This window comes from Bradyrhizobium lablabi (assembly GCF_018131005.1).
GTDB classification, from domain to species: domain Bacteria; phylum Pseudomonadota; class Alphaproteobacteria; order Rhizobiales; family Xanthobacteraceae; genus Bradyrhizobium; species Bradyrhizobium lablabi_D.
On the sequence record NZ_JAFCJK010000006.1, the window covers coordinates 456,045 to 513,715 of the forward strand.

Consider the following 57,671-nt stretch of genomic DNA (forward strand, 5'->3'; position numbering starts at 1 on the left):
ACTTCATTCCTGCGATGCCGCTGCGAGTTTCAGCGATGCGTGCACTCGGCGCCTATCACAACGTGTTCTCGATCGAGAGTTTCATGGATGAGTTGGCGGCCCTTGCCGGCGCCGATCCCGTGCAATTCCGCTTGGATCATCTCGGCGATAAGCGTGGCCGCGAGGTGATCGAGAAGGCCGCCCAGGGCTTTGGCTGGACACGCGGACAAACGGCGCCCCTGAACCGCGGCTATGGCTTTGCGTTCGCGCGCTACAAGAATCTCGCGGCCTATTGCGCGATCGCATCCGAAGTCGAGATCAATCGCGAGACCGGCCGCGCGCGACTCGTGCGGGCGGTCGCCGCCGTCGATGCTGGCCAGGTCGTCAACCCGGATGGCCTCGCCAACCAGATCGAAGGCGCGATCGTGCAATCGACGAGCTGGACGCTGTATGAAACAGTCAGCTTCGATGAAACCAGGATCACCAGCATCGACTGGCAGACCTATCCGATCCTGCGCTTCAATGCGGTGCCGGAACGGATCGACGTTCACATCATCAATCGCCCGGGACAGCCGTTCCTTGGCAGCGGCGAGACCGGGCAGGGCCCGGCCGCCGCTTCGCTTGCCAACGCCATTGCCAACGCGACCGGAAAGCGGCTGCGTGACCTGCCGCTCAGTCGCAAGCGCATCAAGGATGCGATCGACGCGTGAGATCCCTTCAAGCCACTTTGGCGTCGACGCCGGCCGGAGGCGGCGTCAATTCCTCGATCCTGTAGGATTTCGGCATGTTGATTGGCCGGTAGGTCGGATCTCTCTCACAGCGTTCCAGCACGGAGCGATGGATGATCGCGCCGTCCGGAATCAGCCGTGGCTCGCCGCGCGGCAGATAGTAGCCGAGGAAGGATTTGCGCTCCGGCCACTCCTTCCATTTGTCGCTCTTCGGCAGCCATTCGAGGATCTCCCAGGCGCCCTTCAGGGACACGTGCAACTGCGCCAGCGCATTCGGCGGCACATATTCATGCCTGCTCGGCGGCATCGGCAGGCCCCAGGCGTAGTGATCGATCAACGCCTGATCCATATGAAGCCCGGCGGCGTTGGCCTCCTCGATCATCCATACCAGCGGAAATTTCGACAGCCCGCTCTGGTTCTCGGGATACCCGCCGCCGACATCGCCATGCACGCCGGCAAACCAGACCTGGCGGATGTCCTGGTCGACCGCAGTCGACGCGTCGAATGGGTTCGAGCGGAATTTCTGCGGCTCGGTCCAGCGGTTGAGCCGGAACATGCGGCGCCGCTCGTCGATCGAGATAGCCTGTCGGAATTTCTTGACGCTCGAATTGGTCCGGGTGAAGCGCAGGGTCTGCAGGTCGAACCAAAACTTGTCCTGTCGCGGCACGATGACCGAGGCGACGGTGTCCCAGACCCCAATGAACTCAATCTCGATGATGCGGCCGCCGGCTATCTGGCTGAAATGCCAGGCTTCCTTCAGCGCCGAGTCATCGGGGGTGCCATCGACCTTCTGACTGTCGGAACTTGCTTTCTTGTAGGAAGAGAAGGCATAGCCGGCGAGGTCGAGCTGATCGACCGGCAACAACCCCATCACATGGACGAAGGCCGCGAGGACGCGCACCGTATAGGCGCCGCGGCTGAAGCCGAACAGCCAGACCCGGTCGCCGGGCTCCCAAGCCTTGCACAGGAAGAGGTAGGCGCCGAGCGTGTCCTTGTCGAGGCCGGCGCCGGTGGCAAGCCCGAGCACGCCACGCGCTTCCTGCTTCAGACGCCCCCAGGTACTCTGCAGACCGATCGTGCCGAGACCCGGATGGTAATAGACCCGCTGCCGCTCGCTCTTCTCGAGAACGCGAAACAGCTTGAGGACGTTGGAAATATTGGCGCCGATCTCGTTTCCGGTGCCGTCGCAGCAGATCACGATGTCCTTTGGCATCCCACGCTCCCCCGTGGCCATCGTGGACCATCATCCATCGTAGGTCAAAATGAACAAGCTTCAATCTGTAATTGAAGTCATTATCAGCCGGCCGATCACAGTTTGCAACCGAACTACTGATAAGTCGCCACAATATCCGACACCGCGCGTTCGAGTTGCTTCGCCGTGGCGCATTGGCGCACGACGCTGCAGAAGGTCGCGTAGCGCGGCATTTCGGAATCGCCAAAGCCCCAGGTCATGCGGCCCTCGGGGTTGAGCCACACCAGCCGCTTCGAGCGTTCGCCGATCCGGCGCAGGATGTCGGCGCGCGGATCGAGGTTGTTGCTGCGGGCGTCGCCGAGCACGATCACGGTGGTCTGCGGGGTGACTGTGTTCATCCATCCGTCTTCGAAATCCGCCAATGAATTGCCGTAGTCGGACGAGCCGAAGCCGACCTTGGACATGATCTCGGCCATCGCCTCTTCCGGTGGCTTGGATTCCAGGATGCGGCTGACCTCGATCAGATTGCCGGAAAAGGCGAACGAGCGGACGTCGTCGACCACCTCATGGAGGCTGTGGATCAACAGCAGGAAGAAATCCGAGACACGGGCGACCGAGCCCGAGACATCGCACAGCGCCACGATCTTCGGCCGGTCGCGATGCTTGCGTTTCCAGGCGGTGAGGAAGGGCACGCCGCCCCAGGCTGCGTTGCGGCGGAGCGTGCGGCGAACGTCGAGATGGCCGCGGCGCTGGCGCTTGCGCGGCTTCGAGTAGCGTTCGCGCAGACGCCGTGCGATCTGGCGGATCAGGATACGCATCTGCTCGACCTGGCGCGGCTCGATTCGCGCCAGCGGCGCATTGCGCAGGATCTCGTTGCGCAGGTTCTCCGCCTCCTCCCGGCCATAGAGCAACAGCGCCTGCGAAACGGCGTCTCGGACGGTGCCGCGCAAACCATTGAGCGCGTCCAGCAGCCGTTCGGCGAGCGCGGGATTGCTCGCGGTCAGATCATCGATGTCGTCGCGCAGGCGCTGGATGCCCATCGCGTCGAGGATGCGGGTCTGGAAGATGCCGCGCTGGGTGAAGTAGCGGATATCCGGGAGCGACGCTGCGCCTGAGGCATTGGCGATCGCCGCCGAGATCGCGCCGCGGTCCTGCGACAGCAGCATCTGCGCCAGCGGCCCGACGATCTCGCTCTGCACGCCGCCCGCCGCGCCGCCATGCGCCTCGGCCGCGGGATCGCCGCCCGCCTTTTCCTGATCGTCGGACTTCCGTTGCTCGGAAGCTTCCTCTTGCGGCTCCGGCCGGCTAAAAAACAGATCAAAACAGTCGCCGAGCGCGCGCTTCTCGTCCTGGGTTTTGGCCAGCGTCAGCAGGAACGTGTCGCGCAGGATGGCGCGGTCGGCGAAGCCGACCTCTGAAACCGCCCGCATCGCATCGATGCTTTCAGCGGGCGAGACCCGGACCCCGGCTCCCCGCGCCGCACGAAAGAAGCGATGCAGGTTCTCGCGCATCCGATTTAACTGAATACACCCTGCCGCGACGCCTTGGCGATGAAGCTGGATATCTGCGGCGTCGCTGCTTCGATATCGGCTTCGTATTTCAGCAGCACGTTCAGCGTGTCCTTGACGATCTCGTGGCCGAGCTCGCTCGCTTGCAGCAGCACCAGCACGCGCGCCCAGTCGATCGTTTCGCTCACTGACGGCAGCTTCTTCAAATCAAGCGTGCGGATCTCATTGATGAAGCCGACCATCTGCTTGCGCAGAACCTGGGAGATGCCGGGCACGCGGCTCTCGACGATGCGTTCCTCCAGCCGCTGCTCGGGAAATCCGATATGCAGATGCAGGCAGCGCCGCTTCAAGGCGTCGCCGAGATCGCGCTCGCTGTTCGAGGTCAGGATCACCGTCGGCGCCGCGACCGCGGACACCGTGCCAAGCTCAGGGATCGTGACCTGGAAATCAGAGAGGATTTCCAGCAATAGCGATTCGAATTCGGCGTCGGACTTGTCGATTTCGTCGATCAGCAGCACGCAGCCGGAAGGCTGCTCGAGCGCCTGCAGCAGCGGGCGCGGCTCGACGAACTCCTTGGAAAAGAAAACGTCGCCGAAGGTGTGGAGCTGGTCGAGCGCCGCATGCAGCGTCTGCGCGCCGCCGAGCACTTCGCCGAGCTTGTCTTTCAGGATCTGCGTGTACAGCAGTTGCTTGGCATACTTCCACTCGTACAGCGCCTTGGCCTCGTCGAGGCCCTCATAGCATTGCAGGCGGATCATCTTCATGCCGCGCCAGGCGGCGATCGCCTTCGCGAGCTCGGTTTTGCCGACGCCGGCGGGACCCTCGACCAGGATCGGCTTCTCGATCTGCTGCGACAGATAGACGGCGGTGGCGATCTGCCGGCTCGCGATATAGCCTTGCGCGGCGAGGCCGCTCTCCACGGCCTCGATCGACGCGATGGGCCTGGTGTCAGCCACGAGGATCAGCTCCGGGGTTGTTCGAGAACTCGAAGCTGTTCTGCTCCCGTTGCGGGCAAAGCACAAGGCTCGATTGGCCAGTCGGCGCTGTCGGTTGGCGCATGGTTCCGGCTCATTTCCGCCGAGCGCAATAACCGGCGGAAGCCGCGGATGTCGCGTCCGTGACGAAATCCTTGCGGCGGATTCAATTCACCTCTCGCCGGCAGGGAGAGGTCGGCATACGGCGTCGCGAAAGCGCGCCTCACCGCAGCGTAAGGCCGGTCGCGGCTTCGAGTTCGCCTATCGCCTGGGCAGCATTGAGCACCTTGATCGTGGTCATGCCCATCTCGCGCGCCGGCTTCAGGTTGACGCCGAGATCATCGAGATAGACGCAGTTCTTCGCATCCACCTGCAGCGTCTCGACCATCATCCGGTAGATGCGCGGATCGGGCTTGCGCAAGCCGATCTTGGCCGACTCGATGACGTGATCGAACAGGGCCATCACCTCGGCGACGTAGAGCGTGCGTCCGCTCTTGCTGCCGATGGCGTTCGCCGGCAGATTGTTGGTGATGCATCCGGTCTTGAAGGCGGACTTGACGCGCTTCAGCGCCTCGACCATTTCCGGTCGCAGGTCGCCAGACAACAGCGGCAGAACGTCCTTGCCGCGGATTTCGGCGCCGAGCGCCCTGGATTCCTGCGCGAACAATTCGTCAAAGCCGTCGATGTCGATCTCGGCGCGCTCGAACCTGGCCCACGCGTTTTCAAGGTGATTGGCGGCATTGGTGCGGCGGATGATATCGGCGGGCAGGCCGCGTTCGGTCTCGTAGCGCATGAATGCCTCGAACGGCGAGGTGGTCAGGACGCCGCCGAAATCCCAGATCACTGCCTCGATCATTCCTGCCTGTCCGCGCCTGTTGCCTGTTCGGGAGCGGCTAACACGGATCGCCGGCCGGAGCCAGCCTCAACAGGTGCTTGGCGATATGCGCGGCGCGGGCTATTGCTGCGCCGATGAAGACACTGCCCTTGATCGCGGCGACGCTGGCGTCGCTCGTCTCCGCGCCCGCCTTTGCCATCGTCGGCGGCGGCGCACCGTCGACCGACGGCGTGGCGCGTTCGGTCGTCACCATCGTTGGTTCGCGCGGCAATTTCTGCACCGGCGCGCTGATCGCGCCGAAGATCGTGCTGACCGCGGCACATTGCGTGCAGCCTGGCGCGGATTACAAGATCGTCGAATATGGCGCGGATCGGCAACCGAAGCTGCAGGACGTCAGGACGGTCGCGATCCATCCCGCCTTCAAGATGCAGGCGATGATCGACCATCGCGCAACCGCCGATGTCGCGCTGCTTCAGCTTGCGGCACCTGCGGCAGGCAAGGCACCGTCGGCGCTCGGCATGCCCAACATCCCGATCCAGGTCGGCGGCCGCTTCACAGTCGCCGGCGTCGGCGTCACGCAGCGCGGCGACGGCAAGAGCGGCGGCACAGTCCGCGTCGCGGGGCTGGTCGCAACCGGCAAGCCGGGCACGCTGCAGATCCGTCTCGTCGATCCGGTCGGCCAGGGCGCGCGCGACGGGCTCGGCGCCTGCACCGGCGATTCCGGCGCGCCTGTTTTCGAGGACAAGCAGAGCGGGCCCGCAATCGTCGGCGTGGTCAGTTGGTCAACGGGGCCAAACGGCGCCGCCGGCTGCGGCGGCATTACCGGCGTCACGCCCCTGACGCTCTATCGCGACTGGGTGATGCAGACTGCGCGGCAGTGGGGGGCCACGTTCTAACCCGGAGCCGCGCGCTCGCGCTCGCATCATGATCTAATGCCCGGCCGCCTTATTCGCTGCGGCATTGTTCAACACGATGAGTCCGTCGACGGCGACGCCGAGCTTGCTGTTGATCAGGAACGGATTGACGTCGATCGAGGCGATGCGGTTACCGGCATCGGCCATCAGATTGGAGAGGCCGACCAGCGCCTTCACCGCCGACGCCTCATGCAATGCGGGTTTGCCACGATAGCCCTTCATCTTGATCCCTGCCTTGGTCTTCGCGATCAATTGCTTTGCCTCGGCCGCATCGAGCGGTGCGCCGGCCAGCGCCACGTCCTTCAGCAATTCGATATCGACACCGCCGGTACCGAACAGCACCACCGGGCCCATCTCGGCGTCCAGGGAGGCGCCGACCACGAGTTCGAGATCCGCCTTGACCTGCTGTGCGATCAGGATGCCCTCGAGCTTGGGCTTGCCCTTCAGCTTGTTCACCCGCGCGGTGATATCGTTGAAGGCCTGCTTCACCTCGGCCGTGCTGCCAAGGTTCAGTACCACGCCGCCAACGTCGGATTTGTGCAGGATGTCGGGGCTGACCACTTTCGCAACCACCGGAAAGCCGATCGTCCTGGCGATCTTCACGGCCTCCGCCGGGGTCTGCGCGACAGCTTCCTTTGAGATCGGGATGCCATAAGCCTTGAGCAGTCTCTTCGAGGCAACCTCGTCGAGCGCTGCGGCGCCGTTGGCGCTCTTGAGCGTTTTCTCCAGCACCGCGCGCGCTGATGCCTTCGAGCTCGACACGATGTCGGGGATTTCCTTGCGCAGGTTGGCATATTCGATCAGGGATTTGATCGCGCCCACGGCGCGATCGAGGCCCTGCAGCACGGCAACGTTCGGCAGCGACTTGCGGAGCGCCTTGGTGTGCTCGCTGAATCCGATCGACATCGTGCTGATATAAATCACCGGCTTGTTGGCTTCGCCTGCCATCTCATTGACGATGCGCAGATTGCGCTCGCGCAGCTCGTGCGGCGCCTTCGGCAGTTCGGAATCGATGATGACGATATCGGTATCGGGATCTTCGATCATGATCTTGATCGATTTCATGTACACCGAGGGATCGACCACGGCGGCAAAGCCGGCATCGAGCGGATTGCCGACAATGCTGCCAGGGCCGAGCATCTTTGCGAGTTGCTCGGTCGCGTTCGCGCTCAGCGGCGCAAAATTCAGACCGGCCGAATAGAACGCATCGATCAATAGCCCGCGCTTGCCGCCGGACAGCGACACCGCCGCGAGTCGATTGCCCCTGGGCGGGTCGGCATGGACGAAGCATTCGGTGGTCTCGATCAATTCGTCCAGGCCACGAACGCGGATCACGCCTTCGCGGGTCGAAATCGCATCAAACGTCTCGATCGAGCCGGCGAGCGCGCCGGTATGCGCCATCGCCGCCGCCCGGCCGCCTTCGGAGGCGCCGAGCTTGAGTGCGATCACGGGCTTGCCCGCGGCGCGCGCGGCCTTGCAGGCGTCGCGGAACACTTTCGTATTCCGCACGCCCTCGAGATAGACCACGATGACCCGGATGCTCGGATCGGCGGCGAAATAGGCCATCAGGTCGGGCGTTTCGAGCCCCGCCTCATTGCCGGTCGTGACCATGTAGCCGACACCGACGCCGCGGTCCTCGAGCGCCTGGCGGATTGCCATCACGATCGCGCCGGACTGGCCGACGATAGCGACCGTACCTTGCTCCATGGTCACGATGCGGTCGTCGATATTGGTGAAGAGGTTTTCACCGGCGCTCAGATTGCCGAGGCAGTTCGGGCCGGTAACGGCAAGCCCGCTTTCCTTGATTGCCTGCTTCAACTCGGCGGCGAGCCGCTGGCTCTCTTCATCCTGCAACTCGCTGAAGCCCGAGGTAACGATGGTCGCAGAACGCGCACCGGCCGCCGCCGCGTCGCGGATCACCTGTACCGCGAAGCGCGCCGGCACCAGCACCAGCACGTGGTCGGGCTTCTCGGGAAGGCTGGCAAAATCCTTGTAGCAGGTGACGCCCCAGACGGTCTCGCGCCTGGCATTGACCGGGAACAGGCCGCCTGCATATCGGTATTTGATCAGATTGTTCCAGATCCGTTCGGCATAGTTGCCGGGCTTATCGGTGGCGCCGACCAGCACGATGTTGCGCGGGTGCAGCATCGCGTGGATGTTCTTGACGATGTCGCTGGCCGCGGCAGGCGGCGACCATTTTTGGAATGAACGAGTGACGGCGCTTACGTGAGCTTCCATGGAGGCTGCCTTACCCTTGTCGTTTCCTTTGGCCGCAACGGCCGATTGCCGCGAGCGGGCGATTTTTCCTTGTTTTATGAGGAGTGGAAGAGGGTGGCAACTCACGCCGACGCAAGCCAGAGCGTCGCGTGTGATATCCCGGGGCACGGACAATCTTGCGGCGCAATCAGGAACCCGGCTCGATCGGGGTCGCGTGCAGCAGATGCACTAATCCGGGTGTCGGGCGGGTTTAAAAGCCGCCCGGTGAGGGCGGCTTCGCAACTGTCGATCCGTGGGCAAGGCCCGGCGCTAGCCGCCGGTCTCGGCGCTGATGATGTCGCCGAACAGCTCCCATTGCCCGTTCTTGAATTGCATCATCTTGAGCTGCTCGACCGGGGCGAAGTCGGTTGGGCTGGTGTTGACCCTGATGCCGGGGATCAGCGTGTCGGGCGTGAAGTCCTTCAGGCTCGCGGCCTGCTTCATTACGTTCTCGCGCGTCAGGTTGTCGCCGGCTTGCTTCAGCACCTGCGCCATGGTCTGCGCCGCGGCGTAGCCGTAAACCAGGTTGGCGTCGGAGATATTGGCGCCCGGCATGTACTTCTCGATGAAGGCCATGAACTTCTTCATGCCTTCGTCATTCTTCCACTGCGGGTCGGAGGCGTCCTTCAGGTAGCCCGCCGACAGCACGCCCTCGGATGCTTCGAGCCCGGCGGGCTTCATGACCGCGCCGATCGAGATCGAGACGTCCGTCATCACCTGCATCGGCTTCCAGCCGAGCTCGGCGATCTTCTTGATGGCTTGGGCCGCGAATTTCGGCGTGGCGATGTTGACGAACACATCGGCGCCGGTGTCCTTTAGCTTGACGATGTGGGAATCAATCGACGGTTCGGTCGTCTCGTAGCTTTCTTCGGCGACGATCTTGGCGGACGATTTGTCGAGGATCTCCTTGAGGCCGACGAGGTAGTCCTTGCCGAAATCGTCATTGGCATAGAAGATCGCGATCTTGGCATCCGGCTTGGCCTTGAGGATGTACTTCCCGAAGATCCGCGCCTCGACACGATAGCTTGGCTGGAATCCCATGGTCCACGGGAATTCCTTCGGGTCGTTCCACTTGCTGGCGCCGGTGGCGAGGAAGAGCTGCGGCACCTTCTTGGCGTTGTGATATTTCTGGACCGCGGTCTGGGTCGGCGTGCCCAGAGCGTTGAACACCAAAAACACCTCGTCGCTTTCGATCAACTTGCGGATCTGCTCCACGGTCTTGGGCGGCGAGTAGCCGTCGTCGTAGGAAATCCAGTTGATCTTGCGGCCGTTGATGCCGCCCTGATCATTGATCATCTTGAAATAGGCTTCCTCGGTCTTGCCGATGATGCCGTAGGCCGAAGCCGGGCCGCTATAGGCCTCGACATTGCCGATCTTGATCTCGGTGTCGGAGGCGCCGGTGTCGTATTTCTTTTGCGCAAAGGCGGCCTGGGTGGAGAGCAGGCAGAGCGCCGTGGCAGCCGCCAGCAGCGACATTTTCTTGTTGGTCGTCATAAAGGCATTTCCCTTGATTGTTCTGGTTGGACTTTTGGAAAAAACCCGCAACCGCTCCCGGCGGACGGTCACGAGGCAGCATCGCGCATGATCTCCGTGCGAACGCTTCCGTCGCGCGGAGATCATGCGGCAGTATCGGTCGGCTTCGGTTGACTGAATTGCTTTCGTAACGTGGGCTTGTGGATCTTGCCTGTCGCATTGCGCGGCAGGGCTTCGACAAACTCGATCAGGCGAGGGCATTTGAACCGCGCCAGATTGGCTTGACAATGGGCGTGGATCTCGGCGGGCGCAAGCGAGTGGCCGGGCTTCACCGCGATCACGGCCATGCCGACCTCGCCCCACTGTTCATCGGCGATGCCGATGACGGCCGCTTCTGCAATTGCCGCCAATTGATGCAGCACGCTCTCGACTTCGGCCGGATAGACGTTTTCACCGCCGGAGATGTACATGTCCTTCCAGCGGTCGACGATGTAGTAGAAGCCCTCCTCGTCGATCCGCGTCGCGTCGCCGGTGTGCAGCCAGCCATCGGTGAAGGACGAGGCGTTGGCATCCGGCCTGTTCCAATAGCCGGGCGTGATGTTCGGTCCCTTGACCCAGAGTTCGCCGAGCTCGCCGACGGCGGCATCGGTGCCGTCGGGACGCACGATCCGGACCTCCGTGTGCAGCACCGGCTTGCCGGACGAGCCGGCCTTGCGCGCGGCGTCCTCGCGATCGAGCACCATTACCGCCGGCGAGGTCTCGGTCATGCCATAGCCCTGTTGCAGCGCCACGCCGCGCGCTTCCCAGGTCTTGAGCAGCGGCAGAGGCATCGGCGCGCCGCCGACACCCCCGATGATCAGGCGGCTGAAGTCCGAGGTCGCGAACGCAGGATGCTGCGCCATGAACTGGTAGATCGAGGGCACGCCGAAGAACACGTTGATGCCCTGCGCCGGATCGCTGATCAGCCGCAGCGCCTCGGCTGGATCGAACACGCGCATGATCAGCACGGTGCCACCGGAGTGCAGCACCGGATTGGTGTAGCAATTCAGCCCGCCGGTGTGGAACAGCGGCAGCACCGTGAGCAGCACCGACGACGGCGCGATATAGGCGGGACCGCCGAGATTGACGCAATTCCAGAATGTCATCGCGTGGGTGATGATCGCGCCTTTCGGCTGGCCGGTCGTGCCCGACGTGTACATGATGGTCGAGATGTCATCGAGCATGACTTTCTCGATCTGTTCCAGCGGCTTGGCCGCCGCGATGGCGGCCTCGTAGGAGCCGCCGCGGCCAAGCCTCATCGCCGCGGCGACGTTGCAGAGCTTTGCGACCGCAAGCGCGGTCTCGGCGAGATCGTCGTCGTGAATCATGACGCCAGGTGCTGCGTCGCCGACGATGTAGTTCAGTTCGGGAACTGTGAGGCGGGTGTTGAGCGGCACGAAAATCGCGCCGAGCCGGCCGCAGGCGAATTGCACTTCCAGCGTATCGGTCGTATTGAGCGCCAGCACCGCGACGCGGTCGCCGCGCTCGACCTCGAGTTCGTCGCGCAGATGGCCCGCCAGCCGCGACACCCGCGCGTCGAGCTCGGCATAGGTGAAGCGTCGGCCGCTTGCGAGATCGATGAGCGCGACCTTGTCCGGCGTGCGCCGGCGATGATGGGCGATCCAGTCGTAGTAACGAACCGGCAAATCTTCCTCCTCGTCGACCTGCAGTCTTGCGCCGCCTGGTCCTGGCTCCCTTGATGCCACGAGCAGGCAGTGGAGGGGCCGTATCGAGATACTGTCTTGCGTTTAGTGGCTGGTCCATGGCCCGATCGGGCATCCGCGCTGGCACGGCAGCCACTCGACGCAAGTGAGGCGGGAGGATTCCGGACATCGTCCGGCGCGGGGAATCAATGGAGCGAAGCGGATGGCGAACCCATTCTACACCGGCGAGCACGAGGCGTTTCGCGAGGTGATGCGCCGCTTCGTCGCGAAGGAGATCGAGCCCTATGCCCACCAATGGGACGAAGAGGGCGAATTCCCCCGCGAAATTTACCTGAAGGCGGCCGAGGTCGGGCTGCTGGCCCTCGGCTTCCCCGAGGAGTATGGCGGGGTCGCTGCAGACCAGTTCATGAAAATCGTGGCGTCCCAGGAACTCGCCCGCGCCGGCGCCGGTGGCGTCAGCTCGAGCCTGATGAGCCACACCATCGGCTCGCCGCCGATCGCGCGCGCGGCACGGCCCGAGGTGAAGGCGCGGGTGCTGCCGGAGGTGCTGTCGGGCAGGAAGATTTCGGCGCTAGCGATCACCGAGCCAAGCGGTGGGTCCGATGTTGCGAACCTGCGCACCAGGGCACGGCGCGACGGCGATCATTACATCGTCAGTGGCGAGAAGACCTTCATTACCTCGGGGGTTCGAGCCGACTATATCACCGTTGCGGTGCGCACCGGCGGCGATGGCGCAGGCGGCGTCAGCCTGCTGTTGATCGAGGGTGATACGCCAGGCCTGTCGCGGACCAAGCTGAAGAAGATGGGCTGGTGGGCTTCCGACACCGCAACGCTGCATTTCGACGAGTGCCGCGTGCCGGCCGAAAACCTGATCGGCGAAGAGGGCCAGGGTTTCAAGATCATCATGCAGAACTTCAACAGCGAGCGGATGGGCATGGCGGCGAGCTGCACCGCCTATGCCCGCGTCTGCCTCGACGAGGCGATCGCCTATGCCAAGGAACGCAAGACCTTCGGCAAGCCGATCGCCCAGCACCAGGTGATCCGTCACAAGATCGTCGACATGGCGCAAAGGGTCGCAGCCTCTCAGGCGATGCTCGAGATGCTGGCGTGGCGGCTCGGTCAGGGTGAGAGCCCGGTCGCCGAGATCTGCATGATGAAGAACCAGGCGACGCAGACCATGGCCTACTGCGCCTCCGAGGCGGTACAGATCTTCGGCGGCGCCGGCTTCATGCGCGGCGTCAAGGTCGAGCGCATCTACCGCGAGGTCAAGGTCAACGCGATCGGCGGCGGCACCGAGGAGATCATGAAGGATCTCGCCTCGCGGCAGATGGGGCTGTGATCGCGCCCCCTTTTGGGGCGAGGTGAAAAATGAACGACGAGGGACCAAGATGCTCTTCACCGCCGACCACGACGAACCGCGCCGCATTCTGCAAAAATTCATCGCGGTCGAGATCAATCCTTATGTCGATCAATGGGAGAAGGCCGACATCTTCCCCGCACACGAGCTGTTCAAGAAGCTCGGCGATCTCGGCTTCCTCGGCCTCAACAAGCCGGTCGAATTCGGCGGCCAGGGGCTTGATTATTCCTACGCGGTGATGATGGCCGAGGAGCTGGGGGCCATAACCTGCGGTGGCGTGCCGATGGCGATCGGGGTGCAGACCGACATGGCAACGCCAGCGCTGGCGCGGTTCGGCTCCGACGAGGTCAGGCGCGAATTCCTGGCGCCGGCGATTTCAGGCGACCAGGTCGCCTGCGTCGGCGTCTCCGAGCCCGGCGCCGGCTCCGACGTCGCCTCGATCAAGACGCAGGCCGGCTCCGACGGCGACGACTACGTGATCAATGGCGGCAAGATGTGGATCACCAACGGCACGCAGGCCGACTGGATCTGCCTGCTCGCCAACACCAGCGACGGCCAGGTCCATCGCAACAAGTCGCTGATCTGCGTGCCGATGAAGACCAGGGGCGTGCAGGTCGCGCGAAAGCTCGACAAGCTCGGCATGCGCTCCTCCGACACCGCGCAGATTTTCTTCGACAATGTGCGGGTGCCCAAGCGCAACCGGATCGGCGAGGAAGGCCAGGGCTTCACCTACCAGATGATCCAGTTCCAGGAGGAGCGGTTGTGGGGCGCGGCGGCCTGCCTGAAGGCGCATGAATACATCATCAACGAGACGATCGAATACACGCGCAGTCGCAAGGCATTCGGCGGATCGATCCTCGACAATCAGGTGGTGCACTTCAAGCTCGCGGAGATGCAGACCGAGGTCGAGCTGTTGCGCTCACTGGTCTACCGTGCCGGCGAGGCGCTGGTAGCTGGCGAGGACGTGACACGGCTTGCGACCATGGCAAAACTGAAGGCCGGCCGGTTGGGGCGCGAGCTCACCGACGCTTGCCTGCAATATTGGGGAGGCATGGGCTTCACCAACGAGACGCCAGTCAGCCGCGCCTATCGCGACAGCCGCCTCACCTCGATCGGCGGCGGCGCCGACGAGGTAATGCTGATGGTTTTGTGCAAGATGATGGGCACGCTGCCGGGGCTGAAGCAAAAGGGGAAGGCCTCATGATCACGCTGTATCACTGCGACGCCGCGCGCTCGTTCCGTCCGCTGTGGATGCTGGAGGAACTCGGGCTCCCGTACGAGCTCAAGATGCTGCCGTTCCCGCCGCGGGTCTTTGCCAAGGAGTATCTTGGAATCAATCCGCTCGGCACCATCCCGTTCATGATCGATGGCGAGACGAAGATGACTGAGTCCTCAGGCATCTGCCACTATCTCGGGACCAAATACGGCCCGACGCCGCTGATCGTCGGCGTAGACGAGCCCGCCTATGGATCCTTCCTGAACTGGATGTATTTCTCCGACGCCACGCTGACATTTCCGCAGACGCTGGTGCTACGATACAGCCAGCTCGAACCGGAGGAGCGGCGCAATCCTCAGGTCTCCACCGACTACGCCAAATGGTTCTTCGGACGCCTGCGGGCGGTGGAGGCGGCTGCCGCGAACTCCGAGTTCCTCTGCGCCGGCCGCTTCACCGCCGCCGACATCGCCAACGGCTACGCGCTGCGCCTCGCCAGCAACATCGGCCTTGCCAAGGATTTCGGGCCGAATGTCGCGGCCTATTGGGCCAAGCTGCAGCAGCGCGACGGCTACCGGCGCGCCGTGGCGGCGGAGCAGAAAGCCGGGCTGGAACAGAACGTTGCGCCGCGGGTGCGGCCTTAGCCTTGTGTCGTTCCGGTTTCGCACCTCGAATACGCCCGGAATGAGCCCGGTTGCTACCCGTGACAGCACCCCAATTTGCGCTATGGTAGCCGCTGTCGCAGCGGCCAAAAGAGCCGCGCGCGGAGGAACCTGCCATGGACAATGTCATGGACGTCAAGGTCGTCGACGCGAAGGGTCGCGAGTCCGGCCATCGAATGCTGATCACGCCGGAACGGGTGTTTTACGCCGGGCTGCTCGGCCGCCCGCGCGAGCGCTGCCCCGGGGCATTCCATGTCTATGTCGCAATCCGCGACGGCCTGCATTTGTCCACCGGCGACGGCCGGCAGGCGCATGGTGAACTCGCCGTGACCATGCCCAACATGCGCCACACCATCACCAGCGAATATCGCTCGGCGATCTGCGTCGCGATCGAGCCGGAAAGTGTGCCCGACGGCACGCTGGAGGCGCTCGGCCGCCGCCTGCAAGGCGCCGATGCCGCGGAGTTTGCGAACCGCATCCGCGCCGCTTATGCGACGCTTGCCGAGATGCAATATCGCGACGCGATCTCCAATGCCGAATTCGATATCATGTGCTTCGGCGATGCGCTGCCGCAGCGCGTGCTCGATCCGCGCGTGGTGCGCGCGATCGGCCGGATCGGACGATTCTCCGGCGAGCCGGTGACGGCGGCGAGCTGTTCCACGGAAGCCGGACTGTCACCGTCGCGCTTCCTGCATCTGTTCAAGGAGGAGACCGGAATCTCGTTCCGCTCCTTCCGCGCCTGGAAGCGGGCGCGGCATCTCCTGCACTTCGCCAACCAGGATATCAACCTTGCACACCTGGCACAGGACATCGGCTATCCCGACAGCACTCATTTCAGCCATTCGATCCGCCGCTTCTACGGCTTGAAGCCGCGCGCGATCTTCTCCGGCTCGCGGGATCTGGCGATCTACCGCTCCGGTCAGGCGGTAAGTGAGCCGGCGTTGACGTAACGCCCGGGTGGCAGCTGCTTGCACTCACTCTCCCACAGGGAGAGGCGAAGATTGCTGTTGGTTGCAAGCTTCCAAATTCACAAATTCGCGCCCTGGATCACCTCGCCGAACCGCAGCCAGCCCGCGCCCTCGATCCGCTGCAGTTGAAGCTGCCGCAGCGGATGATGGTTGGTCGGGCTGGTGTTGACGCGGATGCCGGGCAGCAGCGTCGGGACCTCGACATCCTTCAAATTGTTCGCCTGCGCCATGATGTTGTCGCGCGCGAAATTGCCCTTGCATTGCTCGAGTACGATCTTGAGCACCTGCGCCACGGTGTAGGCATAGAGGTTATAGCCTTCCTTCGGATTGCCGTCGGGAAAGTACTTCTCCATGAAAGTCAGGAAAGCCTTCACGCCGGGATCGTTGGCCCAGGCTGGATCGGCGACATCCTTCACATACGCCGACGAGATCGTGCCCTGCGCCTTGTCGAATCCGACCGGCGCAATGGTCGAGGAGATCGAGGCGGCGCCGCTGGCGATGAAGTGCATCGGCTTCCAGCCGAGCTCGTGGATCTTCCGAATCGACTGTGCGGCGAATTTCGCCGTGGTGCCCGAGATCAGAACATCGGGACTGGCGCCGCGCAGTGTGACGATCTGGGAATCGATCGTGGGATCGGTAACTTCGTGGGAAGCCATCACGACCGCGCCCTGAAACTTTTCGCCGAGCACATCCTTGGCCCCGGCGACGAAATCCTTGCCCAGATCGTCGTTCTGGTACAGCACCGCGAATTTGGCATTCGCCTTCTGGCTCAGCGCGTATTTGACGAACACCTGTGCCTCGGTCCGCGCGCTCGGCGCAAAACCCATGGTCCAGGGGTATGTCTTGTAGTCGCCCCATTTATCGCCGTTCACCGACAGGAACAGATGCGGCACTTTCGCGGCGTTGATGTACTTGACCACGGCCGAATTCGGCGCGGTGCCCAGCATGTTGAACAGGAAGGCGACGTTGTCGTTCTCGATCAGGCGCCGCACCTGCTCGACCGTCTTCGCCGGATTGAAGGCATCGTCATAGTAGATGTACTTGATCTGCCGGCCGGCGATGCCGCCCTGCTCGTTCAGCATCCTGAAATAGGCTTCCTGGCAGCGCGCCTGAACGCCGAGCGCGGACACCGGGCCGCTGAGCGAAGTGGTGCTGCCGATCCTGATCTCGGTAGCGGTGACTCCCGGCGTATCCTCGGCCCGGGAGGGGCGGAGACCTGCGAATGCGGAGAGGGCGACGCTGGTCGTGCCCGAGAGCAAAGCCCGCCGGTTGATCGAAACCATGACGTCCTCTCCGCGATATTGGCCCGTTGTTCCGGGTTTTTTGCTTGCCGCAAAGCTAGCGCGACGCGCGGCTCTCCGTCTTGCGTTAACCGGCTGGCGGCGTGGTGCCACGTGAGGGCGCAAGCCTAGCCAGTCAACGCAAGATGGCGTGGCCGCAAATCTCACATCATGGAAAATCATGCGGCGCCTGTGCACCGCAACCGGGACCCATTTGATGAGCGACAAGGCTGTCATCACCTGCGCGCTGAACGGCGTGCTCACCGATCCGAAGCAGCACAACGTTCCGGTAACCCCGGAACAGATGGCGCGTGAGGCCAAGGCCGCGTTCAATGCCGGCGCCAGCATCATGCACATCCATCTGCGCCAGCAGGAGCCGGACCAGGGCCACTTGCCGTCATGGGACGTCAGCGTCAGCAGGGAAATCCAGCAGGCGATCCGCGAGGCCTGCCCCGGCGTCATCATCAATCACACCACGGGCACCTCGGGCCCGAATTACCAGGGCGCATTGAACTGCGTTCGCGAGACCAAGCCCGAAATTGCGGCCTGCAACGCCGGCTCGCTGAATTATCTGAAAGTGAAGGCCGACAACACCTGGGCCTGGCCGCCGATGATGTTCGATAACGCGGTCGAGAAGGTGCAGGATTATCTCGATGTGATGGAAGAGGTCGGCACGATCCCCGAATTCGAATGCTTCGATGTCGGCATTGTGCGCTGCGTCGGCATGTACCGGCAGACCCGCATGTATTCCGGCCCACTCGAATATAATTTCGTGATGGGCGTGGCCTCGGGCATGCCGGCCGATCCCGAACTGCTGCCGATCCTGCTGAAGCTCAAGGTGCCGGAAGCGCATTGGCAGGTCACCGCGATCGGCCGAGCCGAGATCTGGCCCTTGCACCAGCGTGCCGCCGACCTGGGCGGGCACCTGCGCAGCGGACTGGAGGACACGTTCTATCTCGGCGACGGCACCAAGGTGACGTCCAACGGGCAACTGGTCGAAGCACTCGCGGCCTGCGCACGGCGCGCGGGGCGCGAGGTCGCAAGCCCGGCGGAAGCGCGAACAATTTTTGGGGTCAGGCACTAACGCCAGACCAACCGTCATTGCGAGTTAGGGCGAAAGCAATCCATAGAACCACGCCGAATGGCTGCATGGACGACTTCGCCGCTTAACCCCTCGCAATGACGGACGAGGAGGACATGCATGGATATTCTCGCAGCAACCGGCGGCGTGACCGGGCCGGGCCGCATCGGGCGGGTTGCAATCGGCGACCTGCTCAAGCGCGCTGCTCGGCGGTTTCCGGATCGGATTGCGCTGACCGACGGTGATAACCGCGTCAGCTTCACCGAGCTCGAACGCGACGCCAACCGTTTCGCCAACTATCTGGTGGAGCACGGACTGAAACCGGGTGAGAAGATCTCGACGATCTGCAACAATTCGGTCGAGTTCGTCAAAGCGCTGTTCGGCATCCACCGCGCCGGCCTCGTCTGGGTACCGATCAACACCATGCTCGGCCCATCGGACATGGATTACATCCTCGGCCACGCGGAGGTGCGCTTTGCGATCATCGACGATAATCTGCATGCCCAGGCCGAACGCCGCGCCGCGCTGGAAGCGCGCGGGATGGAGATGATCGCGATCGACCTGACCGGCAATATCGGCAAGACCGGGCTACAGAACTTCAACGATCTGTTGCAAGGCCAGTCCGATATCGAGCCCGAGATCGAGATCAATGACCGCGATCTCGCGATGATCATCTACACCTCGGGCACCACCTCGCGGCCGAAGGGTGCGATGCACTGCCACCTTGCCGTGGTGATGGCCGTGATGAGCAACTGCATCGAGATGCAGCTCTGCCGCGATGACGGCATTACCGGACAATTCCCGCTGTTCCACTGTGCCGGCCATGTGCTGTTGCTGAGCTATCTCTCGGTCGGCGGCCGCATGGCGCTGATGCGCGGCTTCGACCCGGTCGTCTGCATGGAGGCGATCGTTCGTGACGGGCTTACGGTGTTCGTCGGGCTGTCGCTGATGTACCAGGCAATCCTCGATCACCCGCGCCGCCGCGAATATGACCTCTCTGGGTTGCGCTGCTGCATCTACACCATGGCGCCGATGGGCAAGCCGCTGCTGGAGCGCGCCATCGCCGATCTCTGTCCGAACTTCGTGCTGTCGAGCGGCCAAACCGAGATGTACCCGGCCACCACGATGTCGCGGCCGGAGGTGCAGCTCAACCGCTTCGGTAACTACTGGGGTGAGTCGCTGATCGTCAACGAGACCGCGATCATGGACGACAATGGCAATCTATTGCCGCGCGGTGAGGTCGGCGAACTCGTGCATCGCGGGCCCAATGTGATGATGGGCTATTACAAGGACCCCAAAGCGACCGAAGAGGCACGCAAGTTCGGCTGGCATCATACCGGCGACCTCGCTCTCATCGACGAGAATGGCGAGGTGCTGTTCCTCGACCGCAAGAAGGACATGATCAAGTCCGGCGGCGAGAATGTAGCTTCCGTCAGGATCGAGGAGACGCTGCTTGCGCATCCCGCGGTGCAGAACGCCGCCGTGGTCGGCCTGCCGCATCCGCAATGGGGCGAGGCGGTCTCCGCCTTCGTCAAGCTCAAGCCAGGCGCTGTCGCGGACGAAGCGGCGATCGAGGCGCATTGCCGCAAGCATCTTGGCGGCTTCCAAATACCGAAGCTGGTGAGGATCCTCGAAGAGATGCCGATGACCGCCACCGGCAAGCTGCGCAAGGTCGAGCTGCGGCAGAAATATAGCGAGTATTTCGCGGAGCGCGCCTAGTGGCCGTCATCGAAAACACGATCGCCACCGGCAGCGCGACCTTCCAGGCCAATCGCGAGGGCATGCTCGCCTTGATTTCGCGCGTCCGCGCGCTGGAAGAGCGGACCCGAGTTGCCTCGGCCGCGGCGAAACAGCGCTTCCACAGCCGCAGGCAGCTACTGCCGCGCGAGCGCGTCGCGCTGGTGCTCGATCCCGGTTCGCCGTTCCTCGAACTGTCGACGTTGACCGGATACATGTTCGATGTGCCCGATGCGGACAAGAGCGTACCGGGCGGCGGCGTGATCGCCGGCATCGGCTTCGTCTCCGGCATCCGCTGCATGGTCAGCGCCAATGACGCCGGCATCGATGCCGGGGCGTTGCAACCCTACGGCCTCGACAAGACGCTGCGGGTGCAGGAGCTCGCGCTCGAGAACAAGCTGCCCTACGTGCAACTCGTCGAGAGCGCCGGCGCCAATCTCCTGCGCTACCGCGTCGAGGACTTTGTTCGTGGCGGCAACATCTTCCGTAATCTGGCGCGGCTGTCGGCAGCTGGGCTCCCCGTTATCACGGTGACGCATGGCTCCTCAACGGCCGGCGGCGCCTATCAGACGGGCTTGTCCGATTACATCGTGATGGTACGCGGCCGCACCCGCGCGTTCCTGGCCGGGCCGCCGCTCTTGAAGGCTGCGACGGGCGAAATCGCGACGGAGGAAGAACTCGGTGGCGCCGAGATGCACACGTCGATCTCCGGCCTCGGCGATTACCTCGCGGAAGACGACAGGGATGCTCTGCGGATCGCGCGCGACATCATGGCCAAACTGCCATGGGACCGGCCGACACCCGAGCAAGCCGCGTTCAAGCCGCCGCGCTATGACCCGGACGAACTGCTCGGCATCATGCCGATGGATCACAAACGGCCTGTCGACATGCGTCAGGCGATCGCCCGCTTCATCGACGATTCCGATTTCGCCGAGTTTGGCGCGAACTACGGACCGGCCACGATCTGCGGCCATGCCCGCATCGAGGGACAGGCAATCGGCATCATCACCAACAACGGCCCACTCGACGTGCCCGGCGCCAACAAGGCGACGCACTTCATCCAGGCCTGCTGCCAGTCGCGTACGCCGCTGTTCTACATGAACAACACCACCGGTTACATGGTGGGCAAGGCCTATGAAGAGGCCGGCATGATCAAGCACGGCTCGAAGATGATCCAGGCGGTGACCTCGGCGACCGTACCGCAGATCACGATCTACTGCGGCGCTTCCTTCGGCGCCGGCAATTACGGAATGTGCGGCCGCGGCTTCCATCCACGCTTCTGCTTCTCCTGGCCGAACGCCAAGACCGCCGTGATGGGGGGCGAGCAGGCCGCCGAGACCATGGCGATCGTGACGGAAGCCGCCGCCGCACGACGGGGCAGGCCGATCGAGAGGGAGAAACTGGAGGCCATGAAGGCGGAGATCACCGGCGTGTTCGACGGCCAGATGGACGTGTTCGCGACGAGTGCGCGCGTGCTCGACGATGGCGTGATCGATCCGCGCGACACCCGCAGCGTGCTTTCGGAAGTGCTGGCGGTCTGCCGGGAGGCCGAGGCGAGGACGCCGCAGCGCATGCAGTTCTCGGTGGCGCGGCCATGAACGCTTTGGCCCAGAGGTGCACGCCGTTCCACAAGATCCTGATCGCCAACCGAGGCGAGATCGCATTGCGCATCATGCGTACGGCGCGACGGCTCGGGCTTGGCGTGGTCGCGGTCTATTCGGACGCCGACTGCGATGCGCTGCATGTGCGAGAGGCCGACCAGGCGGTGCGGATCGGCGGGGCGCTGCCGGCGCAATCTTACCTGAAGGTCGACGCGATCATCGCTGCCGCCAAGGCGAGCGGCGCCGGCGCGGTGCATCCAGGCTACGGTTTCCTCGCCGAAAACGAGGATTTCGCACAGGCCTGCCGTGACGCCGGGCTCGTGTTCATCGGCCCGTCGCCGGAGGCGATCCGCGCGATGGGCAACAAGGCCGGTGCCAAGGACGTCATGCGAGAGGCCGGCGTCCCCTGCGTTCCCGGCTACCAGGGCGCCGACCAGGGCGATGCCACGTTGCTGGCCGAAGCGAAGGCGATCGGCTTCCCTGTGATGATCAAGGCGGTGGCCGGCGGCGGCGGGCGCGGCATGCGGCTGGTCGCGGACGCAGCCGGCTTTGGCGATGCACTGCGCGGCGCGCGATCGGAGGCACAGGGCGCATTCGGCGATCCAACGGTCATTCTTGAGCGTGCGATCGTCGATCCCAGGCATATCGAGATCCAGGTGTTCGGCGACCGTTACGGCAATGCCATCCATCTCGGTGAGCGCGACTGCTCGGTGCAGCGGCGGCACCAGAAGCTGATCGAGGAGGCGCCGTCGCCCGCCGTCTCGGCGGAGTTGCGCGCGCGGATCGGCGCGGTTGCCGTGCAGGCGGTGAAGGCGCTTGGCTATGAAGGCGCCGGAACGCTGGAATTCCTGCTCGATCGCGACGGCCATTTCTATTTCATGGAGATGAACACGCGGCTGCAGGTCGAGCACCCCGTCACCGAGGCGATCACCGGGCTCGATCTGGTCGAGCTCCAGCTCCGCCTTGCGGGCGGCGAACCGCTGCCGCTCCAGCAGGACGACATCACATTCTCAGGCCACGCGATCGAGGTGCGGCTCTGTTCAGAGGATGCCGCGCATGATTTCATGCCGCAGTCAGGCACGATGGTGCTGTGGCAGATGCCGGCCAACATCCGCGTCGAGCACGCGCTGCGGTCCGGCGCCGAGATACCTCCGTTCTATGATTCGATGATCGCAAAGATCATCGGCCACGGCACGACGCGCGACGAGGCACGGAGCAGGCTGATCTGCGCTCTGGAGCAGGTCACAGCCTTCGGCGTCACCACCAACCAGGGCTTCTTGATCGATTGCCTGCGTCATCCCGCCTTTGCCAAGGGGGAGGCGACCACCGCCTTCATCGACCAGAACCGCGAGGCGCTGCTCGCGCCGCGCGCCGGCGAGGGAACGAATCTGGCACTTGCGGCGCTGTTGCTCTACGTAACCAATCTTCACGCGCCGCCGTGGAAGCGCGGGCGGTCGCTCGCTGGCACCTTCCCGCTCGGATTGCGGATCGATCTCGGCCACGGTCTGCAGGAGATCGACATTGTCCGCGAGCGCGACGGCGGCTACGTCACCTCGCGCAATGGCGACGGCTACAGATTCGAGATCGACGAACTCGACCGCGATTTCATCCGATACCACCACAATGGGCTTATGGAATCAGCGCGATATTCTCGCGATGGCGATCGTCTTTACGTCCAGCATCGCGGCGTCACGCTGTCGGTCCGCGACCTCACGCTCGCGCCGCCGCAAAGCGCAGTGGCTGCCGGTGGCGACGGCAAGGTTCGCGCCGCCATGAATGGCCGGGTCGTTGCACTGCTGGTGAAAGCCGGCGACAAGGTCGCTGCCGGCCAGCCGGTGATGACACTGGAAGCGATGAAGATGGAGCATGTGCACACCGCGGGCGTCGCCGGCACCGTGTCGGCCATCGACGTCGCCGAGGGTGAGCAGGTGACGACGGGGAAGATCGTGGTGGAGATAGAGGCGGCCGCATAAAGACCGTCGTTCCGGCCTTCGCCAGGTGCGACAGCAACTTATTCCGCTCTTCCCGTCCCGTCGTTCAGCCAGCACGCGACCTGATGCCCGGCACCCGCGTCCTTCAGCGCCGGGCGTTCGGTCTTGCAGCGGTCGATCGCATAGCGGCAGCGGGTGTGGAAAGCGCAGCCGGAAGGCGGGTTGATCGGGCTTGGCACATCGCCGTCGATCAAGGGCGTCAGCCGCTGCGCCTTGGGATCGGCGATCGGGACCGAGGCGAGCAGCGCTTGCGTATAGGGATGGCGGGGATTGGCGAACAGCTCGTCCTTGTCGGATACCTCGACAATGCGACCGAGATACATCACGGCGACCCGATGGCTGATATGGGCAACCACGGCGAGATCGTGCGCGATGAAGAGATAGGAAAAATTCTGCTTGCGCTGCAGGTCGATCAACAGATTGATCACCTGCGCCTGGATCGATACGTCGAGCGCGGAGACAGGCTCGTCGCAGACGATCAGGCTCGGCCCGAGCGACAGCGCCCGCGCGATGCAGATGCGCTGGCGCTGGCCGCCGGAGAACTGATGCGGAAAATTCTTCATCTGGTCAGGCCGCAAGCCCACCTGCTGGAACAGTTCCGCGACGCGCTCCTGCTTCTTCGCACCCGCCGCAAGGCCGTGCACGCTCAACGGCTCGCCGACAATGTCGCCGGCGGTCATGCGTGGATTCAGCGAAGCGAACGGGTCCTGGAACACGATCTGCATCGAGCGGCGATGCGGCCGCAGCGCCGCCTTGCTCAGCGGCGCGATGTCCTGGCCGTTCAGCCTGATCGCGCCGCTGGTCGGCTCGACCAGGCGCAGCACCGTACGCGCTACCGTCGACTTACCGCAACCGGATTCGCCGACGAGCCCAAGTGTCTCGCCCGCGCCGAGCGAGAAGCTGACACCGTCAACGGCATGCACCGTGCCGATCTGCCGGCGCAGGATGCCGCCGCGCACCGCATAGTGCTTGACGAGGTCGGTGACCTCCAGCAGCGGACGTTGCCCGGTCATGGCGCCCCCACCGGTTCGCCGGCGCGCCAGCACGCCGCCCAATGGTTGGCGCCGACCTCCTCGAGGGGTGGAAACTCCTGGCGGCAGCGATCGATCGCTAGCTTGCAGCGCGGCGCGAAGGCGCAACCGGGCGGCAGTCGTGTCAACGACGGCACCATGCCTGGAATCTCCGTCAAGCGCGTGTCGGTCTTTGCGCCGCGCGCAATCACGGCCGGCATCGACGCCATCAGCCCGCGCGTATAGGGATGAAGCGGGTTGTCGAACAACTCCTCGACGGTCGCCTCCTCGACCTTCTTGCCGGCATACATCACGATCACGCGCTGCGCGGTCTGCGCGACCACGCCGAGATCGTGCGTGATCAGGATCAGTCCGGTGCCGAGACGCTTCTGCAAGTCCACGATCAGCGCGAGAATCTGCGCCTGGATGGTGACATCGAGCGCGGTGGTCGGCTCGTCCGCGATCAACAGCACCGGCCGGCAGGCCAGCGCCATCGCGATCATGGCGCGCTGGCGCATTCCGCCGGAGAGCTGATGCGGATATTCATGCGCGCGCCGTTCCGGTTCCGGGATGCGCACGAGGCGCAGCATGTCGACGGCCTGCTTCCAGGCCTCCTTGTGGCTCACCTTCTGGTGCAGGCGGACCGCCTCGATGATCTGGTCGCCGATCCGCATCACCGGATTGAGCGAAGTCATCGGCTCCTGGAAGATCATGGAGATACGGTTTCCCCGGATGTCCCGCATCTCGGCATCGTCGAGCGCGAGCAGGTCGGTGCCCTCGAGCTTCACCGAGCCGCCGACGATGCGGCCGGGCGGATCGGGCACCAGGCGCATGATCGACAGCGCGCTCACGCTCTTGCCGCAACCGGATTCACCCACGATCGCCAGCGTCTCGCCGCGGCGGACCGAGAACGAGACGTCGTCGACGGCGCGGAACAGGCCAGAATTGGTGAAAAACACCGTCTGCAGGTTCTTCACATCGAGAACCGTCTCTGCCGTATCAGCCTCGCTCATCAGCCGCGCTGCCTTGGATCGAGGATGTCGCGGAGCGCATCGCCGAACAGATTGGTGCCGAACACCGCGAGGCTGATTGCGATGCCGGGGAAGATCACGAGCCAGGGCGCAGTGCGGACATATTCCGCCGCCGATTCCGACAGCATCCGGCCCCAGGACGGGTAAGGTTCGGGGATTCCGAGCCCGAGGAACGACAGCGATGCCTCGGTCAGGATGGTCGAGCCGAGTTGCGCGGTGGCGAGCACGATCAGCGGCGCCATCGTGTTGGGCAGCACGTGGCGGAGCGCGATCCGCATCTCGCTCATGCCGATCGACTTGGCCGCCTCGACGAATGGCTGCTCGCGCAGCGCCAGCGTGTTGGCGCGGATCACGCGGGCGACGGTGGGAATCAGCGGGATCGCGATCGCGACGATCACGTTCGGCAGCGACGGTCCGAGTGCCGCGGTCATCACCAGCGCCAGCACCAGGAGCGGCAGTGACTGCAGCATGTCGGTGATCCGCTGGAACACCAGATCGACCCAGCCGGAGAGGTAGCCCGAGGCAAGGCCTACGATGACGCCGAGCGTCGCTCCCAGCGTCGTCGAGCCGATGCCGACGGCGAGCGAAATCCGCGAACCGTGGATGATGCGGCTCCACACATCGCGTCCGAACGAATCGGTCCCGAACCAGTGCAGTGCAGAGGGCGCCGCAAGACGATGCGCGGAATCGACGCTGAGCGGATCGTAGCGGCAGATCAGGTCGGCCGAGGCGGCCATCCACACGAACAGCAGCATGATGATCAGGCCGATCGTGCCGAGCATGTAGCGCTGCGCGAGGAAGGCGAGCCGCCGCCACCCGCCGGTGGCGTTAGCCCCGGCGCGGCGCAGTTCGCTCTCGAAATTGATGGTCGCCATCAGGTTAATCTCCGTACCTGATGCGCGGATCAATTGCGGCGTAGAGCATGTCGACCGTGAAGTTCACGACCACCACGACGACGGCGATGAACATCACGAGGTTCTGCACGATCGGATAGTCGCGCCAGCGCAGCGCCTCGACCAGGAAGCGCGCGATGCCGGGGATGTTGAACACGGTCTCGGTCACGATCAATCCGCCGATCAGGAACGCCGCCTCGATGCCGATCACGGTAATCACGGGCAGCACCGCGTTCTTCAGCGCGTGGTGATAATTCACGGAAGTCTCGGACGCGCCTTTGGCGCGCGCGGTGCGGATATAGTCTTGACGCAGGATCTCCAGCATCGAGGATCTGGTGATGCGCATCGTCAGCGCCGCGCTGCGGAAGCCGACGGCCATTGCCGGCACGGCATAAATCGCGAACGCCTCCATCCATGTCTTCGGATTCGGATTGAAGATCGGCATGGTGCCGAACATCGAGACCGAGGCCATCAGGATCAAAAGGCCGAGCCAGAATGACGGCAGCGACAGTCCGCTGAGGCTGACGACGCGCAGCACGTAGTCGAGCCGCGAGCCCTGATGCACCGCGCTCAGCACGCCGAGCGGAATTCCGATCGACGCCGAGAACAGCAGCGCCAGCCCCGCGAGCCGCGCGGTGATCGGGATGCGCGGAAGGATTTCGTCCAGCGCCGGCTTCTCGGAAACGTAGGAATAGCCGAGGTCGCCGCGCAACAGCCCGCCGATCCAGTGCAAATACTGAATGACGATCGGCTGGCTCAGACCCAACTCTTTCTCGAGGTTGGCCTTGTCAGCGGGATCGACGAAGCCCGCGGCGTCGAACAGGATGTCAACGATATTGCCGGGTACGACGCGCAGCAACACGAAGATGATGACCGAGATCCCAAACAGGGTCAGGAGCATCAGGAACAGGCGCCGGACGATATAGGCAAACACCCTGGCTCTCTCCCTTCGTCTTCGCGTTACGGGATGATGTCTGCTCGAGTTGCCATCAGCGTGGTGTCCACCTCTCCCAATGGGAGAGGTGAGATATGTCCAGTGCGGAGCTTGCTCGATTTCATGTCATTGCTCCGGACGCTACTTGTCCAGCCAGACGTCCTCGTAACGATAGCCGTTATAGGAGCTGTTGGACATGATCGTGACATTCTTCACGTAAGGCTGCCAGCAGGTGCCGGTCCGGGCATGAAAGATGATCGGGCGCGCGACGTCTTCCTGCAGCTTCTTGTCGATCTCCCAGACGAGCTTCTTGCGTTTGTTGAGGTCGGTCTCGGCCGATTGCTGGTCGAACAGCTTTTCGATGTCCTTGTTGCAGTAGTTGGTGTAGTTCCGCTCGGAGCCGCAGGCATAATTCTCGTAGAAGGACTGATCGGGCTCATCGACGGCATTGCCCGTCAGATTGAGTCCGAGCGAATAATCCTTGCGCGCTACCTTCGGGAACCACTGCGCGGTGTCGACGACGTCGAGCTCGGCGTCGATATAGATGCTCTTGATCTGGTCGATCAGGATGATGGCGGGATCGCGGTAGACCGCGATGTTGCGGGTCGAGACCTTGATCTGCAGGTGCTTGTCCGGCCCATAGCCCGCCTTCTGCATCAACTTGCGGGCTTCCTCACGGTTCTTTTCCACGTCGGGGCCGTAGCCTGGAATGGATTCCAGCATGTCCTTCGGCATCGCCCACAATCCGTCCGGAGCCGGCTCCATGGTTCCGCCGATATCGCCCTGGCCTTCAAACATGATCTGGATGAACGCCTTGCGGTCGAGCGACAGCGCGAGCGCGCGGCGGATATCGATGTTGTCGAACGGCGGCGACGTCGAATTGATGATGATGTTGGTGGAGACGTTGTTGGGTTCCACCACGCACACGGCATTGGGCGCTTGCGCCTTGACGTCCTTGAGCAGCGGAATCGACACCTCGGTCGGGAATGTCATGTCGAACTTGCCCGAGACGAAGCCCAGGATCGCGGTCGAGCGGTTCGGGATGATCGTGAACTCGATGCCGTCGAGATAGGGCAAGCCCTTCTTGAAGTAGTCGGGGTTTTTCGTGAGCTTGATCGATTCGTTGGCCTTGAACTCGACGAACTTGAACGGGCCGGTGCCGATCGGCTTGGTGCGCATCTCCGCCGGCGACAGGTGGCAGGGATAGATCGGCGTGTAGCCGGAGGCGAGCAGCGACAACAGCGCCGGTTGCGGCCGCTTCAGATTGAACGAGGCCTCGTAATCGCCGTTGGTAGTGACATCGTTGACCTGGTCGTACCAGGACTTGCGCGGGTTCTGCCGGAACTTCTGTTGCGACTTGCCCATCAGCATGTCGAAGGTGCATTTGACGTCAGCCGCCGTGAATGGCTTGCCGTCATGCCATTTCACGTCCTTGCGCAGCTTGAAGGTCAGCGTCTTGTTGTCGCCGCTCCAGGCCCAGCTTTCCGCCAGTTCGGGCACAATGGTGCCAATGCTGTTTTGCGCGATGTGCTGGTTGAACATCACGAGATTGTTGAAGATCGGCATGAACGGCACGTTGAGGGAGTACGTCGCGCCCTCGTGGATCGAGGCGCTGCCGGGACTGTCGCGGTGGTAGATCCTGAAGATGCCGCCTGATTTCGGTTCGCCGGCGAATGAAACGTCGCTTATTGCCAGCACAGACAACACCCCGACGGCCAGCGCTTGCACGCTCCGCATGGTCCCCTCCCGAATTTTGCTCTCAAAGGCCAATTGGCCGCGACGATACCCACGGCGAGACGCCCGGGCAACCCGCGTACGCCGAGCGGGAATTGGCAATTCGGATGACACGAGAAAGCGAAAAATTTCCATGCACCGGGAATAAAGGCGCCAACGCCCGCACGAAGCCGGCAGGTTGCATTGCCACGCAGTCACTTGCTTTTGCGATCGGTGAAGAACGCTGCGGACGCCGTAAGATCCTGTCACGTCACTCCGCTGCCTGCGGCGAGGGCAGGCCCATGCCGGCGACGCCGTCGGCCTCGGTCGCCGAGATGGTGGTGCGGATCATCAGCCGACCCTCATGCGCGGGCCACGGCCGGCCGCGATGCATGGTGGCGCGGTTGTCCCACATCACGACGTCGCCCTGCCTCCATTGATGCAAGTAGCCGAGGCCGGGCGCGGTCGCCGCCGCCGTCAGTTCGTCGATCAGCGCCTTGCCGGCCGCCTCATCCATGCCCTCGACGCCATAGGCGTGGGAGGCGAGGTAGAGCGCGCCACGGCCGTTGACCGGATTGCGCCATACCATGCGCCAGCACACCGGCGGCAGCGCGTTCACCTCGTCGGGCGTCGCAAGCCCGGCGGCGATTTGGCTGCGCGAATGTGCGTAGGAGTGCCAGGCAAAGGAACTCTCCAGCCGTTCTGCCAGAGCCTTGTCGAGCCGCTCGAAGGCAAGGCGCGTCGATACGAATTCGGTTTCGCCGCCATGCTCGGGAATGATCCGCGCCGAGAGAATCGAGGTCAGCGCCGGTACGCGCTTGAAGGAGGAATCGGTGTGCCAGAGCTGGTTGGCCTTGCTGCGCAATGATTGCCGGTGATCGGCAGGCACCACCTTGCCGTTGGGGCCGAAGGTCGAGAGGATCACGAAATGCGAGCCGGTGCCCATCGAGCCGACCTTGGTGACTTCGGGCGGACCGAAGCGGCGCGAGAAGGCGAGCTGGATGTCGTCATTGACCTGCTGGCCGCGGAACACCAGCACCGAATATTCCTCGAACGCCGCGCGGACCGCGGAATAGGCGGCATCGTTGCCGGCCACGTCGGCGAGCGTGACGCCCCGCAACTCGGCTCCGAACCCCGGACCTAAGGGGATCACGTCCATCGGCAGTTCCTCCCGGTCTTTTCCTGTTCGGATCAGGCTAGGAGAAAAGCCCGACGCCTGCAACGCAGGGCCTCGCACCTCATCCCATGGCAATCAGGCTGTGCCGCGTGCGCCGGTCGGCAATTTCCATGCGATGCGTGACCCATGCAAACAGCATCCAGCTCGAATGGAAGGCGACGCCGGCGAGAACGACCAGGCCGCCGGGAATCGGGCCGATCGCGGCGCGCTCCCAGATCTCCGCCAGCGCGGTCAGCGGCACGGGATGGATCGCGAGCTTGCCATAATAGGCGATGGCCTGAATTGCGAAGATCCAGCCATAGGTTCGTCGCAGCCGCCGGCCGATCGCGCGCGCATAGCTGATATGATAACTCGGATTGCGGTAGTCGTTGGCGAGCAACTCGGTCCACTTCGAATTCGGCGAAGGGCCTTCGCCGCGGATCAACGGGGCATAAAAATCGGTTTCCAGCAATCGCGCGCGGGCGCGCCAGACGTTGAAGTAGCGGTAGCGGCGCGCCTCGAACAACAGGAAGACGGTGACCAGGAGGCCGACCAGCACCATCGGCAAGGGCGATGCATCGGCGCTGCTGTAGGTCGCCGACAGTGCGATGCCGGTCGTGACCACCGCCCAGTTGGTCGAGCTGTCGAGGCGCGTGCGCCAAACCGTACTGCGATAGACCTCGCCGCGGTAAAGGTGGGCAAGCGCACCAATCTCGGCGGCAGTGAATTCGAGCCTTTGGGCCTGTAACGGCTCCGGCTCGCGCGGCTGGGGCGATGGCATGGCTGCCTCCCGGCGAAGCTCGCTGACGATCGCAAAGCATAGCGCGAAACGCTCGTCGCGGGCGAGTCCGTCGCGACCCCATCAGACGATTCGTGAGGCCTTGTCGCCCCAATAGCGGTCGCGCAGCAGGTGCTTGTAGAGCTTTCCGGTCGGCAGTCGCGGCAGCTCGGCCTCGAAATCGACCGAGCGCGGCACCTTCTGGCGCGTCAGCGACTGGTCGCAGAACGCGATCAACAACTCCGCCAGTTCCGGCCATGATCCCTCCGGAAACCGGTTCCCACTTTTCCGGATCTTGCTCTATGCGGCCATCAGAAGAATCTCGCGCACTTGCGCGGGGCCATCGATCTTGCGCGGATTTCGCGGCACCCAGGGCGTGCGCATCGATTGCGCGGCGATGCGGTCGAAATGCTCGGGACCGACGTGCACGTCCTGCAGGCTGCGCGGCATGCCGAGGTTGCGGATGAAGCGATCGAGCACGTCGCCCGCATCTTGGCCCGGATGTCCCATCGCGGCGGACACCAGCGCCTGCCGCTCCGCATTGTCGCGCTTGTTCCAGCGCACCACCCACGGCAGCATGACGCACGACGTATAGCCGTGCGGCACGCCGAATTCGGCGCCGAGAACATAGCCGATGCCATGGCTCGCGCCCATCGGCACACCGGAGGCAAGCGGCCCGGTCGAAAGCCAGGTTCCGATCTGGCAATCCATCCGGGCGGAGATATCCTTCGGGTTGGCCTTCACCCGCGGGAGACCCTGCGTCAGCATCTCCAGCCCCTTCAGCGCCTGCGCATCCCCGTAAGGATGCGCCTCGTGTGAGCAGATGCCCTCGACACAATGGTCGACGGCGCGGATACCGGTGGAGAGGAACAGCCACTCCGGCGTGTGCACGGAGATTTCCGGATCGAGAATGGTGGCGCGCGGCATCACCAGCGGATGGCGCAGCATCTCCTTTTGCCGCTTCGCCTCGTTGGTGACGCCGGCAATCGACGAGAACTCGCCGCCTGCGATCGTGGTCGGCACGCTGATCTGGCGCACGGTCGGCGCGTTCATCGCCGGCGAGACGCCGCCATGGGTGCGGATGCGGTCGATGTCGTCGGATGTCGTGACATTGTTGGCGAGGCAGAGCTGCACCGCCTTGGCGCCGTCGGTGATCGAGCCGCCGCCGATCGTGACGATCAGGTCAGCGTCGGCGGCGCGAGCCTGTTCGGTCGCTGATATCACCGCGGCGCGCGGGGTGTGCGCCGGCATCCTGTCGAACGTGCCGACGCAGCGCGGACCGAGCGCGCGGCGGACCCTCTCAATCTCGTCGGTTTCGCGATTCAGGGTGCCCGAGACCATCAGGAAGGCGCGTTGTGCGCCAAGGCGGTCGAGTTGCTCGGGCACGGCCTCGCGCGCCGGGCGCCCGAACACGACCTCATCCATGGCGCCGAATACGACACGACCACGATGCACGGGCCTGTCCTCCCTCGCTGTGCCGTCGTTATTGGCGGCTGTTGCGTTGCACGTTAACGGAGGAAATGGGGCACGTCATGCCCGAATGTTGCCGGACGGGCTGTATCGGATGTCGCCGCAGCGAGAGGTATCGCACGCTCGACTCCTGGTTGTCATGATCGGCGATCTGCATCGACAGGGTCTATCCGACCTTGGGTTCGCAATTCTGACATGTCTGGCCGGAAACATTGTCGCAGGCGTTTCCTGAGGCGCTCAATGCGCAACTATTTTGCTTGATCCGTCCGCGCCCTTGAACACACTGGGAGCCGCTCTCATCTGCGACGTCCGCCGCAACGGCCTGCGGCAAACCAACGACACTGAATTACTGCGATCCGAACTGCTATACTCAAGTCCTTGGGAGACGGAATTGACTGCGACTGAAAAATCGGAGCGCTTGGCTCCGGCGACCGGCCTCAAGCGCCATTTACCGCACCGCGGCCTCGCGCCGCTCGGCCTTGTGTTCGCGCTGGCGCTCACCGGCTGCGGAGACAAGCCGCAGCCGCAGGCGGCGCAGCCGCCGGCCGTCACCATCGCGCAGCCGGTCAAGCGCACGGTAACCGATTGGGACGAATTCACCGGGCGCTTCGAGGCGATCGAGGAGGTCCAGATCCGCGCCCGTGTCGGCGGCTTCGTTACCTCGGTCGAATTCAAGGACGGCGCCATCGTCCGCGCCGGCGACCTGCTTTATGTCATCGACCCCCGACCGTTCGAAGCCGTTGCCCTTCAAGCAGACGGCCAGCTTGCGGATGCGCGTGCCAAGGTGGAGCTTGCCAAGCGCGAGCTCGACCGCGGCCTGAACCTGGTGCAGACCAGTGCAGTCTCCGAGCAGGTCGTCGACCAGCGCCGTCAAGCCCTGCAGGCCGCGCACGCGGCCGAGATGCAGGCCGAAGGCGCGCTGAAGGCTGCCAAGCTCAACATCGAATTCACCCATGTGATCGCGCCGATCGCCGGCCGCGTCAGCCGCCATCTCGTCACCCCGGGGAATCTCGTCCAGGGCGCGGAGGGCGGCGCGACGCTGCTCACCTCGATCGTCTCGCTCGATCCGATCTACATCTATTTCGACGTCGACGAGGCGACCTATCTGAAGAACAACCGGCTCTGGTTCGAGGGCAGGCGCCCGAGCTCGCGCGACACGGCGAACCCGGTGGAGGTGTTGCTTTCAGGGGAGACCAAGCCCTCGCATGAGGGCAAGATGGATTTCCTCGACAATCGACTGGATGTCTCGACCGCAACGCTGCGCAGCCGTGCGATCATCCCGAACAAGGACCTCTCGATCCTTCCCGGACAGTTCGGCCGCGTCCGGCTGATCGGCAGCGCGCCCTACGAGGCACTGCTGATCCCGGACACCGCTGTTGCCACCGACCAGTCGCGCAAGATCGTGTTCGTGGTCAAGGACGACAACACGGTCGAGGCGAAGTCCGTGACGCTCGGGCCACTCGATGAGGGCCTGCGGGTGATCCGCGAAGGCATCAAGGCGGAAGACCGCGTAATCGTCGACGGCCTGCAGCGCGCCCGTGTTGGCGCCAAGGTGACACCGCAAGTGGCGCACGCGGCGCCGGCCGGTGCCAAGCCATGAATCTCGGCAGGCTCTCCATCAACCAGCCGATCCTCGCGATGGTGTTGTCCATCGTGTTGTTGATCGTCGGCGCCATCGCCTATCCCACGCTGCCGGTCTCCGAATATCCGCAGGTGGTGCCGCCGACCGTCGTCGTCACCACGCAATATCCGGGCGCATCGGCGCAAACCGTGTCCGACACCGTCGCCGCCCCGATCGAGCAGGAGATCAACGGTGTCGAGGACATGCTGTACCTCTACAGCCAGGCGACCTCGAACGGCCAGCTCACGATCACCGCGACCTTCAAGCTCGGCACCGACCTCGACAAGGCGCAGGTGCTGGTGCAGAACCGCGTCGCGATCGCGCAGCCGCGTTTGCCCGAGGAGGTGCAGCGCAACGGCGTCACCACCCGCAAGAACAGCCCTGATATTCTGATGGTCGTGTTCATGCTGTCGCCTGACGACAGCTTCGACCAGCTCTACATCTCCAACTATGCGCTGTTGCAGGTCCGCGACGAGTTGCTGCGGCTCGACGGCGTCGGCGACATCCAGATCTTCGGCGCGCGCGATTATTCCATGCGGCTGTGGCTCGATCCCGACAAGCTGGCCAATCTCGGCCTGACCTCCACCGAGGTGATTGCGGCGATCCGCTCGCAGAACCTGCAGATCGCCGGCGGCCAGATCGCGGAACCGCCGATCGCCGACCGCGCGTTCCAGCCGAACCTGGTCTTCACCGGACGACTGAAGGATCCGAAGCAGTTCGAGGACATCGTGGTGAAGGCCGGCTCCGACGGCCGCACCGTGCGCCTGCGGGACATTGCCCGCGTCGAGCTCGGCGCGCTGTCCTACACCACCAACAGCTTCCTGTTGCGCAAGTCGGCCGTCGGCATGCTGGTGACGCAGCGTCCCGGATCGAACGCGCTCGCGACCGCCAAGAAGATCTCCGACACGATGGTCAAGCTGAAGGCGAGCTTCCCGAAAGGCCTCGACTACAATATCGGCTACAACCCGACCGAATTCATCGCGCAATCCGTCCATGAGCTGATCAAGACAATCTACGAGGCGATGGCGCTGGTCGTCATCGTGGTGCTGGTGTTTTTGCAGGGCTGGCGGCCCGCGATCATCCCGATCATCGCGATCCCGGTGTCGCTGGTCGGCACCTTCGCGGTGATGGCTGCGCTCGGATTCTCGATCAACAATTTGACGCTGTTCGGCCTCGTGCTGGCCGTCGGCATCGTGGTCGACGACGCCATCGTGGTTGTCGAGAATGTCGAGCGGCATCTCGGGCACGGCCTGAGCCGGCGCGACGCCGCGCTGAGGACGATGGAGGAGGTCGGCGGCGCGCTGGTCTCGATCGCACTGGTGCTGTGTGCCGTGTTCGTCCCGACCGCGTTCCTCGGCGGCATCTCGGGCCAGTTCTTCCAGCAATTCGCCGTCACCATTGCGGTCGCAACCGCGATCTCCTGCTTCTGCTCGTTGACGCTGTCGCCGGCGCTGGCCTCGCAGATCCTTACTCCCCACCAGGAGAAGCAACCGCCGGCACGCTGGAATGTCATCGCCCGCGGCTGGGAGAAATTCACCGCGGTCTTCAACCGTATTTTCGATCGCCTGTCGCATGGCTATGCCGCCGCGGCCGACTTTGTGATCCGGCACACGGCGGTGATGCTCGCGATCTATGTCGCTCTGATCGGCAGCGCCGGCTGGCTTCTGGCGACCACACCGCAAGGCTTCATTCCGGCGCAGGATCGCGGCTACATCATCGTCTCGGTGCAATTGCCAGGCGCGGCGTCGCTCGCCCGCACCACGACGGTGGTGCGCGAGATCGAGCGAATCGCGCTGGATACGCCGGGTATCGTTCGCGTCGCGGCCTTTGCCGGCTTCTCCGGCGCGACGCGCACGCAGCAGGGCAATGCCGCGGCGTTGTTCCCGGTGTTCGACGAGCCGGAGGAACGGCTGAAGAAGGGCCTGTCGGCGACCTCGATCACGGCCGAGCTGCGCAAGCGCCTGTCCGTGATCCAGGGCGCGTTCATCATCGTGATACCGCCTCCGGCAGTGCCGGGCATTGGCACCGGCGGCGGCTTCACCATCCGTGTCCAGGACCGGCAAGGCCGCGGTGCGGAGCTATTGGCGGCTGCGACCGACGAGCTCGTCGCCGCCGCGCGCAAGTCGCCGAATCTCACCTCGGTGTTCTCGCCGTTCACCGCCAACACGCCGCAATTATTCGTCGACATCGACCGCATCAAGGCGCAGAAGCTCGGCGTGCCGATCGCAAGCATCAACGATACCATCCAGACCTATTTCGGCTCGACCTACGTCAACGACCTGAACCTGTTCGGCCGCACCTATCACGTCACGGCGCAAGCCGATCTGCCGTTCCGCAAGGAGGCCGCCGACCTTGCGCGGCTGCGCACCCGCAATGCCGCGGGCGACATGGTGATGCTCGGCAGTGTGGTCGACTTCCGCGACACATCCGGGCCCGATCGCGTCGCGCGCTACAATCTCTATACGGCGTCCGAGCTGCAGGGAGAGCCTGCGCCCGGCACGAGCTCGACGACCGCGCTCAACGCGATCAAGCAGCTCGCCGACCAAACGTTGCCGAGCGGCTTCACGTTCGAATGGACCGATCTGTCCTACCAGCAGGTCACCGGCGGCAATGCCGGGCTCTACGTGTTCCCGATCTGCGTGCTGTTCGTCTATCTCGTGCTCGCCGCGCAATATGGCAGCTGGACGCTGCCCTTCGCGGTGATCCTGATCGTGCCGATGTGCCTGCTGGCTGCGACCATTGGTGTGCGCATCATGGGGCAGGACGTCAACATCCTGACCCAGATCGGCTTCGTCGTGCTGGTCGGGCTCGCTGCCAAGAACGCGATCCTGATCGTCGAGTTTGCGCGCGACATCGAGCTCGAGGGCAAGCCGCGGCTGGAGGCGGTGATCGAGGCGTGCCGGCTTCGCCTGCGGCCGATCCTGATGACCTCGTTCGCCTTCATCCTCGGCGTGCTGCCGCTCGTGGTATCGACGGGCTCAGGGTCGGAGATGCGCCAGGCGGTGGGAGTGGCCGTGTTCTTCGGCATGCTCGGCGTCACGCTGTTCGGCCTGATCTTCACGCCGATCTTCTACATCGTGGTGCGCAACCTCGCCGAGGGGAAGAAGCCGGCGAAGCCCGCCGAGACGACGGCGTCCGCGGCGGGCTGAAAAGGCCGCGCCCTGGAGCGTTCTATCTCCGCGACACTCATTCTCTCGCAGCATGGGTGTCGTACCAGCCGGGCGGCGGGAACTGCGTCACCGGATTCAAATATTGCTTGGAACCTTTGAGGCGAAACACCTTCTCTTGAAGCTTGCCGACCATATTGAACATGCTTTTGGCGCCGCCACCGAACAGTCCAAGGTCTCCATTGATTGCGTATCCACGAAATATGCCTTTGTAGAGTTCAATGGCTTCAAGTGCGCTGATCCATGTTCCAGGCAGCTCATTTCCGAAAAGACCGCTGCTTCCGTTCTTGAACCGCCAATCGACGAACTTTCCTTCACCCGGAATCGTTGGACATTTCTGCATGGAGACAAGCGACTGATCGACTATTCTGTATTTCCGGTATCCCAGTTTTTCGAACGTCTCGAACTCCTCGATGAGCTTTTCCCAGCTTGTCTTGTCGGATTCGATGGATACGAATTTCGGGAGCTCGGAGAGGCCCTCCAGAGATGCCAACGCTTCGAGGTCATTGCCTTCAATGTCGATCTTGCAGTATCTCGGGACACCATGCTCCTTTAGAATATCCGCCAGTTTAGCGGCGGGTATCGTCAACGTCCGTCCCGTACCTGCACCGAAACCCTTGTTTCTTTCGGACCAGTCCGGGTTGGTCGTTCCCCACTCGGAAACACGATCGTCGACATAAAAGTTGACGTTTCCGGGCGATTTCGAAACTGCGACATTGACCACTGACAGGGCGCCCGATTTGACGTGCTCTGAAAACCGATTGGTGATGGATTCGCAGAATTCCGGCATCGCCTCTATGGCGACGACCCGAAATCCCTTGCTGAGATAGAATTCAGTATCCTCGCCTTTGTGGGCGCCCACGTCGTAAATGAGAGTCTCGTCCATGGCTGGTCCTTTGCGAGTCGGAGGGCCAAGAGATTGACGATGGTCAACCCTTGTGCGGCGGCGATCGTCGACGCCGCGGCTCGGGCCGCGATTTCTCGCGCTGACGACACGAGGAATTCGAGCGATGCCGGCGAGCAAGCCGCTGACATCAATACCGCTAATCGACAATCCCGCGCCCAGGCTTCGCCGAAGCGAAATGCGGCCGCGCCATATCGCCGCTGGGCGGTTCGATCTTGCGAATTTCAGCACAGTCCCTAAGGAAAGTGACAATTAAGGGGCTGTCCCACGTCGTCAGCAAGTTTGACGTCGCCCCAGTCGAGATCGTCCATTTCGGCTGTGGCTGCGCCACGCCGTCCGCCCATATACTATTGGCTGATCCGAAATAGATGGGCAGTTGCAGGGTTATAAAATATTGTTGCGCGGAATTTTCCGGATAGAAACTCTCGGGGAGACAATCAATGAAATCTGGATTCTTGGCCGCGGTCGCGGCCTGCAGCCTGTTGCTTGTGGCGCCGGCGTCGGCGCAGGGCGTCAAGATCGGCATCCTGAACGATCAGTCCGGCGTCTACGCCGACTATGGCGGTAAATATTCGCTCGAAGCAGCGCGGATGGCGGTCGAGGATTTCGGCGGCGAAGTGCTGGGCCAGAAGGTCGAGATCGTCACCGCCGACCATCAGAACAAGCCCGACCTCGCGGCCGCGATTGCGCGCCGCTGGTATGAGGTCGAGAACGTCGACATGATCACGGAACTGACCACATCGTCGGTCGCGCTCGCGGTGCAGGAACTGTCCAAGGAAAAGAAGAAAATCGACATCGTGGTGGGCGCGGCGACGTCGCGCATCACCGGCGACGCCTGCACGCCCTACAGCTTCCACTGGGCCTATGACACCCGAGCGCTCGCGGTCGGCACCGGTGGCGCGCTGGTGAAGGCCGGCGGCGACAGCTGGTTCTTCCTGACTGCCGACTACGCCTTCGGCTACGCGCTGGAAAAAGACACCAGCGACGTCGTCACCTCGAACGGCGGCAAGGTGGTCGGTTCGGTTCGCGTCCCGCTCAACTCGTCGGACTTCTCCTCCTTCCTGCTGCAGGCGCAGAGCTCGAAAGCGAAAATCATCGGGCTGGCCAATGCCGGTCTCGACACCACCAACTCGATCAAGCAGGCGGCCGAGTTCGGCATCGTCAAGGGCGGCCAGAAACTCGCCGGTCTCCTGATGACGATCTCTGAGGTGCACGGCCTCGGGCTGGAGGCAGCCCAGGGCCTCGTCCTGACCGAGGGCTTCTACTGGGATCACGATGACGCTTCGCGTGCCTTCAGCGAGCGCTTCTTCAAGCGCACGAGCCGGATGCCGAGCATGATCCACGCCGGCACCTATTCGGCGACGCTGAGCTATCTCAAGGCCGTCAAGGCCGCCGGCACCAAGGACAGCGAGGCGGTCGCCAAGAAGCTGAAGGAATTGCCGGTCGACGACGCCTTCGCCAAGGGCAAGGTGCTCGAGAACGGCCGCATGGTGCACGACCTCTATCTGTTCGAAGTCAAGAAGCCTTCGGAATCGAAGAAGCCGTGGGACTACTACAAGCAGATCGCCGTGGTGCCGGGCGACAAGGCGTTCTTCTCCGCCAAGGAAAGCGGCTGCCCGCTGACGAAGTAACGCGAAACTGGCGAACCAACACGACCGTCGTCCCGGCCATCGCTCGGGACGACGGCGGAGTGCGGGGCGTCATCCATGCGCCACCCGCCACACTGCGGCGCCCAGCGAGCCCACCCACAGCGCGACGCAGATTAACGCCTGGATTGCAAATCCGGGACTGCGCCTGGCGACCGCCGCGCGATAGCCGATGAAATAGACGATGCGGCCTGCGATCCAGAGCGCGCCGAGCGCTGCCGCGATCGCGTCGCTGATGTAGATCGCGAACAGCCATAGCGACGGCAGGAAGATCGGCAGCCATTCCAGCGTGTTCATCTGGATGCGGAAGATGCGCTCGAAATCCGGATTGCCGGCGATCGCCGGCAGCTTGACGTCGTAGCGGATGCGGGCGCGCGCAACTTGCGTCGAGGTGAAGAAGTAGAACGCGACTGCAAGGCAAGTGACGATGGCAGTGTAATGGTACATCCGAGGCGTTCCCTCATGTTTCTGGTTGGGGCGGGTAGTCATACTCCGCGATCTCCGCTTTATCCCAGCAGCGGCGCGGAAGCAGACATTGCACGAGATCCAAGCAGGGCAGCTATTGTTGAAACTATTTTTTCTCGCTGACGCTGCATGTACCCAGGTGGCGGGGTTCAGCTCAACCAAAAGCGGTTATGTGTCGACATCGTTCATGAAGATGAACGGGATTCGACGAGAAATTTCGCATTTTATGGCACAAGTGACCCTTGCGCGCCGGTCACGCCGAGGGCACGCTTGCCACGCGATTTCACAAGCACTTGCGGAGGATGCGGCCATGCCACGGGTCAAGCAAGCTTCGAAGCAGAAACGCGCAACCAAGGCCGCCGCCGTCAAGGTGCTGGGTACTGCCGGTCTGGGGCTTTCGCTGGTGGGTCATGCATCCGCATCCACGATGCCCACCGCCCTTCTCCCGCAATCTGACAATACCTCACCCAACCAGCGCTTCGTTCTTGGCGAAGAGGAAATGTTCGACGTCAGTCTCGCCACGTTCCATCTCTTCGATAGGGAAAATGTTGGCGGCGGCGTGCAGTTGGCCCGCGGCTGCGGCGGCTGCGGTGGTTGTGGCGGCTGCCGAGGTTGCGGCGGGTGCGGCGGCTTCCGAGGTTGCGGCGGTGGCGGGTTTATCGGCTGCCGAGGTTGCGGTGGCGGGTTTATTGGCTGCCGAGGTTGCGGCGGCTGCGGGATCGGTGGCTTCTGGTTCGGCGCGGGCTGCGTGGCTTGCGCGGGCTGTGGGGGTTGTGGGGGCTGCTGCGCATCCTGGGGAGCGTGCCGCTGGTGCTAGCCATGATCTTCCGCGCAGGCGCTTCGCGTTTGTCGCGACGAAAAACCGCGACACACTTTTCCGGATCATGCTCTAGTAACCCGTCATCTCGAGATAGCCGATTCCATCATGGCTGCCCGAGAAGCGGATCGGACCTTCCCAATAGGGGAAGCTCGTGCCCATCCAGCTCTTCGGGTTGAGCGGCATGGTTTCGATCGCGAGGCCGTGTGTGGGAAGGCTAACGCGCCATGCGGTCGGCAGCTTGCGGCCGTCGATCTCAGTCGTGACTGATGGGGTGATGCTGCCGCCGGCGGATGCGATCTCGGCGGAATGGCCGTCAGGGGTGATCCAATTGCCGAGCAGGTTTTCGCGGCCGTCCTTCTGACGCAGCCGGTACAGCATGAGTTTTTCGTCGCCGGGCAGATGCAGCGAGAACCAGTCCCAGCCGGTCTGGTCCGGCGCGAGCGGCTGGCTGCTCCACTCGCGGTCCATCCAGGCCCGTCCCGTGACATCGATCGGCTTGTCGTCGATCGTGATTCGGCCGGACGCCTTGAAGAACGGCTGGCTGTAATAATAGGACGCCTGTCCACGATCGGATTTCCGGCTGTAGCCGCGATCTCCCTGCAGCACCAATGGACGGCTCGCATCGAGCTGCAGCGCGTAGCTGAAGTCGGTGGCAGCAGCCTTTAGCGTGAGCGGCGCGACAGTTTGCGCATCGAACCCGCCGGCAGACCGCATCTCCCATGCATCGATCCAGGCTGCAAACGGCGTCGCCTCGACGTTGGCCTGCCCAACGCCGCCGCGCGCAAAGGCTTCGCTGACACGATGCGTCGCCGCGCTGGTCACGGCGGCATGACCCATCCAGACCTGCTGATTGGCCCAGCCCTCGATCGGCGCGCCCGGCTTCATCGCCTGACGGAACAACGTCCACTGCGCGCCAAAGGCGGCGCCGTGCGCGTCCGACAGATTCGCGGTCACGTACCACCATTCGATCCGGAACTCGGGATGCGGGCCGTGATCAACGGGGAAGACGAATTGCTTGCCGGGCGTGACCGGCGCAAAACCATCGGCGGTCTCGCCGAGGCCGGCAAAACCTTGCGCAAAGCTCTTGCCGCCAAGAGTAAGTGCCAGCGCGCCGCCGGCAAAGGCGCGGCGCGTGACCATGCCGCTAGCGCTCATTCGCAAAAATCCTGATCAGGCTTGCCGGCTGCATGCGCGCCAGTCTAGCGACCGGGAGAGCCGACGCACAGAGCGCGGCGGCAAGCGCAACCGCAAGGAGTTCCACGAGTTGCAGCGGGAACACCTGGAACGGCAGCCGCCAGCCGAACGCCTTGACGTTGACGATCGCCAGCAGGCACCAGGCGACGAGCAGACCGAGCGGCAAAGCGAACAGCGCCGTGATCAGCGCTACCGACATGGTCTTCAGGAGCTCGATCGCCGCGAGCTGCCGCCGCGTCAGGCCGATCGCCCAGAGCGGCGCGAGCTGCGGCAGCCGCGAATTGGCAAGCGTCAACAGGCTCGTCAGCAGTGCGATGCCGGCGACGCCGAGCGTGAAAGCGTTCAGCGCCGCGGTCACCGAGAAGGTGCGGTTGAAGATGCGCTTCGATTCAGCCTTCATGGTCGCCTGGTCGGTGACATTGCGATCGTCGAGACCGAATTTCTCCTGCAGCGCCGTCATCAGCGCCGGGATCTTGTCCGGCCTCATGCGCAGGCCCATGCGCGTCAGCGGGGTTTGCGGAAAGCGCCGGGTCAGCGCGGCAAAGTTGACGGCGATCTGGCCCTTGGGATTGCCGTAATCGGCGTAGATGCCGACGATCTCGAGCGGCCAGGGGCCGCCGGGCGCGGGCACCTCGATCCTGTCGCCGATCGCAAGCTTCATCCGCCGCGACAATTGCTCGCTGACGAGCGCGGTATCGCCCGCCCGCAGCCTGATCCAGGCATCGGGCATCCTCTCCAATAGCGGCCAGCTGTCACGATAGGTCGCGTGATCGGGCAGGCCGAGCACTTCGATCGGCGCGCCGTCGAACTGGGTGTCCGCGCGGCCGCCGGGCAGGATCGCCTCGACCTCGCCCCGCTCGCGCAGCCATGCCTTGATCTCGTTCGCCTGCGCGTTGTCGGCGGCATTGACATAGACGTCGGCGGCGAGGCGGCCGTCGAGCCAGACGAGGAAGGTGCGGCTAAAGCTTTCCACCATGGTGCCGACGCCGACATTGACCGCGAGCGCGAGCAACAGCGCCATCAGCGCCAGCGACAGTCCCGAGAGCTGCTGGCGGCTGTCGGCCCAGAACCAGACGCCGACCGGTTGCCGCGCACTGCGTTCGCCAAAGGACAGCACGATCTCCAGGATCATCGGCAGGATCAGCGCGGCGCCCAGCATGAGTGCCGCGAGCACCGCAAAGCCCGCGATCAGGGAATCGCCGAACCAGACGAGGCCGGCGGCAATCACGAACACGGCGAGCGCCGCCGCGGTCTGAAACGTGAGCCAGCGCCGCTGCGCCTGCCGCCAGGCCTGCGGCTGCGCCGAGACCAATACCGGCATGCGGATCGCCTTGGTCAGGCTCACGGCCGCCGCGGCGAGCGCGCCGAGAATGCTGATGGCGATGCCGGCCAGCCACCATGCGGGCCTCAGCGAAAGCTGGCCCGGAATCTGCGCGCCATAAAGCCCGCGCAGCGAGGCGGCGACGTCGGGCAACAGCGCCGCCGCGATGAGATAGCCGCAAATGAGCCCGATCAGGCCGGCGACCAGTGCCAGCGACACCAGTTCGATGACGAGCACGATGTTCAGCATCCGCGCCGAGACGCCACAGGCGCGCAGCGTGCGCAGCATCGGCAGCCGCTGCTCGAAGGCGAGCCCAACGGCGGAATTGACGATGAACAGGCCGACGAAGAACGACAGCAGGCCGAATGCGGTGAGGTTGAGATGGAAACTGTCGGTCAGCCGCTCGAGGTCGCTCTCCGCGCTCGGCTCCATCAGGCGGAGCCTGTTGCCGGCGACGCTTTCAAGCGAGGCGTGCGGCCCTTTGGACTTTCCGATCAACAGCCGCGACGCCTGGCCCGGCATCTTCAGGATGGTTTGCGCGATCCCGATATCGACGACGAGAACGCCGGGCACGAGTTGCGGCTGCACGCGCAGCGGCGGCAATGCCGAGCCGTTCGCCTGCGGCGTTGCGCCCTCGCCGAGCCCGAGATCGCGCAGCGTCTCCGGCGCCACCAGCATCTCGCCGGGCGGGGTGACGAAGGATTGCAGGCCGGCCTTGCCGACCGCGGGGGCGCTGCCGACCTCGGCGGGCAGCGTCACCGGCTCGATGCCGAGCAGGCGATAGGACCGGCCGCCGATCTGGATGCGGCCTTCCAGCACCGGAGACACCGGCCAGCCGGCGCGACGCAGATCGACGAACAGGCTTTGCGGGAAGGGCGCGCCGTCCTTGCCGACCAGCATCGCCGTGCGCACGCCGCCGAAGGTCGCGGCGGCGCGGTCGTAGGCGTTTCGTGCCTGCTGATTCAAGGCTTGCACGCCACTCCACAGCGCGGTCGCCGAGATCAGCCCGATCAGCAGGGTCGCAAGCTGCATCGGATGCCGCCGCCAGTGGCTGAGCAGAACGGCGAGGATCCACAGCGCGCGCCTCATGCGACCACCCCGGCATGCAGGGTGACCTGTCGGTCGAGCGTCGCGGCAAGCCGCGCGCTGTGGGTGACCATCAGGAAGCCGCAGCCGGTGCGATCAACCAGGTCGCGCGCCAGTCCCAGCACCTCGTCGGCGGTGTCCTCGTCGAGATTGCCGGTCGGCTCGTCGGCGAGGAGCAGCGATGGTTTTGGCGCCAGCGCGCGCCCGATCGCGACGCGCTGCTGCTGGCCGCCCGACAATTGCTCGGGATAGCGCGTCAGCAGCGGCTCGAGGCCGAGCCGCCCGACCAGTTCATCGTGCCAGGCGGCATCGTGCCGGCCGGCAATGCGCGATTGGAAGACGAGGTTGTCCGCGACCGTCAAGCTCGGGATCAGGTTGAATTGCTGGAAGACAAGGCCGATCCGGTAGCGGCGCAATTCGGCGCGGCCGGCGTCGTTGAGACCGGACAGGCTGACGTCGGCGAGCCGAATCTCGCCGCTGTCGGCGGCATCGAGCCCTGCGATCAGATGCAGCAGCGTGCTCTTGCCGCTGCCGGATTCTCCGGTCAGCGCCACGCTCTCGCCGGTCGCTACCGCAAGATCGACGCCGCGCAGCACCGCAATCTCTTCGCCAGCCGTGCGATAACTCTTGGTCAGGCGAATGACGCGGAGCACGGCGCTTGTGTGATCAGGCGAAGCGATGGCAGTGCCTCACTGGGGTTTCCGGTACTTCAGTACAAACTTGTCGACAGGCACCGGCGCCTTGGACACCGGGATGTCCCTGGGGTCTTCCGGTTGATGCAGGAAATCGCCTTCGGCGACGAGCTTGAAGCCGGCGGCCTCGATCTCCTGTTTCAGCGTGCTCTCGTCGATCCGGTGCAGGGTCTTGGCAACACTGATGCCGTCGCCCGGCTTTGCCGAATTGTCGGCGATCACAAGATAGCCGCCAGGCTTCAGCGCGGCGAACATCTTCCTGTTCATGGCGGCGCGATCGACGGGCATATAGCTGATGTCGTGATAGGCGAAGAAGAAGGTGATCATGTCGAGGTTCGCGACGTCGGGCGGGACGGGATCGTCATAATCGCGTACCACATGCACGACGTTCTTCATCGCGGGTTTCTGCGCGCGGACGGCGAACCTGTCCTTGACGAAGCTCTCCATTATCGCCGCGGAGTCCTGCGCATAGATCTTGCCGGCGGGCCCGACCGTGCGCGCCAGCAATTCAGTGCTGTAGCCTGCGCTCGCCTCCATATCGAGGATGACCATGCCGGGCTTGACGCCGGCAAAGGCGAGCATCTTGGCGGGCTGGCGGCGCTGGTCGATCTGGCGATCAGCCTCGGAGCGGTCGGGTGCGGCGACGATCGCCGCGTAATCCGGGCTGGTGGCGTCTTGCGCACACACGGCGGATGCGGTGAGCAGCGTGAGAGCAGCGAGTGCGGTAAAGGTGGCCGCGCGCGGGACCGATCTGTTCATGAATTACCTCGGATATTGGTCGAGGCGTCAGCATACCAGCCTGACCGTGGCAGATCACGGCTTCAGTGGCGCGGCGACGCGATCGTGATCCGCTTCCCCTGCCATCACACGCGCGCACCCCGGAAAATGCGGTGTTGCCTTGTCCCGCAAGGCGTGGCTAGCATCGATCCGGGGGTCGATCTTACCAATAACGATACGACGGGGAGAACCAAGCATGGCCGCGCAACCGACGCCCATGGAAACGCCCAAGGGCGCCTGGAAAATCACTTTTCTGCTGTTCCTGTTCATGCTGGTGAACTTCGCGGACAAGATCGTGGTCGGGCTCGCGGGCGTGCCGATCATGACCGACATGAAGCTCGAGCCCGAGCAATTCGGTCTGCTCGGCTCCTCCTTCTTCTTCCTGTTCTCGATCTCGGCCATTGTCGTCGGCTTCATCGTCAACCGCGTCGCGACGCGCTGGGTGCTCTTGGTGCTGGCGCTGATCTGGGCGCTGGCGCAGTTTCCGATGGTCGGCACGGTCAGCTTCACCACGCTGTTGATCTGCCGGATCATCCTGGGCGCGGGTGAGGGACCGGCATTCTCGGTCGCCGCGCACGCGATCTACAAATGGTTTCCGGACGAGAAGCGCACGCTGCCGACCGCGATCCTGTCGCAGGGATCCGCGTTCGGCGTGATCCTTGCCGTACCGGCGCTCAACTGGGTCATCGTCAATTATAGCTGGCATCACGCCTTCGGCGTGCTTGGCGTCGTTGGCCTGCTCTGGGTCGTGGCATGGCTCGTGATGGGCAAGGAGGGGCCGCTGGTCCCCGCGGCGGAGGCGCTCGCCAACGAGCCGCGCATTCCCTACAGCCGGCTTCTGACCTCGCGCACCTTCGTCGGCTGCGTGGTGGCGACTTTCGGCGGCTATTGGGCGCTGTCGCTGGGGCTGACCTGGTTCACGCCTTTTATCGTCAAGGGGCTTGGATTCTCGCAGCAGCAGGCCGGCTTCATCTCGATATTGCCCTGGGTGTTCGGCGCGGTGGTCGTGATCCTCACGGGGTGGATCTCGCAGTTGATGCTGGCGCGCGGCTTCACCACCCGCGGCGCGCGCGGCGTGCTCGGCGCGGCGCCCTTGATCGTCGGCGGCTGCGTCCTCGCGATGCTGCCGCATGTCGCGCCGGGCGGTCCGATGGTCGCGCTGCTGGTCGTCGGCTCGGGCCTGTGCGGCTCGATCTATGTGGTGTGCCCGCCGATGCTCGGCGAGTTCACGCCGGTCTCGCAGCGCGGCGCCGTGATTGCGATCTACGGCGCGCTCTATACGCTCTCCGGCGTCCTGGCGCCCACGGTGATGGGCAGCGTGATCCAGCGTGCCGCCGCTCCGCTTGACGGCTTCATGACCGGCTTCACCATCAACGCCGTGATCATGGGAGCATCGGGCCTGCTCGGCCTCGCACTGCTGTGGCCGAACACCGAGCGCGCGAGGTTGACCGGTGCGACGCAGGGCGAAAGCGCGATGAAGGGCGCGGTGTCGCCGACGTAGAGCACGACCGTATCTGCCGCAGATTCACCCTTTCCTGCAGGACGGTTCGCCGTGCATGGCGAAGCCAAAGCAGCGGGGCTGCAGCCATGTCAATAAAGGTCGTTCCCATTGACCTAAATCAAAACCGAATGGCCCGAGCGATACCTACCTACCCGGCACGGAGGCTCTCATGTCAAACGCCGCAAATGCCGTCATCATGGCCGCCATTCAAACGGCCTTTGAACATTATCCGAAGGAAGGCGATCCTGACTGGAGAAGTCCAAGCTGGATCATGCCGGAGGAATGCGATCATCTAACCAGAACGATCATGCGCGCCCTGGACGCCGCTGGCTACGCGATTGTGAAGAAGCAGTCATAATAGAAGAGAACGCTGTGATCGAGCTTGAGCTGCTGCGAGACAAAGGTGTGCTTATTGTCGTACCGAACGGTCCGCTTGCGAAAGGCGACTTCGCGAGGCTCGCTGAAGAAATCGATCCGTTCGTTGCCGCCAATGGAAAACTGCGCGGTCTGATGGTGTGTGTAAAGACCTTCCCCGGCTGGGACAGTTTCGGTGGGTTCGTGTCGCATCTTGAGTTCGTGCGGGATCATCAACGCAAGATCGATCGCATTGCTGCGGTGACTGATAGCGGGGGCCTGAAGGTCATGACACAAATCGCGAAGCACGTCGTGTCGCCGCAGGTCCGGCAATTTCCCGCCAGTCAGAGGACCGAGGCGCTGGCATGGCTGGAAGCCGGCCGGTGATCCGTAACGTCGGAAAGCGTCTTGAGGAGATCGAACGAGCACGGACGGCGGCGCCTGCCGCCGCCTGCCCTCAGGCTTGTCGCCGTCCGGTCGTGCCGGATCAGAGGCGATCTCTTGCTCCCGCCCGACGAGCGATTACCGTCGCGCAGGCTGTTAGATCGAATAGAGCACGGCCAATCGTTCCAGGCGTTAGTTCAGCTTCCCCTGCGCGCCGCGCACGAGCTTGCCCGGCCGCGCGCCGGTGGCCCTGCCGTCGCGCTGGGTGACCACGCCCGAGACGATGGTCGCATCATAGCCGTCGACCTGCTGTAGCAGGCGGCGGCCGCCCACCGGGAGGTCGTAATGCACCTTCGGCGGATGCAGATGCAGCCGGTCATAATCGATCACGTTGACGTCGGCCTTGAAGCCGGGCGCGATCACGCCGCGGTCGTAGAGGCCGACCGACAGCGCGGTCTTGCGCGACTGAACTGCCACCACGAACGGGATCGACAGCTTCTCGCCGCGGCTGCGGTCGCGGGTCCAGTGCGTGAGCAGATAGGTCGGGAAGCTCGCGTCGCAGATGATGCCGCAATGCGCGCCGCCGTCGGAGAGGCCCGGCACCGCGTTTGGATCGCGCAGCATCTCGCGCGTCGCATCGAGATTGCCGTCTGCATAATTGAGGAACGGCACGTAGAGCATGCCGCGGCCCTCATCGGTCAGCATCGCGTCATAGGCCAGTTCCTCCGGCCGCTTGCCGAGCCGCTGCGCCTGCGCACCGAGCGTGTTCTCCGGCGGCTGCTCGTAGTCGGGCGGATTGCCGAGCAGGTACATCTTGTCGTAGTTCGGTCGGAAGAACAGCGGATCGTCCGTGGCGGTCGCGCTCTCGCTCAGGATCGCGGCGCGCACTTCAGCCTGGCGCAGCCGGACCAGCCGCTCCTTCAGCGGCAGATGCGCGATCGCCTTGTAGCTCGGATGGGTCTGGAACGGGTTGCGCGACAGTTCCAACCCCAGCATCAGCCCCACCGGGCGCGCGGCGATCTGCGCGGTGATCGACAGGCCGCGGTTCGAGGCCTCGCGGATCGTGTCGAGCGTCTGGCGCCAGCGCTGCGGCGCCCGGTCGTTCTGGGTGATCGAGAACGATACGGGGATTTTGGTGTTCTCCGCGACTCGAAGCATCATCGGCAGGTCTTCGTTGATGGTCGAGAGATCGAGCACGAACTGCAGCACGCTGCGGCCGGCGCCATGCATCGCGCCCGCGATGGCGGTCAGTTCATCCTCGCCGGCCTTCAGGGTCGGCGTGAAGTCGCCGGTCGAAGTGCGATGGTTCAGCGTGCGCGAGGTCGAGAAGCCCAGCGCGCCCGCGCGCACCGCATCGCTCGCCAGCGCCGCCATCGCCCTGTTGTCGTCTTCCGTGGAGGGATCGCGGCGGGCGCCGCGCTCGCCCATCACATAGACGCGCAGCGCCGCGTGCGGCAGCTGCGCTCCGATGTCCACGTCGAAATTGCGCTTCGACAGCCAGTCCATGTAATCGGGGAAGCTCTCCCACTCCCACGGAATGCCGGCGCTCAGCACCGGCTCCGGGATGTCCTCGACGCCTTCCATCAACTGAATCAGTCTGGTGTGATCGCTCGGCCGGCACGGCGCGAAGCCGACGCCGCAATTGCCCATGATCGCGGTGGTAACGCCGTTCTGCGACGACGGCGTAATGTCGTGGCTCCAGGTCACCTGGCCGTCGTAATGGGTGTGGACGTCGACGAAGCCCGGTGTGACCAGCTTTCCGCGCGCGTCGATCTCTTCCTTGCCCTTGGCGGACACCTTGCCGACCTCGGTGATGCGGCCGTCTGTGATGGCGACATCGGCTTCATAGAGCTCGCTGCCTTTGCCGTCGGCAATGTTGCCGCCGCGGATCACGAGGTCTGGGGTCGAGGTCATGGCATTTCATCCCGAGGCTGTTCTTGTTGCTACGCATCATGGGTGACGCCCTGATGCTGTCAACCGCCGCCGCTGAAGCTCTGGGATGCGCTGGCAGCGTTTTGCCAGCAAGGATCGAACACGGCCGCCGGGCGGAAATTTGTTCCCGGCGGAAGGCAGACGACCTCGCACCGCGGAAGTCGATCAAGCCTAGCGCGCGCCGAAGAAGGACGTCTTCTGGGTCTCTTCGGGCTGCAGCCTGGCGCGGACCCGCATCAGATCCTTCCAGCCGATATAGCCGACGAGCCGCTGATCCTCGCGAGAAATCACCGGCAGGTGCGAAACGTTGACCTGCATAAGACGGTCGGCGAGCCCGTCCAGATATTCGTCGGGATAGGCGACGATGATCTTGCCTCCCGTCAGCAACTGGCTGAGCGTCGTGGTGCGATGTTTGCCGGCGCCGCCAGCGCAGCACGGACGGCGGGTCGATCACAGTTGCAGCAGCGCGGCGCCGGCCATCACGCCGGCGCCGGCGGCAAAGCGATTGCCGAGATCACCACGACGCGTGGATCGGTCGTGAAGTCGCTCAGATAGCGGCTGGTCTTGTGGTGGCTGGTCTTGGCGGAGGCGTTCGATTTGGTGGAAATGAGGCTCATTGTCGGCGTAGCGCCCGGATAGTTTCGATTTTGCGCCGCGTCATATCGCATAAGGCAGCATCAGGCCTTGCTGGCGATCAAGGGGTATCCGGGCGGCCGACCGGTCACGATCGGGGATCTTGCCGAACGGTTGCGGCTTCGTCACCACACCACCGTCGAACTTGTCGACCGGCTCTCCGAGGCGGGGCTGGTCGAACGCGTCCTCGATCCCTCGGACCAGCGGCGGGTCCTGCTGAAATTGACCGGCCTCGCCGCCGACCACCTCGCCGAACTGTCTGCGGTTCACCCGGATAAGCTGTCGCGGATCGAGCTGCTGCTGAAGCGGGCGCTGTCGCGACGACCGGAATGAGTGCGTTCGCGCGTGATGCGGCCTCACCGCGGCGCGATCATGCCGCGCCAGTGCCCGCGCTTCAGGCGTGCGGGCTCGCCGTCTCGGCTTGATATCCCGCAGCCTGTGGCTTGCGCTCGGTGACGAGCGCGAGCAGCACCGTCAGCACCATGAACACCACGGAGGCGCCGAACACCCAATGCGGCATGTGCTGGTCCATGATCCAGCCGAACAGCAGCGGGCTCACGATGCCGCCGAGGTTGAAGCCGGTGGAGACGATGCCGAAGGCGCGGCCCGCGGCGCCTGGCGGAGCGGCGTTGCGCACCAGCATGTCGCGGGACGGCGCGATCACGCCGCCGAGAAACCCGGCAAGGCCCATCGCCAGCGTCAGCAGCACCGAGGGCAGGCTGAAAAGCGCGATGACGAGCACGATCGCGGCGTTGACGGCGAAGCAGGCCGCCGCGACCTGGCCGTGGCGGCGGGTGCGGTCGGCGAGATAGCCGCCCGCCAGCACGCCCGCGGCACTGGCGCCAAGGAATGCAGTCAGAGCGACGTTGGCTGTAGAGAACGAGACGCCGTAGCCACCCATCAGCGCGACCACGCCGAAATTGCCGATGCCGGCGCTCGACAGGCTGAGCAGCATGAAGAAGATGGTGAGTACCACGAGCGCCGGCGTGATCACGCTCGCCTGCGGTGTTTTCTCGCCCCGGCTCCTGCTCTTGTGCGCGCCCGCGTCGGGAATGCCGAGCCCAACCAGGAACAGCGCCACCACCGGGCCGACCGCGCCGGCCACGATCAATGCGCCAAGGCCGCCGATCCCGGCGACGAGCGTCGCCATGATTGCGGGCGCCACCGCGCCGCCGAGGAAACCCGCAAAGGTGTGGATCGAGAAGGCGCGACCCATCCGCGCCTCGTCCATGTGGGCCGACAGGATGGCGTAATCGGCGGGATGATAGACGCTGTTGGCGAGGCCGAGCAGCGCCGCACTGACGATCAGGACCGGGTAGCTCAAATGAAGGCCGAGACCAATCAGGGCGCAGCCGCCGAGGGTGAGCCCGATCAGCAGGATTTTGCGCGCGCCGACGTGATCGACGAGGTAGCCGATCGGCGCCTGGGTGAGGCCGGAGACCACCGCGAACACGGTCAGCGCGAAGCCGAGCTCGATATAGCCGACGCCGAGTTGCACTTTAAGGAACGGAAACAGCATCGGCAGCACGAACAGATGGAAATGGCTGACCCAATGCGCGACCGAGATGCCGGTCAGCGTACGCATCGCGCGGTCGGCCTTCATTTGCTGCGGTGCGGCCAGAACGTCGACCATGTCCAAAACAACCTGTTTTCCAATACGGCCCGGCGAGAGCGGGCGAAATTAGAGGCTTGCCGCTAATTGTCCATGAACGCGGCTGCATGGCTGCCCCGGGCGGAGCATGATCCGGCCGGGCGACCGCCGTACACGGTGGGCGCCCGGTCGTTTTCATTGCGGCAAACGCGGAGCGTGTAGGCCGGATTGACGCATGTGGCATTAAATGCGGCGACAAAACGCTCTCGCGCAGCGATGATCGGCCATGGTCGACGGCGCAAGGAAACTCCGGGTGCTACTGTCGGAGGGATCCAGCACCTCCGGCCGCGAGGCGCTCACGATCCTGGGACTCGCCGGGCATCACGTCGAGGTCTGCGACCCTTCGCGGTGGTGTCTGGCGCGCTACTCCCGCTTCGTCCGCAAATTCCATCATTGCCCCGGGCTGCGCACCGATCCGGCCGGCTTCCTCCGCTTCGTCGAGCGCCTGTTGGCCAGGGAGCGTTTCGATGTGCTGCTGCCGACCCATGAGCAGGGATTTGCCTTCGCGCGGGTGTCCAGGCGCCTCGCGGGCCGCGTGGGCCTCGCGCTGCCGGATTTTGCCGATTACCGCAGGGTGCACAGCAAGGCCGGCTTCAGCCGCTTGCTCGATCAGCTCGGTCTGCCGCAGCCGCCGACGCGGATTGTGACTTCGGCCGATGCGTTGCGCGAGGCGGTGCGCTTGCCCTCGGTCGTCAAGACGTCAGTCGGCACCGCCAGCCGCGGCATCTGGTTCGTGCGCGACGAAAGCGATCTCAACCTCGCACTCTACGATCTCGAATCGAACGGCGGGTTTGACGGCGAGGTGCTCGTGCAGGACCTCGTCACCGGCACCACCGAGAAGGCCCAGTCGGTGTTTTGCCGCGGCAGGCTGCTCGGCTTCCACACCTACCGGCAGGTCGCGGCCGGGGTCGGCGGCGGCGAGGCGATCAAGGAGAGCGTGAGCCGGCCGGCGCTGCGCGGCTATCTCGAGGCGATCGGTGCGCATCTCGGCTGGCACGGTGCGCTCTCGGTCGATGTCATCATGCCGCTCGACAGCGCCACTCCGCTCCTGATCGACTGCAATCCGCGGCTGGTCGAGCCGATGAACGCCTATCGCGCCGGCGTCGATCTCGTCGATCTCCTGCTCCGCGTCTCGCTTGGCGAGACCCCGGGCGCGCTGCCGGAGGGCCGCGAGGGGGTGCGGACGCATCTTGCGATGCAGGCATTGCTCGGCAGCGGCTCCCGCGACGGCACGCGGCGCGACATCATCAGGGAATGCTGGCGCATCCGTTCAGGCACCGGCGTCTATACCGGCAGCAGCGAGGAGCTTACGCCGGTCGGCCTCGACTGGATCAGCGCGCTACCGCTCGCCACGACAGCGGCGCTGCTTTTGGTGTCGCCACAGCTCGCATCCTCCCTCGCGCGTGGCGGCTTCGGCGCGCATCTGCTCGACCTCGAAAGCATCCGAAAGATCGAGAGTGATGGTTTCGCGCGCGATGCATCAGCACCTGATCCCGGCGAAAGCCGGGACGACGTGGGCTACAACGGCTCGTCGTCATTGCCGTAGCGGTCCTGCTTCGGCGTAGCGAAGTCGCCATCCTCGTACCATTCGTCATCCTGCGGAGGCGGTGGCGGAGGCGTTGTCTTCGCAGCGTCCTGAGATGTGGTGTCCTGGGATGTGTTCCGGACCGTCTTTGGGCTCTTCCTGCCGGCTCTGCCCATGCGCTTTCCCCTGCGGGTTCAAATCGATCGCACGATCCTACCGGTTTCGCGCGCCCTTGTAACGCGCGTCCGGATGGAGGCGGTGCCATCATGGCACCGCTCAGAACGTCGCGCCCGCCCTCACCATGTAGGTTCGCCCGGGGAGCGGGTAGGCGGAGAAGCGGCCCGCCGTGAACGAACTTGCGATGGCGTAGTCGTAATACAGCGCGTTGAACACGTTGTTCACGCTCACCGACCAGAAGAAGCGATCATACTGCCCGCTAAGCTTCAAATCGGCCGTGGCGTTCGCGGGAATGCGGCCCTGCGTATTGGCCTGGTCGTTGTCCATGACGCGCGAGCTCCAGGCGCGCAGCGTGGCGTCGAACACAAGATAGTTCTGCCAGATATTCCAGGTCACACCCGCGCTGCCGGTGTAGCGGGACACCAGCGGCACATCGTTACCGGCGAATACGCCCTCCCGGAAGACAGCCCTTATAAGGGCCATGCCGCCGCGGAAGGTCACGGTATCGCTGGCCCGCAGCGAGGCGCTGGTCTCGGCGCCGTAACGGCGAGTGGGGTCCAGGTTGATGTTGTAAAACAGCACCGGATTGAAATGGATCTCGTTCTCGAGGTTCATCAGGTAGATGCTGCTTTGCACCTGGAACAGGTTGGTCTTGACGCGGACGCCGCCCTCGACGTCGTACGAGGTCTGGGTCTTGAGCTGGAAATTCTGCGGCAGCGGGGCAAAGGTCAGCGGATCGAATGACGGGCCCGTCAGCACGCGCTCGTCCACGTCGGGCGTGCGGAACGCGCGCGCGGCGCGACCGAACACCGAGAATGTGTCGGTGAGGCGATGCTCGGCGCCGACGTGGAGCGCGTACTGCGTCTCGCTGCTGTCGAACGGCGTTGCCCGGGCGTCGAAAGCGAACGGCGCGGTGGGATCGTAGCGATCCCGCGCCGAGACGCTGATGTTCTGGACGCGCGCGCCGTAGGAGAAATCCGTCGTCGGCAACAGGCCGAGCGTGTGCTGCCAGTATCCGCCGAGCGTCCGTTGCGTCAGGTCGTAGGTGTGGATCGGCGGTACATCCTTGAAGGCGCCGCGCTGCTGAAGAAACGTCGAATCATAGTAGTCGATGCCGGTCAGGACCGTGGACGGCAGGCCGAACATTGCGCTCTTGATGCTCACGCGGGGTGTGATCGACCAGGTCTCGAGCGTGGCGTTGTTGTAGGTCGAGGCAAAGCTGATCGACGGCATCGTGCCGAAGAAGCCGCTCTGGGTGTCGCGCTGCCGGTAACCGCCATCGACGATGAGGTCGACGCCGTTCATCAACGTCCTGGTGAAGCCGGCGGTGGCGCTGGCGGTCTGCTGGGTGCCGTAGTCGAACGGCGTGCTGCTGCCCCTGCGGTCGGTCGCGAGTTCGTTGAGACCGATCGACGGATCGACGAAGCGGCCGCCCGGAAAGCCGAGTTTCTGGTCGCTGCCCGTGATGGTCAGGAACGCCGTGAGATCCGGCGCGGTGTAGTTGAGGTTGCCGACGCCGTCGCGCTGGTCGATCGCATTGTTGACGCGGTAGCCGTCGGACTTGAAGTCGTTGCCATAGAACGACGCCGCCCACGGGCCCGAATTCGTGGTCGCGGACACCGAGCCCACGCGGCTGTTGAAGGAACCGAATCCGCCTTCGGCCTTCATCGTCATCGGCGGCCCGGCGACGCCGGTCTTGGTCACGATGTTGACGACGCCGCCCACCGCATTGTCGCCGTAGAGCACGGCGGCGCTGTTGCCGCGGATGATCTCGATGCGCTCGATCGAGTGGAGCGGGATCGTCGAGAGGTCGAAGCCGGTCTTGTCGATATCGTTGAGCCGGCGGCCGTTGAGCAGGAACAGCGTGTTGTCGGTGGCGAACGCGCCGAAACCGCGCAGGTCGACCGCGGTCTTGGCGCCGTTCAGGCCGCCATAGAGCGTTTGCACCTGCACGCCCGGCACCTGGGCAAGGATTTCAGGCAAGGTGTGCAAGGGTGAATGCAGGATGTCGTCCGCGGTGATGACGGTCGAGGACGTACCCACGATCCCATTGGAGCCGCCCGTTCCTCCGGCCCCCGATCCCGTGCCGGGCGATGTCGTGCCCGATCCGGTGCCGCTTCCCGTGTCGCTGGTGCGCGTGGTGCTCGGCGCACGGCGGCGCGGCGCGGCGGTCTCGTCATAGGTCGGCTTGGCGCGGGTATAGTTCTGGTCGCCCGGCTTGATGACTTCGATAGGAGGGAGCTGGTCGGAGCCCGGCGCAGACTGCGCCAGTGCAGTCGAGGCGCAGATCGCCGGCGCGAACATTGTCGATGCGAGCAGCAGCGCGCGCCTTCGCCGGGTTGAGGAAATGGAAGACATGGAAACCTCGGTGGACGTCAGTGGCACGTCACCGCGAACCAGTCTCACCATCGCGCTTCCCGCGTCAGGTGAAGCTAATGCCTGTACTCCCCGACCGGCATCTTCGCGTGTGACCACGGCTGACGGCAGGTCTCCTGGCTCGCGGGTCGTTACCCTCCGTCGCCTTCCCAGGACCGAGTTTCCCAGTGGCCTGTGACGGAGGATTCGCCGCATACAGTTGCGGGGGCAGCCGCGGCCTGGGGGAAGTTTCCCCGTACCGCATTCCCTTTTGATCCCAGTTCAGGAACCGTCACATCGATCTAGGAGTCGCCCGCAGTCCGAGTCAATCCCGGCGGGGCCGCGGCTGGGGTCGAGGGATTGCGCTTTTTGACCGGGTGTTGCTTGCCTGCCAGCGCAATCGCTGTATGAGCATGGCCCATGAGTGCGCAGGACTTTGCGATGGCGGCCGAGGTCGGGGCGCGGCGGCGGCTTGGCGCGGCCGCGGCGCTGACCGCCCTCGTGGTGCTGCTGATGGTGGTCTCGCTCGGCGTCGGGCCGGCGCGGCTGCCGTCGCTTGCGATCATCGAGGCGCTGTTCGGCGGCGGCAGCGACGTGGCGCAGGTGATCGTGCGCGAGATCCGCCTGCCGCGGACCATCCTGGCGTTCGCGATCGGCGGCATTTTGGGACTGTCGGGCGCGGCGCTGCAGGGACTCTTGCGCAATCCGCTGGCCTCGCCGTCGCTGTTCGGCGCGCCGCAATCGGCCGCGTTCGGCGCCGTGCTGGTGATCGCGCTCGGGCTCGCCGACGTGCGCTCCTACCTGCTGCCGGTCGCGGCGATCATCGCGGCTTTCGGCTCGGTGTTTGCCCTGCTCGTGATCGCCGGCCGCAATGCGGGCTTGCTGATCCTGATCCTCGCCGGGCTTGCGATCTCGAGCCTGGCGGGCGCCGCGACCGCGCTGGTGATGAACCTCTCCGCCAATCCCTTCGTGGCGCTGGAGATCGCGTTCTGGCTGCTCGGCTCGCTGGAGGACCGCAGCTTCCAGCAT

At 64.3% G+C, this 57,671-nt stretch carries 47 protein-coding genes, 1 pseudogene and 1 riboswitch (2 of these 49 cut by a window edge); of the genes and pseudogenes, 20 read left to right on the forward strand and 28 right to left on the reverse strand.

Translation table 11 applies throughout. The features are described 5' to 3' along the window. Positions 1 to 689: the 3' end of a molybdopterin cofactor-binding domain-containing protein gene (locus JQ553_RS20810; RefSeq protein ID WP_212501862.1), read on the forward strand. Its footprint begins 1,537 nt before the window's first position; 689 of the gene's 2,226 nt are visible here — the last part of the coding sequence; the start codon falls outside the window, past its left edge; it ends in the stop codon at positions 687 to 689. A 7-nt stretch (positions 690 to 696) separates the two neighbouring features. Here the strand turns inward: JQ553_RS20810 and JQ553_RS20815 are convergent, their stop codons facing one another. From JQ553_RS20815 to JQ553_RS20830, 4 genes are all read right to left on the reverse strand, one after another. Beyond that, positions 697 to 1,920, reverse strand: coding sequence for a DUF2235 domain-containing protein (locus JQ553_RS20815; RefSeq protein WP_212501863.1), 1,224 nt, complete (start codon positions 1,918 to 1,920; stop codon positions 697 to 699). A gap of 113 nt (positions 1,921 to 2,033) precedes the next feature. Then, positions 2,034 to 3,410, reverse strand: coding sequence for a VWA domain-containing protein (locus JQ553_RS20820; protein WP_212501864.1), 1,377 nt, complete (start codon positions 3,408 to 3,410; stop codon positions 2,034 to 2,036). 5 nt (positions 3,411 to 3,415) lie between these two features. Beyond that, entirely contained in the window at positions 3,416 to 4,363 is a 948-nt protein-coding gene (locus JQ553_RS20825) for a MoxR family ATPase (RefSeq protein ID WP_212501865.1), read from the reverse strand. 241 nt (positions 4,364 to 4,604) lie between these two features. After that, complete coding sequence (locus tag JQ553_RS20830) at positions 4,605 to 5,237, reverse strand: HAD-IA family hydrolase (protein ID WP_212501866.1); 633 nt, start codon at positions 5,235 to 5,237, stop codon at positions 4,605 to 4,607. Between the two features lie 113 nt (positions 5,238 to 5,350). Between JQ553_RS20830 and JQ553_RS20835 the strand changes: the two genes are divergently transcribed. Next, positions 5,351 to 6,112 (forward strand): trypsin-like serine protease, encoded by a 762-nt coding sequence (locus JQ553_RS20835; protein ID WP_212501867.1) that lies wholly within the window; start codon positions 5,351 to 5,353, stop codon positions 6,110 to 6,112. Positions 6,113 to 6,145: 33 nt separating this feature from the next. On the opposite strand, the gene JQ553_RS20840 is transcribed toward JQ553_RS20835, so the two are convergent. From JQ553_RS20840 to JQ553_RS20850, 3 genes are all read right to left on the reverse strand, one after another. Then, positions 6,146 to 8,368: an acetate--CoA ligase family protein gene (locus JQ553_RS20840; RefSeq protein ID WP_212501868.1), complete on the reverse strand. Its 2,223-nt coding sequence runs from the start codon at positions 8,366 to 8,368 to the stop codon at positions 6,146 to 6,148. A 288-nt stretch (positions 8,369 to 8,656) separates the two neighbouring features. Then, positions 8,657 to 9,880 (reverse strand): ABC transporter substrate-binding protein, encoded by a 1,224-nt coding sequence (locus JQ553_RS20845; protein ID WP_212501869.1) that lies wholly within the window; start codon positions 9,878 to 9,880, stop codon positions 8,657 to 8,659. A 122-nt stretch (positions 9,881 to 10,002) separates the two neighbouring features. After that, entirely contained in the window at positions 10,003 to 11,544 is a 1,542-nt protein-coding gene (locus tag JQ553_RS20850; RefSeq protein WP_212501870.1) for a long-chain fatty acid--CoA ligase, read from the reverse strand. Positions 11,545 to 11,764: 220 nt separating this feature from the next. On the opposite strand from JQ553_RS20850, the gene JQ553_RS20855 reads away from it, so the two are divergent. The 4 genes from JQ553_RS20855 (at position 11,765) to JQ553_RS20870 (ending at position 15,744) form a co-directional block, all read left to right on the forward strand. Continuing rightward, entirely contained in the window at positions 11,765 to 12,901 is a 1,137-nt protein-coding gene (locus JQ553_RS20855; protein ID WP_212501871.1) for an acyl-CoA dehydrogenase family protein, read from the forward strand. 49 nt (positions 12,902 to 12,950) lie between these two features. After that, positions 12,951 to 14,123: an acyl-CoA dehydrogenase family protein gene (locus JQ553_RS20860; protein ID WP_212501872.1), complete on the forward strand. Its 1,173-nt coding sequence runs from the start codon at positions 12,951 to 12,953 to the stop codon at positions 14,121 to 14,123. After that, the gene (locus JQ553_RS20865; protein ID WP_212501873.1) at positions 14,120 to 14,776 is read left to right on the forward strand and encodes a glutathione S-transferase family protein; all 657 of its coding nucleotides are present in this window, start codon (positions 14,120 to 14,122) and stop codon (positions 14,774 to 14,776) included. Before JQ553_RS20860 ends, JQ553_RS20865 begins: the two co-directional genes overlap by 4 nt. A gap of 134 nt (positions 14,777 to 14,910) precedes the next feature. After that, positions 14,911 to 15,744 carry a helix-turn-helix domain-containing protein gene (locus JQ553_RS20870; protein ID WP_212501874.1) on the forward strand — a complete coding sequence of 278 codons (834 nt, stop codon included), beginning with the start codon at positions 14,911 to 14,913 and terminating at the stop codon, positions 15,742 to 15,744. Between the two features lie 77 nt (positions 15,745 to 15,821). Here JQ553_RS20870 and JQ553_RS20875 read toward each other — a convergent pair whose 3' ends face one another. After that, on the reverse strand, positions 15,822 to 17,045 hold the full coding sequence (locus tag JQ553_RS20875; protein WP_212501875.1) for an ABC transporter substrate-binding protein: 1,224 nt from the start codon (positions 17,043 to 17,045) through the stop codon (positions 15,822 to 15,824). Positions 17,046 to 17,259: 214 nt separating this feature from the next. Between JQ553_RS20875 and JQ553_RS20880 the strand changes: the two genes are divergently transcribed. The 4 genes from JQ553_RS20880 to JQ553_RS20895 all read left to right on the forward strand — a co-directional run bounded on the left by JQ553_RS20880 (position 17,260) and on the right by JQ553_RS20895 (position 23,434). Further along, positions 17,260 to 18,126 (forward strand): 3-keto-5-aminohexanoate cleavage protein, encoded by an 867-nt coding sequence (locus JQ553_RS20880; protein WP_212501876.1) that lies wholly within the window; start codon positions 17,260 to 17,262, stop codon positions 18,124 to 18,126. A 117-nt stretch (positions 18,127 to 18,243) separates the two neighbouring features. Beyond that, positions 18,244 to 19,842 (forward strand): AMP-binding protein, encoded by a 1,599-nt coding sequence (locus JQ553_RS20885; protein ID WP_212501877.1) that lies wholly within the window; start codon positions 18,244 to 18,246, stop codon positions 19,840 to 19,842. Beyond that, on the forward strand, positions 19,842 to 21,458 hold the full coding sequence (locus tag JQ553_RS20890) for a carboxyl transferase domain-containing protein (protein ID WP_212501878.1): 1,617 nt from the start codon (positions 19,842 to 19,844) through the stop codon (positions 21,456 to 21,458). Before JQ553_RS20885 ends, JQ553_RS20890 begins: the two co-directional genes overlap by 1 nt. Beyond that, positions 21,455 to 23,434: an acetyl-CoA carboxylase biotin carboxylase subunit gene (locus tag JQ553_RS20895; RefSeq protein WP_212501879.1), complete on the forward strand. Its 1,980-nt coding sequence runs from the start codon at positions 21,455 to 21,457 to the stop codon at positions 23,432 to 23,434. The genes JQ553_RS20890 and JQ553_RS20895 overlap by 4 nt, the downstream gene beginning before the upstream one ends. Positions 23,435 to 23,472: 38 nt before the next feature. On the opposite strand, the gene JQ553_RS20900 is transcribed toward JQ553_RS20895, so the two are convergent. The 9 genes and pseudogenes from JQ553_RS20900 to JQ553_RS20940 form a co-directional block, all read right to left on the reverse strand. Continuing rightward, on the reverse strand, positions 23,473 to 24,465 hold the full coding sequence (locus JQ553_RS20900; RefSeq protein WP_212501880.1) for an ABC transporter ATP-binding protein: 993 nt from the start codon (positions 24,463 to 24,465) through the stop codon (positions 23,473 to 23,475). Next, positions 24,462 to 25,475: an ABC transporter ATP-binding protein gene (locus JQ553_RS20905; RefSeq protein WP_212501881.1), complete on the reverse strand. Its 1,014-nt coding sequence runs from the start codon at positions 25,473 to 25,475 to the stop codon at positions 24,462 to 24,464. Before JQ553_RS20905 ends, JQ553_RS20900 begins: the two co-directional genes overlap by 4 nt. Continuing rightward, entirely contained in the window at positions 25,475 to 26,368 is an 894-nt protein-coding gene (locus tag JQ553_RS20910) for an ABC transporter permease (protein ID WP_212501882.1), read from the reverse strand. The genes JQ553_RS20905 and JQ553_RS20910 overlap by 1 nt, the downstream gene beginning before the upstream one ends. A gap of 4 nt (positions 26,369 to 26,372) precedes the next feature. Continuing rightward, positions 26,373 to 27,320, reverse strand: a complete 948-nt coding sequence (locus JQ553_RS20915; protein WP_212501883.1) for an ABC transporter permease — start codon at positions 27,318 to 27,320, stop codon at positions 26,373 to 26,375. A 141-nt stretch (positions 27,321 to 27,461) separates the two neighbouring features. Beyond that, positions 27,462 to 29,057, reverse strand: coding sequence for an ABC transporter substrate-binding protein (locus JQ553_RS20920; RefSeq protein WP_212501884.1), 1,596 nt, complete (start codon positions 29,055 to 29,057; stop codon positions 27,462 to 27,464). A gap of 247 nt (positions 29,058 to 29,304) precedes the next feature. Then, positions 29,305 to 30,192 carry a TauD/TfdA family dioxygenase gene (locus JQ553_RS20925; protein WP_212501885.1) on the reverse strand — a complete coding sequence of 296 codons (888 nt, stop codon included), beginning with the start codon at positions 30,190 to 30,192 and terminating at the stop codon, positions 29,305 to 29,307. A 79-nt stretch (positions 30,193 to 30,271) separates the two neighbouring features. Then, positions 30,272 to 30,970, reverse strand: a complete 699-nt coding sequence (locus JQ553_RS20930) for a DUF2270 domain-containing protein (RefSeq protein ID WP_212501886.1) — start codon at positions 30,968 to 30,970, stop codon at positions 30,272 to 30,274. Positions 30,971 to 31,051: 81 nt separating this feature from the next. Continuing rightward, a pseudogene (locus tag JQ553_RS20935) lies at positions 31,052 to 31,222 on the reverse strand (acyl-CoA synthetase); the annotation flags it as partial. Positions 31,223 to 31,267: 45 nt separating this feature from the next. Then, positions 31,268 to 32,422: an iron-containing alcohol dehydrogenase gene (locus JQ553_RS20940; RefSeq protein WP_212501887.1), complete on the reverse strand. Its 1,155-nt coding sequence runs from the start codon at positions 32,420 to 32,422 to the stop codon at positions 31,268 to 31,270. Between the two features lie 496 nt (positions 32,423 to 32,918). Here JQ553_RS20940 and JQ553_RS20945 point away from each other — a divergent pair, with 496 nt between their 5' ends. Both JQ553_RS20945 and JQ553_RS20950 read left to right on the forward strand, forming a co-directional pair. Next, on the forward strand, positions 32,919 to 34,037 hold the full coding sequence (locus JQ553_RS20945; RefSeq protein WP_312015176.1) for an efflux RND transporter periplasmic adaptor subunit: 1,119 nt from the start codon (positions 32,919 to 32,921) through the stop codon (positions 34,035 to 34,037). Further along, positions 34,034 to 37,207 (forward strand): efflux RND transporter permease subunit, encoded by a 3,174-nt coding sequence (locus JQ553_RS20950; RefSeq protein ID WP_212501888.1) that lies wholly within the window; start codon positions 34,034 to 34,036, stop codon positions 37,205 to 37,207. Before JQ553_RS20945 ends, JQ553_RS20950 begins: the two co-directional genes overlap by 4 nt. 37 nt (positions 37,208 to 37,244) lie before the next feature. On the opposite strand, the gene JQ553_RS20955 is transcribed toward JQ553_RS20950, so the two are convergent. Beyond that, the gene (locus JQ553_RS20955; RefSeq protein WP_212501889.1) at positions 37,245 to 38,111 is read right to left on the reverse strand and encodes an FkbM family methyltransferase; all 867 of its coding nucleotides are present in this window, start codon (positions 38,109 to 38,111) and stop codon (positions 37,245 to 37,247) included. Between the two features lie 458 nt (positions 38,112 to 38,569). Here JQ553_RS20955 and JQ553_RS20960 point away from each other — a divergent pair, with 458 nt between their 5' ends. Then, positions 38,570 to 39,760 (forward strand): ABC transporter substrate-binding protein, encoded by a 1,191-nt coding sequence (locus JQ553_RS20960; RefSeq protein WP_212501890.1) that lies wholly within the window; start codon positions 38,570 to 38,572, stop codon positions 39,758 to 39,760. A gap of 69 nt (positions 39,761 to 39,829) precedes the next feature. Here JQ553_RS20960 and JQ553_RS20965 read toward each other — a convergent pair whose 3' ends face one another. Then, entirely contained in the window at positions 39,830 to 40,222 is a 393-nt protein-coding gene (locus tag JQ553_RS20965) for an MAPEG family protein (RefSeq protein ID WP_212501891.1), read from the reverse strand. An 88-nt stretch (positions 40,223 to 40,310) separates the two neighbouring features. Here JQ553_RS20965 and JQ553_RS20970 point away from each other — a divergent pair, with 88 nt between their 5' ends. Then, positions 40,311 to 41,057: a hypothetical protein gene (locus JQ553_RS20970; protein WP_212501892.1), complete on the forward strand. Its 747-nt coding sequence runs from the start codon at positions 40,311 to 40,313 to the stop codon at positions 41,055 to 41,057. 72 nt (positions 41,058 to 41,129) lie between these two features. Here JQ553_RS20970 and JQ553_RS20975 read toward each other — a convergent pair whose 3' ends face one another. From JQ553_RS20975 to JQ553_RS20990, 4 genes are read right to left on the reverse strand one after another with little or no spacing between them, the layout of a single operon-like run. After that, positions 41,130 to 42,215, reverse strand: coding sequence for a lipocalin-like domain-containing protein (locus tag JQ553_RS20975; RefSeq protein WP_212501893.1), 1,086 nt, complete (start codon positions 42,213 to 42,215; stop codon positions 41,130 to 41,132). Next, positions 42,205 to 44,664, reverse strand: a complete 2,460-nt coding sequence (locus tag JQ553_RS20980) for an FtsX-like permease family protein (RefSeq protein ID WP_212501894.1) — start codon at positions 44,662 to 44,664, stop codon at positions 42,205 to 42,207. Before JQ553_RS20980 ends, JQ553_RS20975 begins: the two co-directional genes overlap by 11 nt. After that, positions 44,661 to 45,314, reverse strand: a complete 654-nt coding sequence (locus JQ553_RS20985) for an ABC transporter ATP-binding protein (protein ID WP_212501895.1) — start codon at positions 45,312 to 45,314, stop codon at positions 44,661 to 44,663. Before JQ553_RS20985 ends, JQ553_RS20980 begins: the two co-directional genes overlap by 4 nt. Positions 45,315 to 45,350: 36 nt before the next feature. Continuing rightward, positions 45,351 to 46,112, reverse strand: coding sequence for a class I SAM-dependent methyltransferase (locus JQ553_RS20990; protein ID WP_212501896.1), 762 nt, complete (start codon positions 46,110 to 46,112; stop codon positions 45,351 to 45,353). Between the two features lie 214 nt (positions 46,113 to 46,326). On the opposite strand from JQ553_RS20990, the gene JQ553_RS20995 reads away from it, so the two are divergent. The 3 genes from JQ553_RS20995 to JQ553_RS21005 all read left to right on the forward strand — a co-directional run bounded on the left by JQ553_RS20995 (position 46,327) and on the right by JQ553_RS21005 (position 48,372). Then, positions 46,327 to 47,631 carry an MFS transporter gene (locus JQ553_RS20995; protein WP_212501897.1) on the forward strand — a complete coding sequence of 435 codons (1,305 nt, stop codon included), beginning with the start codon at positions 46,327 to 46,329 and terminating at the stop codon, positions 47,629 to 47,631. A 169-nt stretch (positions 47,632 to 47,800) separates the two neighbouring features. Next, entirely contained in the window at positions 47,801 to 47,989 is a 189-nt protein-coding gene (locus JQ553_RS21000) for a hypothetical protein (protein ID WP_212501898.1), read from the forward strand. Positions 47,990 to 48,003: 14 nt separating this feature from the next. Further along, entirely contained in the window at positions 48,004 to 48,372 is a 369-nt protein-coding gene (locus JQ553_RS21005) for an STAS/SEC14 domain-containing protein (protein WP_212501899.1), read from the forward strand. A gap of 189 nt (positions 48,373 to 48,561) precedes the next feature. On the opposite strand, the gene JQ553_RS21010 is transcribed toward JQ553_RS21005, so the two are convergent. The 3 genes from JQ553_RS21010 to JQ553_RS21020 all read right to left on the reverse strand — a co-directional run bounded on the left by JQ553_RS21010 (position 48,562) and on the right by JQ553_RS21020 (position 50,918). Further along, complete coding sequence (locus JQ553_RS21010) at positions 48,562 to 50,283, reverse strand: amidohydrolase family protein (RefSeq protein ID WP_212501900.1); 1,722 nt, start codon at positions 50,281 to 50,283, stop codon at positions 48,562 to 48,564. Positions 50,284 to 50,472: 189 nt separating this feature from the next. Further along, positions 50,473 to 50,688, reverse strand: a complete 216-nt coding sequence (locus tag JQ553_RS21015; RefSeq protein ID WP_249144456.1) for a CBS domain-containing protein — start codon at positions 50,686 to 50,688, stop codon at positions 50,473 to 50,475. A 92-nt stretch (positions 50,689 to 50,780) separates the two neighbouring features. Continuing rightward, entirely contained in the window at positions 50,781 to 50,918 is a 138-nt protein-coding gene (locus JQ553_RS21020) for a hypothetical protein (RefSeq protein ID WP_212501901.1), read from the reverse strand. Positions 50,919 to 50,967: 49 nt separating this feature from the next. Between JQ553_RS21020 and JQ553_RS21025 the strand changes: the two genes are divergently transcribed. Continuing rightward, positions 50,968 to 51,267 carry a MarR family winged helix-turn-helix transcriptional regulator gene (locus tag JQ553_RS21025; protein ID WP_212501992.1) on the forward strand — a complete coding sequence of 100 codons (300 nt, stop codon included), beginning with the start codon at positions 50,968 to 50,970 and terminating at the stop codon, positions 51,265 to 51,267. 61 nt (positions 51,268 to 51,328) lie between these two features. On the opposite strand, the gene JQ553_RS21030 is transcribed toward JQ553_RS21025, so the two are convergent. Then, positions 51,329 to 52,567 (reverse strand): MFS transporter, encoded by a 1,239-nt coding sequence (locus tag JQ553_RS21030; RefSeq protein WP_212501902.1) that lies wholly within the window; start codon positions 52,565 to 52,567, stop codon positions 51,329 to 51,331. Between the two features lie 244 nt (positions 52,568 to 52,811). Here JQ553_RS21030 and JQ553_RS21035 point away from each other — a divergent pair, with 244 nt between their 5' ends. Beyond that, positions 52,812 to 54,131, forward strand: a complete 1,320-nt coding sequence (locus JQ553_RS21035) for a hypothetical protein (protein WP_249144457.1) — start codon at positions 52,812 to 52,814, stop codon at positions 54,129 to 54,131. 255 nt (positions 54,132 to 54,386) lie between these two features. Here the strand turns inward: JQ553_RS21035 and JQ553_RS21040 are convergent, their stop codons facing one another. Further along, on the reverse strand, positions 54,387 to 56,645 hold the full coding sequence (locus JQ553_RS21040; protein ID WP_212501903.1) for a TonB-dependent receptor: 2,259 nt from the start codon (positions 56,643 to 56,645) through the stop codon (positions 54,387 to 54,389). Between the two features lie 106 nt (positions 56,646 to 56,751). Continuing rightward, positions 56,752 to 56,951: riboswitch (cobalamin riboswitch) on the reverse strand. Between the two features lie 132 nt (positions 56,952 to 57,083). Between JQ553_RS21040 and JQ553_RS21045 the strand changes: the two genes are divergently transcribed. Next, positions 57,084 to 57,671, forward strand: partial view of an iron ABC transporter permease gene (locus JQ553_RS21045; RefSeq protein ID WP_212501993.1) — the 5' portion only. Its footprint extends 435 nt past the window's final position; the window shows 588 of its 1,023 coding nt (coding positions 1–588); it begins with the start codon at positions 57,084 to 57,086; its stop codon lies off the right edge, out of view.

Coding starts and splice junctions, on each gene's coding strand:
- JQ553_RS21020 (WP_212501901.1), bottom strand. CDS start 50,918: ATGAGCCTCATTTCCACCAAATCGAACGCCTCCGCCAAGACCAGCCAC.
- JQ553_RS20995 (WP_212501897.1), top strand. CDS start 46,327: ATGGCCGCGCAACCGACGCCCATGGAAACGCCCAAGGGCGCCTGGAAA.
- JQ553_RS20860 (WP_212501872.1), top strand. CDS start 12,951: ATGCTCTTCACCGCCGACCACGACGAACCGCGCCGCATTCTGCAAAAA.
- JQ553_RS20880 (WP_212501876.1), top strand. CDS start 17,260: ATGAGCGACAAGGCTGTCATCACCTGCGCGCTGAACGGCGTGCTCACC.
- JQ553_RS20870 (WP_212501874.1), top strand. CDS start 14,911: ATGGACAATGTCATGGACGTCAAGGTCGTCGACGCGAAGGGTCGCGAG.
- JQ553_RS20820 (WP_212501864.1), bottom strand. CDS start 3,410: ATGCGCGAGAACCTGCATCGCTTCTTTCGTGCGGCGCGGGGAGCCGGG.
- JQ553_RS20855 (WP_212501871.1), top strand. CDS start 11,765: ATGGCGAACCCATTCTACACCGGCGAGCACGAGGCGTTTCGCGAGGTG.
- JQ553_RS20950 (WP_212501888.1), top strand. CDS start 34,034: ATGAATCTCGGCAGGCTCTCCATCAACCAGCCGATCCTCGCGATGGTG.
- JQ553_RS20990 (WP_212501896.1), bottom strand. CDS start 46,112: ATGAACAGATCGGTCCCGCGCGCGGCCACCTTTACCGCACTCGCTGCT.
- JQ553_RS20905 (WP_212501881.1), bottom strand. CDS start 25,475: ATGAGCGAGGCTGATACGGCAGAGACGGTTCTCGATGTGAAGAACCTG.
- JQ553_RS20900 (WP_212501880.1), bottom strand. CDS start 24,465: ATGACCGGGCAACGTCCGCTGCTGGAGGTCACCGACCTCGTCAAGCAC.
- JQ553_RS20865 (WP_212501873.1), top strand. CDS start 14,120: ATGATCACGCTGTATCACTGCGACGCCGCGCGCTCGTTCCGTCCGCTG.
- JQ553_RS20955 (WP_212501889.1), bottom strand. CDS start 38,111: ATGGACGAGACTCTCATTTACGACGTGGGCGCCCACAAAGGCGAGGAT.
- JQ553_RS20920 (WP_212501884.1), bottom strand. CDS start 29,057: ATGCGGAGCGTGCAAGCGCTGGCCGTCGGGGTGTTGTCTGTGCTGGCA.
- JQ553_RS20835 (WP_212501867.1), top strand. CDS start 5,351: ATGAAGACACTGCCCTTGATCGCGGCGACGCTGGCGTCGCTCGTCTCC.
- JQ553_RS20975 (WP_212501893.1), bottom strand. CDS start 42,215: ATGAGCGCTAGCGGCATGGTCACGCGCCGCGCCTTTGCCGGCGGCGCG.
- JQ553_RS20960 (WP_212501890.1), top strand. CDS start 38,570: ATGAAATCTGGATTCTTGGCCGCGGTCGCGGCCTGCAGCCTGTTGCTT.
- JQ553_RS20840 (WP_212501868.1), bottom strand. CDS start 8,368: ATGGAAGCTCACGTAAGCGCCGTCACTCGTTCATTCCAAAAATGGTCG.
- JQ553_RS21010 (WP_212501900.1), bottom strand. CDS start 50,283: ATGACCTCGACCCCAGACCTCGTGATCCGCGGCGGCAACATTGCCGAC.
- JQ553_RS21030 (WP_212501902.1), bottom strand. CDS start 52,567: ATGGTCGACGTTCTGGCCGCACCGCAGCAAATGAAGGCCGACCGCGCG.
- JQ553_RS21035 (WP_249144457.1), top strand. CDS start 52,812: ATGGTCGACGGCGCAAGGAAACTCCGGGTGCTACTGTCGGAGGGATCC.
- JQ553_RS20815 (WP_212501863.1), bottom strand. CDS start 1,920: ATGCCAAAGGACATCGTGATCTGCTGCGACGGCACCGGAAACGAGATC.
- JQ553_RS20980 (WP_212501894.1), bottom strand. CDS start 44,664: ATGAGGCGCGCGCTGTGGATCCTCGCCGTTCTGCTCAGCCACTGGCGG.
- JQ553_RS20885 (WP_212501877.1), top strand. CDS start 18,244: ATGGATATTCTCGCAGCAACCGGCGGCGTGACCGGGCCGGGCCGCATC.
- JQ553_RS20910 (WP_212501882.1), bottom strand. CDS start 26,368: ATGGCGACCATCAATTTCGAGAGCGAACTGCGCCGCGCCGGGGCTAAC.
- JQ553_RS20925 (WP_212501885.1), bottom strand. CDS start 30,192: ATGGACGTGATCCCCTTAGGTCCGGGGTTCGGAGCCGAGTTGCGGGGC.
- JQ553_RS20895 (WP_212501879.1), top strand. CDS start 21,455: ATGAACGCTTTGGCCCAGAGGTGCACGCCGTTCCACAAGATCCTGATC.
- JQ553_RS20875 (WP_212501875.1), bottom strand. CDS start 17,045: ATGGTTTCGATCAACCGGCGGGCTTTGCTCTCGGGCACGACCAGCGTC.
- JQ553_RS20965 (WP_212501891.1), bottom strand. CDS start 40,222: ATGTACCATTACACTGCCATCGTCACTTGCCTTGCAGTCGCGTTCTAC.
- JQ553_RS21000 (WP_212501898.1), top strand. CDS start 47,801: ATGTCAAACGCCGCAAATGCCGTCATCATGGCCGCCATTCAAACGGCC.
- JQ553_RS21040 (WP_212501903.1), bottom strand. CDS start 56,645: ATGTCTTCCATTTCCTCAACCCGGCGAAGGCGCGCGCTGCTGCTCGCA.
- JQ553_RS20830 (WP_212501866.1), bottom strand. CDS start 5,237: ATGATCGAGGCAGTGATCTGGGATTTCGGCGGCGTCCTGACCACCTCG.
- JQ553_RS20930 (WP_212501886.1), bottom strand. CDS start 30,970: ATGCCATCGCCCCAGCCGCGCGAGCCGGAGCCGTTACAGGCCCAAAGG.
- JQ553_RS20845 (WP_212501869.1), bottom strand. CDS start 9,880: ATGACGACCAACAAGAAAATGTCGCTGCTGGCGGCTGCCACGGCGCTC.